Origin of the sequence: Streptomyces hyaluromycini (assembly GCF_002217755.1) — a bacterium.
Taxonomy (GTDB): Bacteria; Actinomycetota; Actinomycetes; order Streptomycetales; family Streptomycetaceae; genus Streptomyces; species Streptomyces hyaluromycini.
In genome coordinates, this window is record NZ_BCFL01000034.1 from 1 (window position 1) to 57,671 (window position 57,671).

Here is a 57,671-nt window from a genome sequence, read left to right on the forward strand (position 1 = left end):
CGGCCTGCCTGGAAGGTATCGGCAAGGTGATCTCGGAGTCGACGGTGGCGGAACTGGTACATGGCGCCCGACTTTCGGAGCACGCCGCGCTGGCGAGCGTCCTCCAGGAAAGTGATCAATCTCCAGGGCAGGCGTCCCGTCAACGGGAGCCAGATGCGGGCGAAGGCCACCCACTGGCCCCAGGCGGTCAGGCAGAGCCCGTAGCCGATCCCGGCGCCGAAGCCGCCTTCTACGGCGAACGCGACCCCGAGCTGGATACTGCGGAGGGGAGTTTCGGTGAAGCTGCTCGCCAAACCCGCGACCAGTCCAAGCGTCAGCGCCCAAATGGAGAGAGAGGAGATCACGTATGCGCGGTTCGCTCGCAGGAGGTCGGTGTAACTGACGGCGCTCATGACGTCGATGGGAGTTTCCAGCCAGGCCATAAGCCCGCCCGCGAGCCCCGCCCCGAGGCCGACTACGAGCGGGAACACGATCGCGGACAGCAGTCCGACCTTGAGCCCGTCGTCGAGTCCCAGTGACGGCGCGACAAGCCTGTCGACGAGCACGATGACAAGCGCGACCACGAACCCCACAAGGCTTCCGATCACGACCTTTTGGGCCAACCGTCCGCCATGCTGCCTGGAGCGGCCGAACAGACGGACCCCTACTGGAAACGGTCTCAGCAGGTAGTTATAGGCGATACGCCGGTAGAGCAATCCGAAGGCCAGTCCGGTCACGAGCCCGTGGAGCAGTCCCACGACCAAGCCGTGCTGGATCGCGAACCCGAGTCCGTGCGATGTGGCGATCAGGTCCACGAGAGTGCTCCCGATCGCGCTGGCAAGCGCAAAGAACAGCCCCGACAAGAACGAGATGACGGCGGTGCGCGCCCGGAGGCTCATCGACGCGCCCAGCTCCCACCAGGCCAGATCATCGCGCGTGCCGATCCGGTGCAGGTGATCGGCGAGGTATCCGAGCCAGCGTTGGGCCTGCGCCCGGTCCTTCTCGGGCCTGTCCCGGTAGACGACGGGAAGGAAAGCACCTAGCAGGTCGTCCTCGATCGCCTCGCGGGTGTCGAAGCGTGTGGCCGTCAGTAGCCTCTTCGGTCCGCGCGCCGCCTCGTCGACCCCGCTCGTCCCCTGCTCACCGTGGACGATCGCGGCCAGGTCGACCATCAGCGGCGTGGACAGTGCCAGGCCCAGCGGGCCCTCGGGGTTGCCCTGTATCTCGGCCTGCACCAGGTTCCAGGCGGGTGCGTCGTGCCGGCTGCTCCGCAACCGCAGATACTCCACCGCTTCGTCCGGGGTGAGAGGGGCGAGCTCGATCACGGCGGCATGCTGCAGACCTCCGGTATCCGCCATCGCCCTGCGGTACACGTCGGTACGGCTCGTCAGGACCCATGGCAGGGCGGTGCGGGAGAGTTCCATCCATGCGGCGCCCTGAAGGTCCTGGGCGATTTCGTCGAACCCGTCCAGGACAGGCAGGATCCGGCCGATCCCGACCAGCTTTTCTGTGAGTGTCGTCCCGTCGGCGGTGACCCGGTCCAGACCGGACATGACACGGCTCAGCTGGCTGCTCAGCCAGTGCTCCAACGTCTCGACCTTGGGGTTCCACGAGCCCAGACTGAAGATCTCCGGAACGGGTGCGCCGGGCCTGCGATTCTTCAGTAGATCTAGTACAAAGCGCATGGCCAGGACGGTCTTCCCCGAGCCAACTGCGCCCAGCACTACAAGCCGCCCAGAAGGGATCGTTTTGTAGATCTCGGTGATATCTTCCAGACGGCCGTCCAAGGTCCGGGGAGACAAGTCGGACGAGATCAGATTCGGATCGCCTGTCGTAACACCGTCCAACGCCGTCGTCCAACGCACGTGCAGCATCGGGATCGGTGCACCGAGCCCACGTCGCCTTTCCCCTCCCCCCCAACGTTTCTGGATCGCTTCGGCAAGTTCGTCGGCAGTCCTACCGAGTCCATCGACAGACCTGGCGAGTTCATCGACCGCCGTGCCGAGTTCATCGACCGCCATGCCGAGTTCATCGGCAGCCCCACCGAGTGCATCGACGACCTGGCCGAGTCCATCGAAATTCCGGCCGAGTCCATCCTGCGGATATGAGCCGATGTTGATGTTGACCTCGTTGACCTCGTTGACTACGCCGGCAACAACGAGCGTTCCATCTTCTGTGTGCGCCTCCAGAGGGTACTTCTCGTGCGCAGAGGCCAGTTTCGGCGGGTTTTGTCGATGGTCGGGTCGGAGGGACGGAGTGGCGTGAGGGGGAATGTCTCGGAAGTTAGCGCGCTTGCGTTCCTGGTGCGGCTTGGCTGGCGGTTCGGGGCTTCGGGGCGCCGGGCCTGAAATGTTGGATGTGTTCGGCCCAGTTGCGCTGCCCTCAGTGGCCGAGATCTCTGCCGGAGTTGCCGGGCCGTCAGCAGAGGAGGGCGGAGGCAGAGTTCGCTCGGGCAGACGGACCCCCAGGAATGATGCAAGCACCAGGCGTGGCCATGAGTAGCCGACCCTTCCCCTCGGGGGCGGCGCATCCTGATGGCGTCGCGGTGCATTCGTGAATGAGGCCCACACACCCTTGACCAGATCGCGCGCAGTCATGATGCGTCCTCACCCAACGGTGCCTGAGAGGGGGAAGTCCGGGACGCTTCATCTGGAGCAGTGGGGTGCACGGGCTGCGAATGCATGCGCAACTGCGGGGCAGGAACTGCCGTACCCTCGCCGTTTGCAGGCGAAGTGGACGGTGAGGACGACACTGAAGTCGAGGTTGGCGCGGTGAATGAGACAACGGCGTTGGCGGCCGTCGGCGCTGGGCCAGCCGGTGGTGCACCAGGATCCGGTCCCTGGACGGCTTCTTGGACACTCCGGGAAGCACCCCACTGCTGGAACAGCGCGGGTGCAGCTGCACCGACCGCGATTGCCGCAGAAACCCCCGTGACCTGATTGTGGAAGACCCATCCGGCGAAGGCGCCGAGGAGAGCGCGAAGAACCAGAACGATGCCGTCGGGGCCAGGCTGTACGTACTGCTGCAGCTGGGGTTGTTCGGTTCCTCGGCGTAGATTCTCGCGGCAGGCGGCCTGCCAGTCCGTCACGTTGGCGAAGAGGGAGACGACAGCGACCACGCAACCACCCGCCGCGCCGCACCCTACAGCGGCCACCATGTCCACATTCCCCCCCGTGGCTGTCCCTGGCCTGTCAGCCTGTCAGGTGCTCACTTTGCCAGGTGGAAAAGAAGCGTGGGGATGATGAGGAGCACTTCTCTGTGCGTCCTCCTCTTGACGCATCACCGCACGCTGCGACTCAGCTGACGTCGTCATGCCGGTGTGCCGGCGTGATCGATCAAGCTAAGCCGCCCCTCTCAGATGATCTCCAGCCGGATGGTCCAGCCGCGGCCGCGGCAATCCATGACATTCATGCCGGAAGGGCAATGCCCGCTGGCTTCAGGCCGCCGGCGGCCGGGAAGTTCGGCTTTGTGGGTCCGCGCGCCCAGCCGTCAACCACACTGTCCGCAGGCCAGCCATGCGGCCCCCCGAACCTGCATCAGCCCCAACAGTTCCGCGTCGTCCCTCAGGATCGGGCTCAGGGAGCGAGCGCGCTTGGCGACCCCAAGCGAGTGCGCCCACCGGCGCGGAAGCGGATCGGCGAGCAGCGATTCCGAGAGCTTGTACGCCCACTCAGTCAGTCCCATGACGGCCAAGACTACGGCCGGGCGGTGCAGGCCGGGAGAGCACGCACGGTCCGTCCCTTGCCATGCACAGTCGCAAGAAGGCCGTTTCCCTCCATTTGGGCTAAGACGCGGCGCACGGCGGTCCGCGACGCGCTGAACCGCTCACACAGCTTCGCTTCCGACGGGTACGGGTCCCCGACCGAGAGCGAGTCTTCTTCGATCACGTCCGTCATGCGCTCCGCGAGCGACCGTCGGTCACCTCCCCGGACCACGCGCCAGCCGATCCCGGGGGCAGACTCGACAACCCCGTCAGCTTCGAGAGCCTTGAGCGCACAGCGGATCGTGTTCCGGGAGACGCGGTGCTTGTCCATCAGGTCGGCCTCTGACGGCAAGGCGTCGCTACCTTGCTCCGCCTGAATCGCGTCTCGCAACGTCTCCGCAATGACTAGGCAGGTTCGTGCGGACTGGCCTCCGACACTTCGGCTCCTCTCGCGTTTCTCCATCACTACTCACCAAGGGGCCCACGGCCATTGCCACCCGAAGAGCGCGACTGTCGGCATGCCTGACCCGGCGAGAGGCCGTTAGGACGGCTCGTAGGCCACCGCCCTCTAGGACGCGCCGGATGAATCTCCCGACGGTTCCTCTCTGTCCGACATATCCAACAATATCCATGCTTTCTCCAGCGGGTCATGAATACCGGCGTCCACACGGAATCCATCCACCCAGCCAAATCCCGCTTTCATCTCCGCATACACAGGGGTCAACAGATCGGGGTGAAACCTAGATAGACCAAAGTCTGCGGCAACCTCCAGCGATATCCTCGTCACGGGACGAGTGAATCCCTTCAGCATTCTCCCAGGTTCATAGCCACCAATCTCATAGATCTCTTCGCGGCTCACATAGCCACCATTCTCAACTGCGCGTTTAATGGTTGCTTCCTGCACCTGCGCTTGGGTACGCAGTTTCCGAAGAACCTCAACAAGAGAGCTTAGGTACCAGCCGTCTACAGAATCATCAGAGGACTCCGATGTCGACTGAGCGTCAACCAGTTCAACGTTCTGCACCGAGTCTTCACTAACCGTAACCTTAAGGAATTCTCGCGCCAGAACCAAGAGCCTATCCGGCTTCAGCATATACAGACGCACGCCCGCTTCACGCAGAAGCTCTTCCGCCAACTCGTTGCGCGGCCCAATGGTCATGCGATTCCGGATGCGCCACCAATCTTCCTTGACGTCTCCAGTGACCAGAAGGACATTCCTTGCCCTATCCTTCGCCTCCTGCATCAATTGGAACCACACCAGATAATCCCCGACTTCGAAATCATCCCCACGTGCTTCTTTCTTCTTATCTTTATATCCCGGCGGGATCTGATCATCGAGCCGCTGCTTGCCGTCAATGACACACTTCGCGTACGTGCCGACATTAAGCGGAGATCCCACCTTGCCTTTCAGTAGAGAGGCCAGTGCGGAAAGAACCTTATCCTTAGATGTGTCACGCTCCATTTCCAATCCACTACTATCAACGACACGCTCCATGGAGCCAATTACTTCATCAAATGCATTCTCAAGGACGGATTCAAGGATCGTCGCACTTGCACGGTCCAGCGACACTCGATTAACCCAGCCGCGAAAATCCGAGGTAGCTTTCTCCAAATTCGACCTCAGTGCAGCAATAGACTGCTGCAGCTGCCTTTCCGGATCTTCCAGCGCATTCTCGCGATTACGCCAGAATTCAACCATCACCTGATTTGGGACCCACAGACGTACGCCGAACTTATCCAGGGTATCCAGCAGCGACGTCCGGGCATCTTGGTTATACCGGTACAGATTCAGAAGTACATTCGTGTCCACAACGACCATGCCGTTGCTCAACACGTTCTGCCAGTCTTCATGAGTTGGCGTCACATATCCAGAGAAGCCATCAAAGATGCTCCTGCCCTCTGAGCCGTTGGTCTCGGAAGTGTCATGTGCCTCTGCGTCCGTCACTGGATCAGAGTACGAGATATGAGGTTGCCATGGCCCCAGATCATCGAGTTTCTATGCTCGGTTCCCTAACGGAACGCCCAAGGCCCACAGCCCGTTCTACGCAACGGCCGGCCTCCCCTTCCCCGGCAGCCCCCGCGTCAAGCTGGCTCCGCCCGTCTCAGTTCCCGTTTCGTTCATTCCCGCACGCGGCCGTCCGGACTCGTTCACTGAGCCGCAGTGATCCCAACATCCGTACGGGCTTGAACGCCCTCGAACGCGTCCGGATCAGCCCCTGACCAGCACAGATAAACCTGCAAAACGGGTCATGTACCGGTCCTTGCAACCCAGGCGGAGCGGCACTCGCAAGCCGGGCCCCTGCACGCATACAGGTGCCCGTCGCCGCTACTACTGTCGGGCCTCAGTGTTCTCGCGTATCGCGGCGACGCCATCGAGCAGAGCGTAGGCGATCGCCGCCACACCCTCCCCAATGGCGTCGGTTCGGTACTCGTCGCCCGTGCGGCCCGCCGCCGCTTCTGCTTTGCTCTCCGCTTAGCTCCCGTACACGCTCTGGTTCGGCATCGGTATCCCTTCCTTTCCCCCGGCCCTTCCTGCGGATCTTTTCTGCCTCCCCCGCCCGAGACGCAGCGAAGCCTCAGATCACGCCAGACTCTCCGCGGAGATGAAAGGTGCTACCGAATATGCACAGGCGCCAGGAGGCCTGAGGACGACCGTCGATCACCGGGCCATTCCCGGGCTGGCCAGAGCAACCCTTGGAGGCGTTGCTGCTGGCCGACTTGACGTCTCATCTGTTCTTTTGCATCCCCTTGAGGATCTTTCGCTCCGCTCGGTCAATACCCTCTTGCGCCTCAAATAGCACATCGATGCACGCCGACATTATTTCCTGGATGGCTCGCATGTGGAGAATGGCATCCATGTCCACGCCATCGGAAATCTTGACAGCCGCCAAGGCGAATGTGGTCTGCAGAAGGGAGCTAAGAGCCATGCTCGCCGGATCAATAAGTCCAATGTTCGTCTTACCGACGTCACGAACAGTGATTCCTCGATATTCGATGAAGTTATGGCTCAGCCCACGGGCCCCGCAGTGCACCTCACTACTCGCCCATTGATAGTAAGGTCGCACATGGCTCAGAGATGCCTTCTCCTCCAACTCTCTGAAGTTGTCATTGGGTGAAAATTTCTTAGCCCAACCGTATTCCCTCTTGAAGTCCGCTCCATACTTGGTGATTACTTCGTCATATCGACGCTCAATCTCGTCCAGAAATTCCTGTTCGAGCGGCTCTTCCCCCAAGACAATGTGATCCTTCTGGAACTGAAGAGCATCACGTCTGCGGCCGACGATCTCGTGGTCAAGGAAGCGCTCAGCCAAGTCACAGTGAACCGCGTCTGTGGCCGATTCCGCGATCAGACCCGCGATAACAGCCGTCTCATGCAGTGTTCGACAACGCGCCAAGGCCCCCCTGGGGTGACCGTGCGAGAGAAGGGTCAGAACTTCGCCAGCCACCCGACAGGCAGTTACATGAAGGCCCGTAAGCGCTTCTAGGATGTTTTGCTCAGTCGGTGTCAGGTGTTCACCGTCACGACGGGCTGCACCTTCCCCCAATTCGATACACATAAATAGGGTGATCTGATAGAGATCTAGAGCTTTCCCCCACTGCTTGGCGAGCCTTCGATCAAAACCTCTCTCTGCCCGCCTGTTCGCGCGGAGTGTTCTTTTATCCTTCTTGATACGCCCAGCCAGCATAGGGGCCATCTCATCGATAAACTCAGGCACCGCCTTTGCGATCAGTTCATCGACCCGTTCGGGGTCGAATCCTTTCCGAATCTGCTCCAATACCGCGTCTGCAAGCTGATCCGTCAAGGGCTGCTTACCAACTGAACGTGAGCGCTTGAATTTTCGGAACATGCGGGCCCCTCCAGTGTTAGCTGGACCGCACCTTATATGATCATTTCTCGGCTGAGTATTGATTTTCCGGGGCGCACTCAAACGGACGCTCCCGCACAGCCATGCGGGAGGCTGAAAAGCGTGTTGGAGGCAACGGGGCGGGGCCTCTGCGATGCCGGCGCATGACGAGACTCAATCGCCCAGGGAGGGCACAACGGCGTCACGCGGGCTCAACGTCAACCAACGCCGTTTTGCCTGGTCAGCGACGTAACTTGACAGTCCCCGCAAATCACGCACGAAGGGGCGGCACCCCCGCACAGGGTGCCGCCCCTCTTCTTGCGTGCCGGGGCCGCCGTCCATCGGTCTTGAGGGTCGGGGACGGACGGCGGACCCGGGGTTCGAAGGCAGCGCCTCAAGCGCCTCAAGCGCCTCAGCGGTGGTCGCTGCCCGCCGACTGGGTCGCCGCGCGGCCCGCCTCCAGGCGGGCCACCGGGATGCGGAACGGGCTGCAGGAGACGTAGTCCAGGCCTACCTCGTGGAAGAAGTGGACCGACTCCGGGTCGCCGCCGTGTTCGCCGCAGACGCCCAGTTTCAGGTCCGGGCGGGTGGCACGGCCGGCCTTCGCCGCTGCCGCCACCAGGGAGCCGACGCCGTCCCGGTCGATCGTCTCGAAGGGGGAGACGCCGAAGATGCCCTTCTCCAGGTATGCGGTGAAGAAGCTCGCCTCGACGTCGTCGCGGCTGAAGCCCCAGACCGTCTGGGTCAGGTCGTTCGTGCCGAAGGAGAAGAACTCCGCCGCCTCGGCGATCTGGCCGGCCGTCAGGGCCGCCCGCGGGAGTTCGATCATCGTGCCGATCGACAGTTTGAGGCTGGTGCCGGTCGCCGCCTCCACCTCCGCGATGACCTGGTCGGCCTCCTCGCGGACGATCTCCAGCTCCTGGACCGTGCCGACCAGCGGGATCATGATCTCCGCACGCGGGTCGCCCTTCGCGTTCTTGCGTTCCGCGGCGGCCTCGGCGATCGCGCGGACCTGCATCGTGAACAGGCCGGGGATGACCAGGCCCAGGCGTACGCCGCGCAGACCCAGCATCGGGTTCTGCTCGTGCAGGCGGTGAACGGCCTGGAGGAGGCGGAGTTCGTTCTCGTGGGGCTCCTGGCGGGACTCGGCGAGGGCCACCCGGACCGAGAGTTCCGTGATGTCCGGGAGGAACTCGTGCAGCGGGGGGTCCAGGAGACGGACCGTCACCGGGAGGCCGTCCATCGCCGAGAGGAGTTCGACGAAGTCCTGCTTCTGGAGGGGGAGGAGGGCCCGCAAGGACTCCTCTCGGTCCTCCTCCGTGTCCGCCAGGATCAGGTGTTCCACCAGTTCGCGGCGGTCACCGAGGAACATGTGCTCGGTGCGGCACAGGCCGATGCCCTGGGCGCCGAAGCGACGGGCGCGCAGCGCGTCCTCGGCGTTGTCGGCGTTGGCGCGCACCCGCAGCCGGCGCTTGCGGTCCGCGAACGCCATGATGCGGTGGACCGCCTCGACCAGCTCGCCGGCGTCCTGGGCGCCCGCGTGCATGCGGCCCTCGAAGTACTCGACGACCGGGGAGGGTACGACGGGTACCTCGCCCAGGTAGACCTTGCCCGACGAGCCGTCGATGGAGATGACGTCGCCCTCCTCGACCACATGGCCGCCGGGGACCGTCATCCGGCGGCGCTTGGTGTCGACCTCCAGCTCCTCCGCGCCGCACACGCACGTCTTGCCCATGCCGCGGGCGACGACGGCCGCGTGGGAGGTCTTGCCGCCCCGGGAGGTGAGGATGCCCTCGGCGGCGATCATGCCGTCCAGGTCGTCCGGGTTCGTCTCGCGGCGGACCAGGATGACCTTCTCGCCCGAGCGGGACCACTTGACGGCGGTGTACGAGTCGAAGACCGCCTTGCCGACCGCCGCGCCCGGCGAGGCCGCGATGCCACGGCCGACCTGCTGGGCCTTCGCCTGCTCGTCGAAGCGGGGGAACATCAGCTGGGCGAGCTGGGCGCCCGTGACGCGCTGGAGGGCCTCGGTCTCGTCGATCAGGCCCTGGTCGACCAGCTGGGTCGCGATCCGGAAGGCCGCGCCCGCCGTGCGCTTGCCGACGCGGGTCTGGAGCATCCACAGCTGACCGCGCTCGATCGTGAACTCGATGTCGCAGAGGTCCTTGTAGTGGTTCTCCAGCGTCTCCATGATCTGCATCAGCTGGTCGTACGACTTCTTGTCGATGTTCTCCAGCTCGGCGAGCGGGACCGTGTTGCGGATGCCCGCGACCACGTCCTCGCCCTGGGCGTTCTGGAGGTAGTCGCCGTAGACGCCCTGGTGGCCGGAGGCGGGGTCGCGGGTGAAGGCGACGCCGGTGCCGGAGTCGGGGCCGAGGTTGCCGAAGACCATCGAGCAGACGTTGACGGCCGTGCCGAGGTCGCCGGGGATGCGCTCCTGGCGGCGGTAGAGCTTGGCGCGGTCGGTGTTCCAGGAGTCGAAGACCGCGCGGATCGCGAGGTCCATCTGCTCGCGCGGGTCCTGCGGGAAGTCCCGGCCGGCCTCGGTCTTGACGATCTTCTTGAACCTGGTGACCAGCTTCTTGAGGTCGGCGGCCTCCAGGTCGGTGTCGACGGTGACCTTCTTGGCCTCCTTCGCCGCGTCCAGGGCCTCCTCGAAGAGCTCGCCGTCCACGCCGAGGACCGTCTTGCCGAACATCTGGATGAGGCGCCGGTAGGAGTCCCAGGCGAAGCGGTCGTCGCCGGCCTGCTTGGCGAGGCCCTGTACCGACTTGTCGGAGAGGCCGATGTTCAGGACCGTGTCCATCATGCCGGGCATGGAGAACTTGGCGCCGGAGCGGACCGAGACCAGGAGCGGGTTGTCGGCCTGGCCGAGCTTCTTGCCCATCCGCTCTTCGAGGGCTTCGAGGTGCGCACTCACCTCGTCACGCAGTGCCACCGGCTCCTCGCCGCTGGCGAGGTAGACCTTGCAGGCTTCCGTCGTGATGGTGAAGCCGGGGGGAACGGGGAGCCCCAGGTTGGTCATCTCGGCGAGGTTCGCGCCCTTGCCACCCAGGAGGTCCTTGAGGTCCTTGTTTCCCTCGGTGAAGTCGTAAACGAACTTCACACCATGGGGATCTTTGTTTTCCGACACGGGTCTCGACTCCCTCGAGGACTCGGTGGCTGCCCTGACGGCCAGGAACATACCCAGATCGAAGGCGCCTGGGTACGTCTACTTGCGTGTCATGCGCCCGTAACCAGTCGTCCGCCACCGGATCGAAAGTCAAAGCTTGGCAAGCGAAGACCGGTCGGTGTTTTCACTTCTTGAACGCAAGACCGCTCAGCACCACACCTTTCCGCTCAGGTGAGCGGACATCCTGCACGTCTGATTTCGATCGATGAACGATCAAGGGGTGGCACCCAGTGCCACCCCTTGGAGAAGTGCAGTCGCCCATGATCCGCTCATCTGAGCGCAACCCTTATCAAGGGTGGCGAGAATCACGCTGCCACAGACCGCCCGAGTTCACCATGCGGACGCGGGCGCGGACACCAGAACCCGCCGGAAACGCGCCGGTCACACACCCGGCGCCGGAAACGCGCCGGTCACACACCCGGCGCCGGAAACGCGCCGGTCACACACCCAGCGCCAGCAACCGCTCCTCCGCCCGCTCCGGCGCGTACAGGTGCTCCACGACCAGCGCACCGGCCCCGATCAGCCCGGCCCGCTCCCCCAGCCGTGACGTCACGACGTCCAGATGAGCGGTGGAGCGGGGCAGCGCCCGCTGGTAGAGCAGTTCGCGGACGCCGGTGAGGAACGGGGTGCCGGCCAGGTCGCCCGCGATCATCAGGACGCCCGGGTTGAGCAGGGTCACGACCGTCGCCAGCACGTCGCCGACCAGCCGGCCGGCCTCCCGCGCCAGGGCGGCCGCCTCCGGGTGGCCCGAGGCGAGCAGGTCGCGCACGTCCGACCCCGACGCCGCCGGCACCCCGGCCTCCGCCAGCCGCCGAGCCACGGCACCGCCGCTCGCGACGGCGGCGAGGCAGCCGTACGAACCGCACCGGCACTGCGCCTCCGCGCCCACCCGTATGTGGCCGATGTCCCCGGCGCCGCCGTCGACGCCCCGGTAGATGGCGCCGTCCACCACGACCCCGGCGCCGATACCCGTCGAGACCTTCACGAGGACGAACGCCGAGCAGTCCGGGTACCCCGTGCGCTGCTCGCCGTACGCCAGCAGGTTCGCGTCGTTGTCCACCAGGACCGGGACGGCCGGCGCGCCCGTGTGCTCGGTGAACGCCCTGGCCAGCCGGCCCCGTATGTCGTAGCCGTCCCAGCCCGGCATGATCGGCGGCTGGACCACCCGGCCGGTGTCGGTGTCGACCGGGCCCGGCACCGCGAGGCCGATCCCGCACACCTCCGTCGCGCGGTGGCCCGCCTTCTCCAGCAACTCGGCGAACCAGCGGCCGAGTTCGGCCAGCACGGCGTCCGGGCCGTCCTGGATGACCAGCGTGCCCGAGTGCTCGGCGAGGAGTTCGCCGGTGAGCGAGAGCACGGCGGCGCGGGCGTGGCGGGTCTCCAGGTCGGCGGCGAGGACGACCGCGTGGGAGTCGTCGAATTCGAGGGTGATGGAGGGGCGTCCGCCCAGCGGGGAGTCGACCGGGCCGCCGGCGCCCTCGCGCAGCCAGCCCGCGCGGAACAGTCGGTCCAGGCGGTGGCCGACGGTCGCGCGGGAGAGGCCGGTGGCCTGCTGGAGCGCTCCGCGCGTCACGGCCCGCCCGTTGCGCACCAGTTCGAGCAGATCGCCGGCGCTCGCCTGCCCGCCGCCCTTGCCGGTCCTCCCCGGACGTCCGGTCATGCGCACCCCCTTGTGTTTCTCAAGCTTGCATTACATATTGAGTTTTGCGTGTTAAATAGACGTAACCCTACGGTAGCCACTGCCAAACCCGGCCGGCCGGACGTCTTCGGGGAGCCCCGAGTGGATCGCACTGCCCAGCTCACCACCCATGCGCTCGATCGCGGTATTGCATACGATCCGCCGTCCGCCCGCGCCGTCGGCACCGGCCCCGCCGCCGCCACCGTCGCGGCCGGAGGAAGGTCCCTGCACGTCAGAGCCGCACGGGTGCTCGAAGACAACTGGACCGGCAGCTCCACCGTGCCCTCCCGGGGCCTGTATCCGCACCAGTGGTCCTGGGACTCGGCGTTCATCGCGATCGGCCTCAGGCACCTCTCGCCACTGCGCGCGCAGACGGAGCTGGAGACGCTGCTGGCCGCCCAGTGGGGCGACGGGCGGATTCCGCACATCGTGTTCAACCCCTCCGTGCCCCTCGACGCGTACTTCCCGAGCCCCGACTTCTGGCGCTCCTCGACCGCGGGGCGCGCTGCGGGCGCCCCGCGCACCGTACAGACCTCCGGGATCGTGCAGCCACCGGTGCACGCGCTGGCGGCCTGGCTGGTGCACCTCGCCGACCCGGGCCTGTCGCGTGCACGGGGCTTCCTGACCGGTGTCTACCCGCGGCTCGCCGCCTGGCACCGCTATCTGCTGCACCGGCGCGACCTGGGCGGCGGCGGTCTGGCGTCCGTCGTCCACCCCTGGGAGCAGGGCATGGACAACAGCCCCTGCTGGGACGCCCCCCTGGCCCGGGTCATCCCGGCCCCGGCGCGTTCCTTCCGCCGGGCCGACCTGGACCACGGCGCCGCCGAGGACCGGCCGACGGACCTGGACTACGGGCGGTACGTGCGGCTGGCGGCCGACTACCGGGACGCCGGATACACCGACCGGACCAGGGACTTCGCCGTCGAGGACCCCGCCTTCAACGCGCTGCTCATCGCCTCCGAGCACGCCCTCGCCCGGATCGCGGAAGAGCTGGGCGCGACCGGCACCGCCCGGCACACCCGGGCGGAGCGGCTCACGGCGGCGCTGGTGGACCGGCTGTGGGACCCGGAGAAGGAGATCTTCCTCTGCCGGGACCTGCGGGGCGGCGCGGACGGCGAGGACGGCCAGGGCGGCGCGGGCGGCGCGCTGATCCCCGAGCGCGGGGTCTCCGGGCTGGTCCCGCTGCTCCTGCCCGAGCTGCCGCGGGAGATCGCCGCCGCGCTCGTCCGCACGCTGGACGGCCCGCACTTCGGCACCGGCACCCGCCTGGTGCCCAGTTACGACCTGCTCGGCGAGGCCTTCGACCCGCACCGCTACTGGCGCGGGCCCGCCTGGTTCAACACCGGCTGGCTGCTGGAGCGGGGGCTGCGCGAGCACGGCGAGCGGGAGCGGGCGGACGCGCTCGCCGAGGCGGTCGTACGGACGGCCGATGCGAGCGATTTCGCCGAGTACGTCGACCCGTTCACCGGGGCGGCGTGCGGCGCGACCGGGTTCGGCTGGACGGCGGCGCTCGCGCTGGACCTGCACCACCAGCGGAACGCCGCATCGCACGGCGCACTGCACGAAGAGCCACACAACGAACGTCAAAATCTGGACAAGAGCTGACAAAACTGGGTGTCCTCGGTGGACACCTCACGTTCGATCCGATGGACAAAGGAGGGGACCGGGAATGACGGACCGGCATCATCTGCTCGTGCACGGCGCGACGTTCGCGGCCGTGGACGACCGTGGCGACATCAGCGGCGTGAGGGGCGGCGGTTCCCCGGACGGGTTATTCGTGCGGGACGCCCGGCACCTCAGCCGCTGGCAGCTGACGGTCGACGGCGCGCTGCCCGAGGCGCTCACCCCGGTCGGCGACGGGGACGGCACGCGCTGTGTGCTGGTCCCGCGCGGCGGCCGCCAGGAACCGCCCGCGCACACGCTCTTCCGTGAACAGGCCGTCGGCGACGGCTCGTTCGTCGAGTCCCTGCGGGTCACCAGCAACCGCCCGGTGCCGACCACGATCCGGCTCGCGATCACCGCCGACGCCGACTTCACCGACCAGTTCGAGCTCCGCGCCGACCACCGCACCTACACCAAGGCCGGCGCCGTCCGCTCCCGCCATGTCCTCGACGACGGGCTGGAGTTCGGCTACCGCCGGGGCGAGTGGCGGTCCTGCACGACGATCACCGCCGAGCCGGCCCCCGACGGCGTGGAGGAGACCGGGACCGGCGCCCGGCGGATGGTGTGGACGCTGGAGCTGGAACCGCACGGCACCGCCGAGTTGCTGGTCCGGGTGATGGCACGCCCGCACGGCGACCGGCGGGCCCTGCGGGTGCCCCGCGACCCGGCCGCCCTGAACGAACAACTCCTGTCCCTGGAGGGCGAGTTCGTGGAGGGCGTGGCTTTCCCGACGGGCTGGCCGGAGCTGGCGGCGGCCTGCGCCCGCGGTCTCTCCGACCTCGCCACCCTCCAGGTGCCGGCCACCGGCCCGGACGGCGAGGAGCTCAAGGTCCCGGCGGCCGGGGCCCCTTGGTTCCTCACCCTGCTCGGCCGCGACGCCCTCCTCACCTCCCTCTTCGCCCTGCCCTACCGCCCGCACCTGGCCGCCGCCACCCTCCCCGCGCTCGCCGCCACCCAGGCCACCGAGACCGGCGCGCACTCCGTGGCCCAGCCGGGGAAGATCGTCCACGAGGTACGGCACGGCGAGCTGGCCCACTTCGGGCAGGTGCCGTACGGGCGCTACTACGGATCGGTCGACGCGACACCGCTGTTCCTGATCCTGCTGGGCGCGTATGTCGACCAGACCGGGGACGCGGCGATGGCCCGGCGGCTGGAGCGCAACGCGCGCGCGGCCGTCGGCTGGATGCTCGACCACGGCGGGCTGACCTCGCGCGGCTACCTCGTCTACCGCGCGGACAAGGGCGGCCTCGCCAACCAGAACTGGAAGGACTCCCCCGGCGCGATCTGCTCCGCCGACGGCAGCCGGCCGCTGGGGACCGTGACGGCCGCGGGGGCGCAGGGGTACGCGTACGACGCGCTGCGCCGGACGGCGTGGCTGGCGCGGACGGTGTGGGCCGACGAGACGTACGCGGCGCTGCTCGAACAGGCCGCCGGTGATCTGCGGGACCGGTTCCAGCAGGACTTCTGGATGCGGGAGGCCGCTTTCCCCGCGCTGGCCCTTGACGGGGAGGGGCGGCAGGTCGACGCGCTCGCCTCGGACGCCGGGCACCTGCTGTGGTCCGGGCTGCTGGACAAGGAGTACGGGGAGGTGGTCGGGCGGCGGTTGCTGGAGCCGGACTTCTTCTCGGGGTGGGGGGTACGGACGCTGGCCGCGGGGCAGGCGGCGTACCACCCGCTGTCGTACCACCGCGGATCGGTGTGGCCGCACGACAACGCGCTGATCGCGCTGGGGCTGGCCCGGTACGGGCTGCACGACGAGGCGCGGGCCGTGGCGCACGGGCTGGTGGACGCGGCGACGGCCGGGGGCCACCGGTTGCCGGAGGTGCTGGCCGGGTACGGCAGGGACTCGCATCCGGAGCCGGTGCCGTATCCGCATGCGTGCGTGCGGGAGTCTCGGTCGGCGGCGGCTCCGCTGGCGCTGCTCACTGCCGTGGGCGGGGCGTAGGGGGCACTGGGGGCCGTGCGTCGGGTGCGGGTGAGTGGGGGCTGGTCGCGCCCACGCGGCGGAGCCGCAAATTGACACAGCCCCGCGCCCCTTCGGGGCGCTTCCCGCGGCCTGATGCTGTGTTTGCCCGGTGTTTGCCGAATGGCCTGAGCGCGGGCCTGAAGGGAGCCGTACGGAATTGTGGTGGGTTCGGCCTCCGAGCGCCGGCCCGCCCTCCGTTTCACGGGTCTCGCACGGAAGGACCTCCGGGTTGCCTCAGCACACGAGCATTCGCCAGCCATCGGACACGCCCCCCGGGCCGTCCGAACGCGAAACCGCGCCGGAGGCGTCCGAGGTCCTGACGTCCGAGCGGGAGGAAGAGGCTTCCGAGGCGACCGGCACTCCTGAGCCCGCTGCCGACGAAGCCGCACCCGAGGCCGCCACCGAGACCGAAGCCGAGCCCATAGCCGCCGCCGAGGCCGCCAACGAGGCCGAGTCCATAGCCGCCGCCGACCCCGAAACCGAAGCCACCACCGAAGCCGCCGCCGAGGCCATCGCCGAGACCGAAGCCGACGCCGAAGCCCGTCCCGGACCCGCAGCCGCAGCCGCAGCCGCAGCCGACGCCGAAGCCGGTCCCGGACCCGCAGCCGACGCCGACGCCGACGCCGAGACCGAAGCCGACGCCGAAGCCGGTCCCGGACCCGCAGCCGACGCCGAGACCGACGACGCCGAACCCGGATCCACGCCCGAAGCCACCGCCGAAGGCGACCCCCGGCCCGGCCCCGCTTCCGAGAGCGCCACCGAGGTCGCTCCCGCCCCGGAAGGCGCCCCCCGCCCCCGTCGTCGCGGCTGGGCCGCCTGGAGTGGGCGGGTTCGGGAGCGGCGGGAGGCGTGGCGGGACGCGCATCCCACCGCTGCCTCCGTGCTGTCGATCGGCGTCACCGTGCTCTGCGCGGCGCTCGTGATCGCGGCGCTGGTGATGCCGAACACCGTCGTCGAGCTGGGGCCCGCGAAGTTCGTGCGGCTGCCCTCCGAGGGGATCATCGCGGCCGCCGTCGCGCTGGCGCTGCCCCGGCGGCCCCGGATCGTGCTGGCCTCGGTGTTCGGCGTCGTACTCGGCGCGCTGACCCTGGTCAACGCCCTCGACATGGGGTTCAAGCAGTACCTGGGCCGGAGCTTCAACGCCATCCTGGACTGGAGCCTGCTCGGCGACGCGGAGTCGTACCTGGAGGACACGCTGGGCCGGACGGCCACCCTCGCCGTCAGCGTCGGTGCCGTCGTCCTCGTGCTGCTGCTGTTCGTGCTGCTCGCGCTGGCGACGGTCCGGCTGAGCAATCTGCTCGCCCGGCATCCGGGGCGGGCCACCCGCGGCACGCTGATCGCAGGCGTCGTCTGGATCACCTGCTCCTCCTTCGGTGTCCAGCTCGCCGGCGGCGTGCCGCTCGCCGCCGACAGCACCGCGACCACGCTGGAGATCAAGGCCCGGCAGGTGAAGGACACCCTGCACGACGAGGCGGAGTTCCAGAAGGTCGCCAAGGTGGACGCCTTCGGGAACACCCCGCCCGACCAGCTGCTGACCAGCCTGCGCGGCAAGGACGTGGTCTTCACGTTCATCGAGAGCTACGGCCGCAGCGCCATCGAGGACCCGATCGAGGCACCCGGCGTCGACAACACGCTCGCCGTCCGGACCGAGGCGCTCGCGAAGGCCGGCTTCCACGCGAAGAGCGGCTGGCTGACGTCGGCGACCTACGGCGGCAGCAGCTGGCTCGGGCACTCCACGACCATGTCGGGTCTGTGGGTCAGCAACCAGCAGCGCTACCGGACCGTCATGGCCAGCGACCACCTCAGCATCACCAAGGCGTTCCAGAAGACCGGTGACTTCGACACGGTCGGCGTGATGCCGGGTATCCAGAAGGGCTGGCCGGAGCAGAGCTACTACGGCCTCGACAAGGTCTACAACGCCTTCCAGCTCGGCTACAAGGGACCGAAGTTCAGCTGGTCGACGATGCCCGACCAGTACGCGCTCCAGCAGTTCCAGGACCGGGTGCACAGCAAGAAGCCGGCCGACGGCAAGTCCCGGATGTCGTTCGTGATCCTGACCTCCAGCCACCAGCCGTGGGCGCCGATCCCGAAGATGGTGCCGTGGGACCAGCTGGGCGACGGCTCGATCTTCAACGCCATCCAGAAGGCCGGCAACAAGGCCTCCGACGTCATCGCCGACACCACCAAGTCCCGCCAGGAGTACGGCAAGTCGGTCCAGTACTCGGTGACCGCGCTCACCGAGTGGCTGGAGCGCTACGGCAACGACAACACGGTGCTCGTCTTCCTCGGCGACCACCAGCCGATCGCCCGGGTCAGCGGCAACCACGCCAGCCGTGACGTGCCGATCTCGATCGTCGCCAAGGACCCGAAGGTCCTTGACGCGATCGACTCCTGGAACTGGACCGACGGTCTGCGCCCGGCGCACAACGCCCCGGTGTGGAAGATGAGCGCGTTCCGCGACAAGTTCCTGACGGCGTACGGCTCTACCCCGCACCCGAAGACGAACTAGCGGCACCGGCCCGCAGCGGGTGTCGGCTCAGCCCCCGGACGTGTCCAGTTCCGCGTCCTCGCCGATGCCCGCGCAGTCGTACGGGTCCTTCAGCCAGCCGTCCGGCAGCACCACCCGGTTGTTGCCGGACGTACGGCCGCGGGGCCCGTCGGCGCCGGCCGGCCAGGCCTGGTCGAGGTCCAGTTCGTCCAGGCCGGCGCGGAGCTCGGCGAGCGAGGACGTGACGGCGAGGCGCTTGCGCATCTCGCTGCCGACCGCGAAGCCCTTGAGGTACCAGGCGACGTGCTTGCGGAAGTCGACCACGCCCTTGGACTCGTCGCCGAGCCACTCGCCGAGCAGGCCGGCGTGCCGGACCATGATGTCGGCGACGTCGCGCAGCGAGGGCTTCAGGACGTCTTCCGTACGGCCCTCGAAGGCGGCGACCAGGTCGGCGAAGAGCCAGGGCCGGCCGAGGCAGCCGCGGCCCACGACCACTCCGTCGCAGCCCGTCTCCCGGACCATCCTGAGCGCGTCCTGCGCCGACCAGATGTCGCCGTTGCCGAGGACGGGGATCTCCGGGACGTGCTCCTTCAGGCGGGCGATGGCCTCCCAGTCGGCGGTGCCGCCGTAGTGCTGGGCGGCGGTGCGGCCGTGCAGGGCGATCGAGGTCACGCCCTCCTCGACGGCGATGCGGCCGGCGTCGAGGTAGGTGATGTGGTCGTCGTCGATGCCCTTGCGCATCTTCATGGTGACCGGGAGGTCACCGGCGCCGCTGACCGCCTCGCGCAGGATGGCGCGCAGCAGGTTCCGCTTGTACGGGAGGGCGGACCCGCCGCCCTTCCTGGTGACCTTCGGGACCGGGCAGCCGAAGTTCAGGTCGATGTGGTCGGCCAGGCCCTCCTCCGCGATCATGCGGACGGCCTTGCCGACGGTGGCCGGGTCGACGCCGTACAGCTGGATGGACCGGGGCTGCTCGCTCTCGTCGAAGCGGATCAGCTGCATGGTCTTCTCGTTGCGCTCGACCAGCGCCCGGGTCGTGATCATCTCGCTGACGAACAGCCCCTTGCCCCCACTGGCCCCAGCCTTTGCTTCGCCTCCGGCGAAGGCTTCGCCTTCGGCGAAGTGCCGGCACAGGGTCCGGAAGGGCGCGTTGGTGATCCCCGCCATGGGGGCGAGGACGACCGGCGGGCGGACGGTGTGCGGGCCGATCTGGAGGGGCGACGTGGGCTCGGGCATTCCCCCATTGTCCCGTACGCGGCGCGGTGCTCGTCCGGCGCTCGTCATACCTGTGGACAACCGCCCCTCCCGCACCGCCCGTTATGATCATGTAGCACTCATTAGTTAGACGCACTATCGAAGTGGGCGTACGATGGGGGCCATGCCCGAGCTGAGCCCCCGCCGACGCATGCTCGTCCTTGCCATCTGCTGCATGAGCCTGCTGATCGTGAGCCTCGACACGACCGCCCTCAATGTCGGACTGCCGTCCATGCAGCGCGAGCTGCACGCCTCGACGGCGGGTCTGCAGTGGACGATCGACGCGTACACACTGGTCCTGGCCTCGCTGCTGATGCTCGCGGGGTCGACGGGCGACCGGGTCGGCCGCAAGAAGGTCTTCATGACGGGCCTGGTCGTCTTCTCGGTCGGCTCGCTGCTCTGCTCCCTGGCGCCGAACCTCGACTCGCTGATCGCGTTCCGCATGGTCCAGGCGGTGGGCGGCTCGATGCTCAACCCCGTCGCCATGTCGATCATCACCAACACCTTCACCGACCCGCGTGAGCGGGCCCGGGCGATCGGGGTGTGGGGTGCGGTGGTCGGCATATCCATGGCCGCCGGCCCGCTGGTCGGCGGCCTGCTGGTGGAGTCGGTGGGCTGGCGGGCGATCTTCTGGGTCAACATCCCGGTGGGCCTCGCGGCCGTGCTGCTGACGCTGCGCTTCGTGCCGGAGTCCCGGGCGCCGAAGGCCCGCCGCCCCGACCCGGTCGGCCAGGTCCTGGTCATCGCCCTGTTCGGCTCCCTCACATACGCGATCATCGAGGCGCCGACGGCGGGCACCGGCACGGTCCTCCCCTTCGCCGCGGTCGCCCTGGCCGCTCTGCTGGGCCTCCTCTGGTACGAGCCGCGGCGCGACGAACCCCTGATCGACCTGCGCTTCTTCCGCTCGGCGCCGTTCAGCGGCGCGACCGTGACCGCGATCAGCGCGTTCGCCTCGCTCGGCGGCTTCCTGTTCCTGTCCACGCTCTACCTGCAGAACGTGCGCGGCCTCGACGCCCTGCACGCGGGCCTGTGGATGCTGCCGATGGCGGTCCCGATGTTCCTGTGCGCCCCGCTGGCGGGCCGCCTGGTCGGCAGCCGGGGACCGCGCCTGCCGCTGGTGATCGCCGGTATCGCGATGACCGCCAGCGCGGTCCTGTTCGCCGCGTTCGAGGCGGAGACCTCGGACACCACTCTCTTCCTCGGCTACGTCCTGTTCGGCATCGGCTTCGGCTTCGTGAACGCCCCGATCACCAACACGGCGGTGTCGGGCATGCCCAGGACCCAGGCGGGCGTGGCCGCCGCGGTCGCCTCCACCAGCCGCCAGCTGGGCCAGACCCTGGGCGTCGCGGTGATCGGCGCGGTGCTGGCCTCCGGGATCGGCTCGTCGTCGTACGCCGGCAGGTTCGTGTCCGCGGCCCGCCCCGGCTGGTGGATCCTCGCGGGCTGCGGCCTCGCGGTCCTGCTCCTCGGCGCTGTGACGAACGGCCGCTGGGCCCGCGCGACCGCCGAGCGGGCCGCGCAGCGCCTGGAGTCACCGGAGATCCGCGCGGCCGCGGGGGCCGCGGAGCGGGTCTAGAGGCGTTGCCCTGAAGCGGTGTCAGGGCCGTGCTGGAAGATGGGGAGGTGCCACTCCCCTACGTCTACCGCGTGACCAAGTACGTCCCCGCCGACCGCGACGAACACGGGCACTACACCGGCGCCGAGGACACCGTCAGCGATCACGGCGAGATCGAGGCGGCCTGTCTCCGGGCAGTCGAGGCGTTCGCCGTGGAGACCGGCGGGGCCCAGGAGCTCGTCAACCGCGCCCGCCGGACCCTCGGCCTCACAGGGCCTTGCCCGGGTTGAGGATTCCGTGGGGGTCGAAGGCCTGCTTCAGGCGGCGTTGCAGTGCGTGGGCGGCCGGGCCGAGTTCGTCGGCGACCCACTGGCGCTTGAGGACGCCGACGCCGTGTTCGCCGGTGAGGGTGCCGCCCAGGCGCAGGGCCAGGGCGAAGATCTCGCCGGCCGTCTCCCAGGCCGCGTCCGGCAGCCGGTCCAGGGCCGGGTCGACCACGATGATCGGGTGCAGGTTGCCGTCGGCCGCGTGGGCGATGGTGAAGACCGGTGTCCCGTGGCGGGCCGAGATCGCGCGGATCTCCGCGGCCGCCTCGGCGAGCCGGGAGCGGGGTACCGCGATGTCCTCGATGAGGGGGCGGCCGAGGCGTTCCAGCGCGGGGAGGGCCTCGCGGCGGGCCGCAAGCAATGCCTCCGCCTCGGCCGGGTCGCCCGTTGTCCGCACGCTCGTGGCCGACGGGGCCAGGACGTCGGCCACCGCCTGCGCCTCGGCGGCCGCCCCGGCGCCGTCGCACTGCACGATCAGCAGGGCGGCGCCGCGCTCGCGCAGGGCCGGGTCGACGGCCGCCAGGACCGGTCCGTCGAGCAGTTCCGCGAGGGCCGGGACCACCCCGGCGCGCGCGACGGCGTACGACGCCTGCGCCGCCGCCTCGAAGGTGGCGAAGTATGCGGCCAGTGTCGCCGTCGCGGCAGGCAGCGGCCGTAGTCGCAGGGTCGCCCCGGTGATCACCGCGAGGGTGCCCTCCGAGCCGGTCAGCAGCCCGGTGAGGTCGTAGCCGGTGACGCCCTTGACGGTACGGCGGCCGGTGGCGACCACCGTGCCGTCCGCGAGGACCGCCTCCAGGCCCAGCACGCTGTCCCGGGTCACGCCGTATTTGGCGCAGCGCAGGCCGCCCGCGTTGGTGGCGATGTTGCCGCCGATCGTGGACAGGACGGCGCTGGCCGGGTCGGGTGCGTAGCGCAGTCCGTGGGCGGCCGCCGCTCGGTCCAGCTCCGCGGTGATCACGCCCGGTTCGACGACCGCGAGCTGGTCCTCCGGGGACAGTTCGAGGATGCGGTTCATCCCGGACAGGTCCAGGACCAGGGAGCCCTCGCCGGCCGTCGCCCCGCCGGACAGGCCGGTGCCCGCGCCCCGGGGAACCACCGGCACCCGCAGCGCGTGCGCGTGCCGCAGGGTCACCGTCACGTCCTCGGTGCGCCGGGCGTGTACGACGGCGAGCGGCAGCCCTTCGGGGTGGGTGCCGGAGCGGTCGGTGGCGTGCGCGGCCAGCGTGCGGGGGTCGGTGGCCAGCCGGTCCGGCGGCAGGTCGCGGGCGAGCAGGCCGAGCAGCCGGGCGGGGGCGGTGGTGGTGTCGGTGACGGTCACGGGTTCAGGGCCTTCGTTCCGATCGTGAGCAGGGTGATGTCCTCCTGAGTGGCGTGCACCGGCGCGCACTGGATGTCGCGGAAGTGCCGCTCCAGGGGGTTGCCGCGGGCCAGGCCGGGGTTGAAGCGTTCTGTACGGGCTAATCAAGTCGGCCGCAGCGGCCTTCTGCGCGGAGCTGCCAAGCACGCTTTCGCGGGCCGACCAGAGGAAGTTGCAGGAGAGGATGCGCGCGCCGGATCCAACCCTGGGGGCGCCGCTGGTGTGCGGTGGTGTTCTTGACTTGACTCGCTCTCCCTATGAAGGAGGGAGATTCTGGCCTGCTCGCTCGGTGCTGCACGGCTACGCGGCACGTGCACAGAGCGGGCTTCCGTGGCTTCCTGCTTCGTCGCGCTGTGCCAGAACGGGTTCTGGTCTTACCTGCGCTCCACAGGCTGTCACCGCCAGTCCGGCGGCCTGTTTCACGTTCTTCGCGGCGTTGTGGTCACGGTCGTGGACGGCATCGCAAGCCGGGCAGGTCCACTCCCGCACGTGCAGGGGCTTGGGGCCGCCCGGATGACCACAGGCGGAGCACACCTGGCTGGTGGGCTCGAACCGGCCGACCTTCACGAAGGTCCGCCCATACCGCTTCGCCTTGTACTCCAGCATGCCCACGAACTGGGACCAGCCCGCATCGTGGACACTCTTCGCCAGCCGGGTACGCGCCAGCGCCTTGACCGCCAAGTCCTCCACGGCGACCGCTTGGTTCTCACGGATCAGCCTCGTGGACAACTGGTGGTGGAATTCCCGGCGCGCATCGGCGACCTGCGTGTGAGCACGGGCCACCTTCAGACGGGCCTTGCCGCGGTTCTTCGATCCCTTCTGCTTGCGGGACAGCTCCCGCTGCGCCTTTTTGAACTTCTTCTCCGCCCGGCGCAGGAACCGAGGACTGTCGATCTTCGTGCCGTCGGACAGCACGGCGAAGTGGGTCAGTCCGAGATCGACGCCCACGGTCTGGTCGCTGGAGGGCATCCGGGCGGCGTCGGCGGCTGGGTCGGTGTCGATGACGAAGGAGGCGAAGTACCGCCCGGCGGCGTCCTTGATCACGGTGACCGAGGACGGGACGCCGGGCAGGGTTCGGGACCACTTCACCCGTACCTCGCCGATCTTCGGCAGGTTCAGCCGCCCGCTGGGCGTGATGGACCAACGGGCGTTCGCGGTGAACCGAATCGCTTGCCTGTGGTCCTTACTCGACTTGAAACGCGGCGCGCTCAACTTCGGGCCCTGACGCTCCCCTTTGAGTGAGGCGAAAAAGTTGCGGTACGCCGTCTCGGCATCCCGCAGAGACTGCTGCAGCACCACCGCGGAAACCTCGCCCAGCCAGGATCGCTCGGCGGTCCGTTTGGCCTGGGTGATCAGAGTGCGGGACAGCTCACCCGCCGTCGGGAATGGCCTGCCCGCTGCGCGGGCGTCCTCACGGGCCCGCACCGCGTCGTTGAACACGACCCGGGCGCACCCGAACGCCCTTGCCAGCGCGGCGCGCCGGCCCGGTGCCGGGTACAGGCGGAAGCTGTACCGAAGCTGCATACGGATCACGCTACGTACTTGGGTTGTGGCTGAGATGCAGAACATCAGAACTGGTCGGCACTGTGTTTTCGTGATGCAAGTCCACTTGGTATTTGTGACCAAGTTCCGACACAAGGTGTTCACGGATGCCCATCTGACGCGCATGGAGGAGATCAAGCGAGCGGTGTGCGCGGACTCAAAGGCGAGGACAACCACGGCCATCTCCTGGTGAACTTCCAGCTCAAGGTCGCTGTGACCAAACTCGTCAACTCCCTCAAGGGTTTCTCCTCCCACCGCCCGCGCGTGGGGGTACCTCCCGGGCCGGAGGCTGGGGGAGAGTTCTCCGGTCTCGCCTGGCACTGCTGGCGGGCCAACTCAAGCTCTGGTCCGGGTCCTACTTCGCCAGCGCTTTGGGAGCACACCCCGTCGTCCGGCAGTGCATCGAGCAACAGAGCCGACCCGGCCAACTCCAGCCGGTGGCGCCGACCCGGAGGGTGACGTCGTGCTCGGAGTCGGCCTGGGCGCTGCCGCCGCAGGCCGCGGCGAAGGGCAGCAGGAGGGCGGTGAGCAGGGCGCGGGGCAACAACACGGGGTCTCCATGGGGTACTCGCAGAGTCGACGGGGGTGTCAGGCGGCGGGGGCGGTGGCGGCGCGGTGGGCCAGTTCCTGGCGGACCAGGGGCAGGATGTGCCGGGCGTAGTCGATGGCGTCGTTGAGCGGGTCGTAGCCGCGGATCGACAGCAGGTCGCAGCCGATGTCGACGTAGTCGAGGAGGGCCTGGGCGACGGTCTCGGGGGTGCCGACGAGGGCGGTGGAGGCGCCGGCCGCGTTGGTGGCGACGGCGGGGGCGGTCCACAGGCAGCGGTCGTGGACCTCGCCGCGCTCGGCGATGTCGAGCAGCCGCTGGGAGCCGACGTTCGCCGGGCGCCCTGCGGTGCGGTAGTGGCGGAGCAGTTCGGTGGTGCGGGCCTGGTCCTTGAGGACGCCGAGGGTGCGGTGCGCCTTCTCCCAGGCGAGTTCCTCGGTGGGCGCGATGATCGGGCGGAAGGAGACCCAGATCCGGGGGTGCGGGCGGCCGGCCGCGTCGGCGACCGCGTTGACGGCGGCGATCTGCTCGGCCGTCTCCTTCAGCGGTTCGCCCCACAGGCCGAAGATGTCGCCCTGCTGGCCGCCGACCCGGTAGGCGTCCTGGGAGGAGCCGCCGACGGAGACCGGGACCAGGCCGTGCACCGGCTTCACGTCCGAGTAGTAGCCCTCGAAGGTGAAGTACTTGCCGTGGTGCGAGACGGGGCCGTCGGCCTGCCAGACCTTCCGGAGGATCTGGATGTACTCGTCGGAACGCTCGTACCGCTCGGCCTTGTCGAGGTAGTCGCCCTCGCGGTGCTGCTCCTCGTCGTTGCCGCCGGAGATGATGTGGAGGGTGAGGCGGCCGTTGCTGATCTGGTCGAGGGTGGCGAGGGCGCGGGCCGCGTGGGTCGGGAAGATCACGCCGGGGCGGTGGGCGAGGATCGGGCGGACGCGTTCGGTGTGGGTGGCGACGAACTGGGCTACCTGGAAGGCGTCCGGGGAGGCCGAGTGGTAGGCGACCAGGGTGTGGTCGAAGCCGCCGTCGTCCAGGGCGCGGGCGTACCTGCGCAGGTGGTCGACGTCCAGGCCGGTACGGCTGGAGGCGGCGGGTCCGGAGGCTCCGGCGTCGGTGTGGACGGCGCTGATGAACTCGACAGGCATGAAGACTCCCGTGACTGCTCGGGGCTGCTTGAGAGGGCTCGTGGCTGCTCGTGGCTACTTGAGGAGAGAGGTGTCGGCGGACTTCGCCACGTCGACGTTCGGGTCGAGGACGCCGATGCCGTTCATGAGGTCGGCGACGCCCTGGACGGTCGTGTTCACGTCGGAGGTGATCGGCAGCACCTGGCTGTACGCGGCGGAGGCCAGGGTCCTGGCGACGGTCGCGTCGGCGCCGTTGCGCTGCTCGATGGCCTTGGCGTACGCGTCCTGGTGGGTGCTGGTCCACTTCAGGGCCGTACCGAGGCGCTTGAGGAAGTCGGACAGCGCGGCCTTCTTGGAGGTGTCCGCGAGGGCCTTGTCGGAGGCGTTGACGAAGCCGATGCCGCTGACCCGGCCGTCCGCGCCGTCGACGAGCAGCCGGCCGCCCTGCTCAAGCCCGACGGCCTGGTAGACGCCGAAGGTCGCCCAGATATTGATCTTCCCGGAGGCGAAGGCGGCCTGCGCGTCGGTCGGCAGCAGGTACTGCACCTTGACGTCCTTGTAGCTGAGCCCGTTCTGCTTCAGCACGTTGGCCAGCAGGTACTCCGAGACGCTGCCCTTGGCCGAGGAGACGACGACCTTCTGGCCCTTGAGGTCCTTGACGCTGTCGATGCCGGAGTCCTTGCGGACGACGATGCCGACGTGGGTGCCGTCGTTCTTGAGCGCGGCGATGTTCTTCAGCTTCACCCCGCCGCTGAGCGCCTGCAGGGCGGGCAGGTCGGCGGAGTAGCCGGTGTCGGCGGCGCCCGCCTGAACGGCCTGGTAGAGCGGGGCGGCGCCCTCGAACTCGGCCCACTTCACCTTGTACTTGGCGCCCTTGAGGGCGTCGGAGGCGGCGACGATCGTCTGCAGGGTCTTGGCCTGGTCGCCGATGGTGAGGGTGACCTGCCCCTTGGAGGAGGCGTCGGCCGAGGAGTCCGCGCCGCAGGCGGACAGCGCCAGCAGGGCGAGGGCGCTCAGCGCGGCGGTGGCGGCAGTGGTGGCGGTGGCGGTGGCGGTGGCGGTGGCGGTGGCGGTGGCGGTGGCGGTGGCGGTGGCGGTGGCGGCGAGTCTGCGGGGTCCGCGTACGGCGCGTGTCACGAGGGGGTTCCTTCCAGGGTGCGGGTGACGCCGAGCCAGCCGAGCAGCCGGGCGCGCAGGGAGACGAAGTCGGGGGTGGTCAGGTCGCGGGGGCGGGGCAGGTCGACGGTGAGCTCGTGGGCGATCCGGCCGCCGTCCATCACCAGCACCCGGTCGGCGAGCAGCAGCGCCTCCTCCACGTCGTGGGTGACCAGGAGGACCGCGCAGCCGTGCGACTGCCAGAGTTCGGCGACGAGCTGCTGGACCTTGCCGCGGGTGAGGGCGTCGAGGGCGCCGAACGGCTCGTCGAGGAGCAGCAGTTCGGGCTCCCGGACCAGGGCGCGGGCCAGCGAGACCCGCTGGGCCTGGCCGCCGGAGAGGGTCTTCGGCCACACCCCGGCACGGTCGGCGATGCCCACCTCGTCCAGGGCCTTCGCGGCGAGCGCGCGGTCGGGGCGGCCGGGCAGGCCGAGGACGACGTTGCGCCACACCTTCAGCCAGGGCAGCAGCCGGGGCGACTGGAACGCGGCGCTGCGGCGCACCGGCACGGTCACCTCGCCGCCGATCTCGCCGTCGAGGCCGGCGAGGATCCTCAGCAGCGTCGACTTGCCGCAGCCGCTGTGCCCGAGCAGGGCCACGAACTCGCCCTCACGCAGGTCGAGGTCGAGGTCGTGCAGGACGGTGTTGCCGTCGAAGGCCCGGGAAAGCCCGCGTATCTCCACACTGTTGGCCATGGTGCTCACGCCTCGCCCTCGAAGTTGGCCCGCCAGGTCAGCAGGCGGCGGGACAGGATCCGTACGGCGAAGTCGCAGGCCAGACCGAGCAGGGCGTAGACGACGAGGCACAGCACGATGACGTCGGTGCGGAAGTACTGCTGGGCGTTGCTCATCAGATAGCCGAGGCCCGCGTCCGCGTTGATCTGCTCGGCGAAGACCAGGGCCAGCCAGGCCGTCGACAGGGCGTACCGGAGTCCCACGAGGGCACCGGGCAGCGCGCTCGGCAGGATCACGTACATCACGAGGCCGAGCCGGCCGAGGCCCATCATGCGGGCGGCCTCGACGAGTTGGGCGTCGGTGGAGCGGATGCCGCCGTAGATGTTGAAGTACAGGGGGTAGGTGACGCCGAGTGCGACCAGGGCGATCTTCGGGGTCTCCTCGATGCCGAACCAGACGATGAACAGCGGGATCAGACCGACCCAGGGGATCGCCCGGAACATGCCCATCGAGGAGTCGATGACGTCCTCGCCGAGCCGGAACAGCCCGGCGAGGAGGGAGAGGACGAGGGCGACCGTGGCGCCGATGAGGAAGCCGATGGCGGCCCGGCGGCCCGACGCGGCGATGGCGCGGGGCAGTTCGCCGTCCTTGGTGAGGTCGACGGCCTGTCTGAGCACGTCCACCGGGGAGGCCAGCACGGACTCCGGCAGGACACCGGTGGCGGAGGCCAGGAACCAGAGCAGGACCAGGCCGACCGGTCCGGCGGCGCGGCGCACGGAACGGGGCACGGCCGGCCGACGGCCCTGCCGGACGGTGCCGCGGATCGTGACCCGCCCGGCCGTCGGCGCGGCCTGCGGCGCGGGAACGGCGGCCTTCAGCGATTCGGTGGTCATGAGGAACCCCCCACGGAGGAATCCTTCGCGGAGGAACCCCTCGCGGAGGAACCCCCCACGGAGGAACCCCTCGCCACGGAGAGCGGTCCGGACGGCAGGGGTCCCGTCGCGGCCGGGCGGCCGGGATCCGCGGACCACGCCGACCAGGAGCCGGGGAACAGGACCGCCTCGAACCCGGCGATCTCCAGGGCCGCGATCTGGTGGGCGGCGGTGACCCCGGAGCCGCAGTAGACGCCGATCCGTGCGGCCGCGCCCGCGCCCGCCTTCTCGAACCGTTCGCGCAGTACGTCGGCGGGAAGGAAGGTGCCGTCGGCGGCGAGGTTCTCGCCGGTCGGCGCGGAGACCGCGCCCGGGATGTGCCCGGCCCTCGGGTCCACCGGCTCGGCGTCGCCCCGGTACCGCTCCCCGGCCCGCGCGTCCAGCAGCAGCCCGTCGGCGGCGAGTTCGGCGGCGCCGTCGGCATCCGTCACGGGCAGCGCACCCGCCCGGAGTACGACGTCTCCGGGCGCCGGAGCGGCCGGGATCCCGGTCTCCAGCGGCAGCCCGGCCGCCCGCCAGGCGCCCAGCGCCCCGTCGAGGAGCGTGACGTCGGTGAGGCCCGCGTACCGCAGCAGCCACCAGGCCCGTGCGGCCGCCGTGTTGCCCAGGTCGTCGTGGACCACGACGGCCTGCCCCTCGCGCACGCCCCAGCGCCGTACCGCCGACCGGAAGGTGTCGGGGTCGGGCAGGGGATGGCGGCCGTCCCGCGGCGAGGGCGGTGCGGCCAGTTCGGTGTCGAGGTCGACGTAGACCGCGCCCGGGATGTGCCCGGCGGCGTAGTGGCCGCGGCCGTGCGGGTCGCCCAGTGCCCAGCGGACGTCGAGGACGGCGGGCGGCCGGTCGGAGCCGAGCAGGTCGCGCAGCTCGGCGGCGGTGGTCAGGACCCGGCGGCTCATGCGAGGCCCTCCGCGATCGGGGGCAGCTCGGGCGAGAGACGCAGGCGCTCCAGGAACAGCACGACGGTGGCGGCGGCCGTACGGTGCAGGGCGTCGTTGAGGACGTCGTGGCGGCCGCCGGTGAACTCCACCAGGTGGGCCGGGGAACCCGCGTAGGCCGCGCGGGCCGCCGCCAGGGGGCTGACCGTGTCGTCCCTGCCGTGCAGGGCCAGTACCGGCACCCGTACCCGGTCCAGGCGGAGTTCCGGCAGGTCGGGTGTGGTGTCGAGGGCTCCGCGCCGGAACGCGGGGTCGCCGGTCAGCCGGGCCTGGTGGGTGGGGCAGCCGGTGCGCGCCTCGATCTCCGCCTCCCAGCTGCCCGCCGTCCAGGGGCCGGTGGGCAGCCCGGCCAGGATCAGCGCGTCGGCGCCGGAGGCGGGCTCGGCGGCCAGCTCCACGGCGTACCGGGCGCCGGTGTCCGAGCCGACCAGGACCTTCGGTCCGGGCAGTGACTCGTCGGCGAGGAGTTTGGCGGCCTCGTCGAGGACCGCCGGGTCGGCGGCGGGGTCGCCGAGGGCGCGGACGCGGTAGGCGTCGAAGGCCAGCCGGCGGCCGAACCGCTCGTACACACCGCCGTGTTCACCGCGGCCGGCCAGCACGATCAGCGTGCCGCGCGCGGCGAGGCCTTCGGGTTCGTCCCAGGAGAAGGGCATGAGGGGGCAACTCCCGTTCCGGAGCAGGGGGAAAGAGAAAAAAGGGGAGGAGAGGCGGCCGTCACCGGCACGTGTCAGCCACGGGGCGATTTCGGTGCGGGCAGCGGAAGGACGCGCGCAGGCGCGGAGGAATCAGCGACAGCGGGCGCTGCACGCCACGCCGAAGTCGATGACTCGGCGCTGCGTCAGAAGGGCAGCCGTGGCGGTCGCGAACATGGGTCCATCATGAGCGGCGGTGACCGAACGCGTCCAACGATGATTCCGCATCGAAACCGATCAGGGATCGCGATCGGTCGGGGAAACGGCTACCGTCACCGCTATGTCCCGACCCGTCCTCGACATCGTGGCCCTGCGCAGCCTGACCGCGGTCGCCGACTGCGGCGGCTTCCACCGGGCCGCCCGCACGCTCGCCCTCAGCCAGTCGGCGGTGAGCCAGCACGTGCGCAAACTGGAGAAGGCGCTGGGACACCCCGTGGTCGAACGCGAGGGCCGCGGCACCCGGTTCACCCCCGAGGGCCGCCTGCTGCTCGAACAGGCCCGGCGCATCCTCGCCGTCCACGACGAGGCCCTGCGGGTGCTGCTGGACGCGGACGGCGACACCGTCACCATCGGCTCCACCGAGCACGCGGCGGACCAGTTCCTGCCCCGGCTCACCGCCGCCGTCCAGGAGGTACGGCCCGGCTGCCGGGTCCGGTACCGCATCGACCGCTCCGCACGGCTGGTGGAGGCGGTCGAGCGGGGCAGCGTGGATGTGGCGGTGTACGTCACCGAGGCCGCCGCCACCGAGGGCACGCCCGTCGGCGGTCTTCCGCTCTCCTGGCACGCGACCCCCGGCTGGCGACGGCCGGACGCCCCCTCCCCCGTGCCGCTGGTCGCCATCGAGGAGCCCTGCGCGATCCGCCGCCGGGCCATCGCCACGCTCGCCGCGCAGGGTGTGCCGGCCACGGTCGTCGGCGACGCCGGCTATCTCGCGGGCGTCCTCGACATCGCCCGCACCGGGCAGGGCGTCGCCCTGATCGCCGCGGTCGGCGCGGCCCCGGACGGCCTGACCCGGTACGACGGCCTGCCCGCCGTCACCCCCATCCCGATGAGCGCCCTCGCCCGCCCCGGCGCCGACCCCACGACGGTACGGGCCGCGTTCGCCGCCGTCCGGGAGCTGCTCGGCGGGGCGGCGGCGGACGGGATCTGACGGCCGCCCTGTCACAGCGACGGCGGGCCGCAGTGGTCGGCCGAAGCGGTCAGCAGGAGGCGATCGAGCGGCGGTGCCGTGCCAGGACGGCCTGCCGCAGGGCGCCCAGGACCAGCGACTGGAGCAGCGCCGAGACGACGACCGTGCCGATGAAGAACCAGTTCGGGGTGTCCGTGCGCCAGGCCGTCCGGCCGAGCGCCGCGAGCAGCGGGTACACCGGGAACGTGACCAGGGGCGGCCAGAGCCAGGCGTAGTCGGAACCGTGGTCGTCCGCGTCGCCGGCGTCGACGACGGCCTTGGCGATGACGACGGCGACCAGGACCAGGTAGGCCACCGAGAGGCGGTTGGTGAGCATCAGCCGGACAACGGTGCGGGCCGGGCCGGTTTCCATCGTCGTCTCCCCCGTGGCCGGTCGTCGAGTTCCCTCTCCCCTACTGCATCGTCGGGGCAGGACCGCGCCCCGGTCCTGAGTACGCGTACTCAGTTGTGCGAACTGATTCCCTTACCCAGGTCAGGAGTTCGACTATGCCGCCCGTGCCACGTCGTACAGCTTCTCCAGCCGCTCCCGCGTGTCGTCGTCCGCCGGGACGTAGGTGACCATCCGCGCCCCGGACCCCGGGTTCAGGAACAGGTCCGTGTGTTCCAGGGTGAGGAGGCCGACGTGCGGGTTGAGGAACCGCTTGGTCCTGGCGCGCAGGTCCACCACCTCGTAGCGCTCCCAGTTCTCGCGGAACTCCGCGGACTCCGCCGCCAGCCGCTTGACCAGCATCTTCCAGGCCGGCTCGGCGAGATGGCCGGCCATGGACCCGCGGAGTTTCGCGGCCATCAGGCGGCGGGTCTCCTCCAGGTCGACGATCGAGCGGCGCCAGTCGGGGTTGGTGTAGACGAGGATCATGCAGTTGCGGTCCTCGGGCGGCACCGCGTCGAGGTCGCCCATCAGGCGGGCGTAGGTGCGGTTGTAGGCGAGGATGTCGTAGCGGCTGTTCTGGACGGAGGCCGGGAGGGGTTCCAGGGCGCGGAGCATCTCGTGCAGGGCCGGGGTGACGCCCGTGCAGCTCGCGGCCGGGGTCGGGTCGACGGCTTCGGCCAGCTGGAAGAGGTGGGCGCGCTCGGTGCCGTCGAGCCGCAGGGTGCGGGCGAGGGCGTCCAGGACCTGGACGGAGACCTGGATGTCCCGGGCCTGTTCGAGCCAGGTGTACCAGGTGACGCCGACCGCGGAGAGCTGGGCGACCTCCTCGCGGCGCAGGCCGGGCGTGCGGCGGCGGGTGCCGCGCGGCAGGCCCACCTCCTCCGGGGTGATCCGCTCCCGGCGGCTGCGCAGGAACGCGGCCAGCTCGTGCCGGCGGATGTCGGCACCCCGGCCCGGGGCGGGGGCCGCCTGCTGCCGAAGGGGCGTCGTCTCCTGCGCCGTGGTCGTCATGCATCCAGCCTGCCGTATCGCCGATCCTGTTGCCAGGTACTTCTACTACCAGGAGAAGGAGACTCTGGTACCAGTCTCGGGGAGACCGCAGGCTCGGTGCATGACCGAAACCGTCACCACCGCGAACGTACGGTCCCCGGCCGCGCCACCGGCGCTCGGCGGCCCCGGACTGTTCACCGTCCTGCTGGCCGCCGCCCTTCCCCTCATCGACTTCTTCATCGTCAACGTCGCCCTGCCCACCATCGGCGCCGACCTGCACGCGGGCGAGGCGGTCCTGGAACTCGTCGTCGCCGGGTACGGCGTCGCCTACGCCGTGCTGCTGGTGCTCGGCGGGCGGCTCGGCGACCTGTTCGGGCGCCGCCGGCTCTTCCTCGGCGGCATGGCCGCGTTCGGGCTGACCTCGCTGGCCTGCGGACTCGCGCCCAGCGCCTGGACGCTGGTGGCGGCCCGGGTCGCCCAGGGCGCCGCGTCCGCCGCGATGCTCCCGCAGGTCCTCGCCACCATCCAGGCCGCCACCGCCGGCGGCCGCCGCGCCCGGGCCATGAGCCTGTACGGCGCCACCGCCGGCCTCTCCATGGTGGCCGGGCAGATACTCGGCGGGGTGCTGGTCGCCGCCGATCTCTGGGGCACCGGCTGGCGCTCGGTGTTCCTCGTCAACGTGCCGGTCGTGGTCGTCGGGCTGGTGCTCGGCGCCCGGTTCGTGCCGGAGACGAAGTCGCAGAAGCCCCAGCCCGTCGACGGCCCCGGAACCGTGCTCCTCGCCGCCTCTCTCCTCGCCCTGCTCGCCCCGCTCACCGAGGGCCGGGCGGCGGGCTGGCCGCTGTGGACCTGGCTGTCGCTGGCCGCGTTCCCGGGCGTGGCCGTCGCCTTCTACGCCGTGGAGCGCCGCGCCGACCGCGCGGGCCGTACGCCGCTGGTGCCGCCGAGCCTGTTCGAACTCGCCTCGCTGCGCCGGGGTCTGGTGCTGATGCTGCCGTTCTCGATCGGGTTCAGCGGGTTCATGTTCGTGATCGCCGTGGCCCTGCAGAGCGGGGAGCATCTGGGCCCGGTCGCGGCCGGCATGGCGCTCGCCCCGATGGCGGTCGCCTTCCTGTTCGTCTCGCTCGCCGGGCCGCGGCTGATCGCCCGGTACGGCAGCCGGGTGGTGACCGCCGGGTCCGTGATCCAGGCGGTCGGCATCGTCCTCATCGTGCTCGCCGCCCGGCGGGACTGGCCGCACCTGGACTTCGCCGGGCTGCTGCCCGGGGTCGCGATCGCCGGTGCCGGTCAGGCCCTGCAACTCCCCAACGTGCTGCGTCTGGTGATGTCGGAGGTGCCGCCCGCGCGGGCCGGGGTGGGCAGCGGCGTGATGGTCACCACCCAGCAGTCCGCGCTCGCCCTCGGCGTGGCCACCCTGGGCACCCTGTTCCTCTCCCTGGTCCCGCACCAGGGCATGCGGGACGCCCTGGTCACCACCCTGCTGGTCCAGCTGGGCCTGACGGTGGTGACCGGCCTGCTCAGCCTGCGCCTGCCCCGCACGGTGAACTGACCGCCCCGCATTCCGCGCCCCCGAAGGGGCGCGGGGAACTGCGCGACCAGCCACGACGGCGCCGCAGACGCCTGACGACCCGATGCGGCACTCCCAGCGGCGCACTCAGCCGCCACTGCCGCCCAGTTCGAACCAGACGATCTTGCCGGTGCCCAGCCGGGTCGTGCCCCAGCGCCGGGCCAGCCGGTGCACCAGGTACAGCCCGCGGCCGTGTTCGTCGGTGGCCTTGGCCTGCCGCAGCCTCGGCAGCTGCGGCACGTCGTCGCCGACCTCGCAGCGCAGCACGTCCGTGCGCAGCAGCCGCAGGCTGATCGGGCGGGAGGCGTGCCGTACGGCGTTGGTGACGATCTCGCTGACCAGCAGCTCGGCGGTGTCGGTGAGGTCCTCCAGGTCCCAGCCGGCCAGGGCCTGCCGGGTGAGCCGGCGGGCCCGGCCGGGGGCGCCGACCTCCGGCTCCAGGGTCCAGTACGCCACGTCGCTCGGCGCGATGCCGTCGAAGCGGGCGGCGAGCAGCGCGATGTCGTCGTCCCGGTCGCCCGGCCCGAGCATGTCGAGCACCTCGTCGCACAGGGCCTCAAGCGGCGGGGGCCGGTCGGGACCGGTCAGCTGGGCGGTGGCGGCGATCCGTTCGCGCAGCTGCTCGATGCCGGTCCACACGTCGCGCAGCCGGGACTCGACCAGGCCGTCGGTGTAGAGAAGCAGGGTGGCCCCGGTGGGCGCGTCCAGCTCGACCGCCTCGAAGTCGATGCCGCCGACGCCGATCGGGGCGCCCGGCGGCACCGTGAGGACCTCCGTCTTGCCGCCCGGGTACAGCAGGATCGGCGGCGGATGGCCGGCGTTGGCGACGGTCATGCGGTGCGAGACCGGGTCGTAGACGACGTACAGGCAGGTGGCCATGCGGTCGGTGCCGAGCCGCTGGGCCTGTTCGTCGAGGTGGTGCAGCACCTCCTGCGGGGGCAGGTCGAGGCCGGCCAGGGTCAGCGCGGTGGTGCGCAGCTGGCCCATGACGGCGGCCGAGGTCATGGAGTGGCCCATGACGTCGCCGACGACCAGCGCCACCCGGCTGCCGGGCAGCGGGATGGCGTCGTACCAGTCGCCGCCGACGCGGGCGGTCTCGGCGGCGGGCAGGTAGCGCACCGCCAGCCGGACGCCGGTGGGCCGGGGCAGGGAGTGCGGCAGCATCGCGCGCTGCAGCCGGTCGGCGATGAACGCCTCCCTGCTGTACAGCACGGCCTTGTCGACGCCGAGCGCGGTGTGGGTGGCGAGCTGGGCGGCGACCAGGAGGTCGGCGGGCTCGAACGCCGGGCGCTCGGGCCGGCGCAGGAAGACGACCGCGCCGGTGACCCGGCGGCGGCCGCGCAGCGGGGCGAGGATCGCGTGCGAGCCGACCCAGTCGTTCAGCGCGCTGTCCGCGCCGACGAGTTCGCCCAGTGCGGCGCGGGTCGGCGGGGTGTCGGCGAACACCGGCCGGACCCCGCGGAGCACCTCGGCGAGGGCGCCGCCGGGCACCACCTCGCTCCAGTCGGAGGCGTCCAGGTCGTCCTGCTCGTCGTCCACCGTCTCCGCGGGCCAGACCAGGCCCTCGGCGCCGGGGCCCTTGAGCCGGTCGGTGCGGCGCAGCCGCAGCACGGCCGGGCCGTTGGGGCGTTCGTCGCCGACCGGGAGCGGGTCGCGCAGGTAGACGAGGGCCGCGTCGGAGTACGTCGGTACGGCGGCCCGGCACAGGCCGAGCACGATCTCGTCGGTGTCGAAGCCGCGGGCGATCCGCCGGGTGGCCGCGCCGACGTAGCGCAGCCGGTCCTCGTCCGGGGCCTTGGGCACGGCGGGCGGCCCGGACCCGAGGGTGTCCTCGCGCACGCCGAGCGCGGTCTGCGCCGACAGTGCGTCGGCCAGGGCGATGTCGTCCTCCACGAAGTCCTCTCGGTCCGGGCGCCGCAGGAACACCACCACGCCCACGACCGCGTCGGGGGCGCGCAGCGGGGCGAGCAGGACCCGGTTCCCCTGCGGGAGCCGGGGTGCCGTCCCCAGGAGTTCGCGGAGGGCCTCGTCCACGTCGTCCGGGCCCCGGCCGCGTGCCCTGCCGCAGCGCAGGAGCGCGGCGAGCGCGCCGTCGGGCGCCACCGGTCTCGACGGCGGGGGCGTTCCGCCCATGACGCCGCCGAGTTCGAGGGGCACCCCGTCCAGCCGAAGGCGCTCCGGCTCGGACCGGCCCGGCAAGTGGTCGCCGAGGTAGACGAACATCCCGTCCGCCAGGTCCGGGACCGTCACGCGGTACAGCTCACGGACGGCCTGGTCCGCGCCCTCGGCGCGGGCGATCCGGCGGCCGGCAACGGCCAGGAAACGTTGAGGATCCGGCAGCATCGCCTCTCCGTGCCGGTGGCCGCTTCACACAAGGTCGCTTTCATCTTGAGCCAGGGTCAATGCCCTGTCCAGGGTTTCCGCCAGTACACCAAGTCCGGCTCATGATCCGGCGGTTGGTACGGGGGCGCGCCCAAGGGGCCTTGTCCGCCGTGTGAACTCCGGGGGCGTCCTCGCTAAAACCCGGTGAAGAAATCCCCGTTGATGTTGGTCTTGCTGCACACTCCTTGCCGTCGGCCCGCCGTCGACACGTGCCGAACAGCAGACCGGGTACGGACTCCGGAGGCGTCATGTCGCAGATCGACGAGAGCAAGGTCAGCCGCTGGGACCAGCACGGCCGGGAACACGTGGTCCGGGTGCAGCGCACGGGTGTGCAGCGCACGATCGAATGCGACACCTGCGGCTGGCGCAAGGGCGCGCAGTTCCTGCCCTGGCTGAAGGCGCAGGAGCATCTGGCCGAGGCCCACCAGGCCACCGTGGATCCGGCGGGCGCCCAGCCCTCGCGATGACTTTCCGGCGGCGCGGGAGTCGTACCGCCCGAGACCGCGCCCACCGGAAGGACGACCGATGACCGTGCCCCCGCTGCATGCCGCCCTGCGCCGCGCGAGAACGCCGGCCTCTTCCTGGAGGGCCAGGGCTGGGGATACGGCGGCCAGGTCGACGTCACCCCGGCCGGCCCCTGGTCGGTGCCGGGCCGCTACGGCTGGGTCGGCGGCACCGGCACCACCGCGCACATCGTCCCCGCCACCGGTACGGTCACGGTCCTCATGACCCAGACGGCCATGACGAGCCCGACGCCGACCCCGCTGATGCGGGACTTCTGGCGGGTCACGGCCTAGCGCGGACACTACGCCGTTCGGGTGAGTATCCGAAGAGGAACCGCAAGGTCAGGGCACCCGTCGCCACCTGCGGACTTTACCGGGCCGAGGGGCGGCGCCCACCCGCTTCGGAGGCCGCTCGGGTCGCCGCCGGGCGCGCCCCGGCCAACCCTTGTCGAGTCCCCCCGTCACTCGACAGGAGTACGTCCATGCACACCACCCAGCGCCAGATCTCCCGAGCCCTCGCCGCCGGTGCGCTCTCCGTGGCCCTGCTGTCGGCCGGTTCCGCCGGGGCCTTCGCCACCGGGGCCAAGCCGGCCCCGTCGCCCACCATGAGCGCCAAGCCGAACCCCAAGCCGACCCCGTCGCCCAGCATGAGCGCCAAGCCGAACCCCAAGCCGAGCCCCTCCACCATGTCCTCGATCTCGGTCAAGGCGGACAAGACCTCGGTCGGCGTCGGTGACCCGGTGACCTTCACCGGCCGCACCAGCGGACTCAAGGTGGGCTGGCCGCTGGTGCTCCAGCACCAGGTGGGCGGCAAGTGGATCCCGCTCAAGGCGACCGCGAAGGTCAAGAACGGCAGCTCCTACTCGCTGACCGCGAAGCTCAACAACCCCGGCGCCGAGCATCTGCGGGTCTCGGCGGTCGGCAAGAAGGTCTACTCCCCGACCGTGACGGTCAACGTGAGCTGAGGCCTCGCAGCAGCAGCTCCACCAGCGCCCCGAAGTCCGCCTCGGCCTCCGGCCGCACCCACTCCCGCGCATAGCCCGGGTCGTGGAAGCGGCCGGTGGCCTGGAAGACGGTCCGGGCCGCGGCGGCGGGGTCGGGCACGGTGAAGACACCCGTCCCGGCCCCGTCCCGGATGATCCCGGTCAGCTGGCCGGTCAGGTCGGCGATGTGCTCGGTGACCGCCGGGCCGTTCTCGTCGACCAGCACCATGTAGGTGGCGAACAGCTCCGGGTCGGCGCCGGCCTTGCGCCGCTTCGCGTCGAACAGGGCCTGCAGCCAGTCACGCAGCCGGACCTCCGGGTCCCGGTCGCCGGCCGCGATGCCGGACAGCTGCGCCGAGGTGCGGTCCAGCCACCTCTTCGTCACCGCTTCCCGCAGCGCGGCCTTGGTCCGGAAGTGCCGGTAGACACTGCCGTGGCTGACACCGAGCGCGCGCGCCACGTCCACCACGGTGGCCTTGGCCGGGCCGTGCCGGCGCAGCACCTCCTCGGTCGCCTCAAGGATGCGCTCGGCGGTCAGGGCCGGGGTCGGGGTCGGGGACGTCGCTGCCATGGCCTAGACGGTACCTGGCGCCGCGGTCAGTGCTCGGTGCCGAGATGGCTCATCTGCGCGGCCGGGTAGCGGGTGCCCGCCGCCGCGTCCGCCGGTACGGCCTCCTCGATCGCCGCCAGGTCGGCCGCGTCCAGGGTGACGTCCAGCGCGCCCAGGGACTCGGCGAGCCGCTCGCGGGTGCGGGCGCCGACGAGCGGCACGATGTCGTCGCCGCGGGACAGCACCCACGCGATGGCGATCTGCGCGACCGTCACGCCCTTCTCGTCGGCGATCTTGCGCAGCGCCTCGACGAGGTCGAGGTTGTGCTGGAGGTTGTCGCCCTGGAAGCGCGGCGAGAAGGCCCGGAAGTCGCCCGCGCCGAGCTGCCGGTCGCGGGTGAAGTGACCCGAGATCAGCCCCCGGGAGAGCACGCCGTACGCGGTGATGCCGATGCCCAGCTCACGGGTGGTCGGCAGGATCTCCCGCTCGATGTCGCGGGTGATGATCGCGTACTCGATCTGCAGGTCGGAGATGGGCGCGGTGGCGGCGGCCCGCCGGATGTTCGCCACGCTCGCCTCGCTCAGCCCGATGTGCCGGACGTGTCCCTTCTCGACCAGTTCGGCGATGGCGCCGACCGTCTCCTCGATCGGCACGTCCGGGTCGACGCGGGCGATCCGGTAGACGTCGATGTGGTCGACGCCGAGGCGCTGGAGGGAGTAGGCGGCGAAGTTCTTCACGGCGGCCGGGCGGCCGTCGTAGGCGTTCCAGCCGCCGTCCGGGTCGCGCAGGGCGCCGAACTTGACGCTGGTCAGCGCCTTTTCCCGGAGGGCGGCGGGAGCCGTGCGCAGGGCCTCGCCGACCAGCATCTCGTTGTGGCCCATGGCGTAGAAGTCGCCGGTGTCGAGCAGGGTCACGCCGGCTTCGAGGGCGGCGTGGATCGTGGCGATCGACTCGGCGCGGTCGGCCTCGCCGTACAGCGCGGACATGCCCATGCAGCCGAGGCCGAGGGCGGAGACCTGGGGGCCGGTGGATCCGAGGGAGCGGGTGTGCGTCGTCATGGCTCCACCCTTGCATGACAGCTGACAGATTTCAATATCTGTCATTCCATAGCTGTCCTGAATGGTCCAGACCTATTGACGGGAGGTCTGGACCACGCGCATTGTCATGACTACGACACCCGTGCGCCCCACCCCGACCCCACCGGGAGGCCCCGCATGATCCGCCGCACGCTCAGTCTGCTCGCCGCCGCCCTTGCGACCGCGTGTCTCACCCAGCTCCCCGCCGCCGCGCCCGCTTCCGCCGCCGACACCTGTGCCGTCAAGTCCCGCCCCGCAGGCAAGGTGCTGCAGGGGTACTGGGAGAACTGGGACGGCTCCGCCAACGGGGTCCACCCGCCCTTCGGCTGGACCCCGATCACCGACTCCCGGATCGCCGCCCACGGCTACAACGTGATCAACGCGGCCTTCCCCGTGATCCGTTCCGACGGAACGGCGCTCTGGGAGGACGGCATGGACACGGGCGTGAAGGTGGCGACGCCCGCGGAGATGTGCGCGGCGAAGGCCTCCGGCCAGACGATCCTGCTGTCGATCGGCGGCGCGGCCGCGGGCATCGACCTCAGCTCCTCCACCGTGGCCGACAGGTTCGTCTCGACGATCGTCCCGATCCTGAAGAAGTACAACTTCGACGGCATCGACATCGACATCGAGACCGGCCTGGTGGGCAGCGGGTCGATCACCCAACTCTCCACGTCCCAGGCCAACCTGGTCCGCATCATCGACGGGATCCTCGCCCAGATGCCGTCCGGCTTCGGCCTCACGATGGCCCCGGAGACGGCGTACGTCACCGGGGGCAGCATCACCTACGGCTCGATCTGGGGCGCCTACCTGCCGATCATCAAGAAGTACGCCGACAACGGCCGCCTCTGGTGGCTCAACATGCAGTACTACAACGGCAGCATGTACGGCTGTTCCGGCGACTCCTACTCGGCCGGCACGGTGGCCGGCTTCACCGCGCAGACCGACTGCCTCAACAAGGGGCTGGTCGTACAGGGCACCACCGTCAAGGTGCCCTACGACAAGCAGGTCCCGGGCCTGCCCGCGCAGTCCGGTGCGGGCGGCGGCTACATGTCACCGTCCCTGGTCTCCCAGGCCTGGAACCACTACGGCACGTCCCTCAAGGGACTGATGACCTGGTCGATCAACTGGGACGGCTCGAAGAACTGGACCTTCGGCGACAACGTGAAGGCCCTCCAGCGCCGCTGACCCCACCGAACCGGCCGACCGCCACCCCACCCCCGAACCGGCCGGCGGGGTCCCCGCGGCCCGGCGGGGGCCGATCACGCACTTCCCCGCACCCCTCAGGCCGGCCGCCCTCCCCGGCACTCACAACACACCGCCACCCACCCGATCCGGCCGGCCCGCCCGATCCCGCCGGCCCGCCCGATCCCGCCGCAACGGCGATCAGCCACGACGGTGGATTCCGGCGGTGCCGGACCGGCCGGCGGGTCCCCGCGGGCCCGGTGAGGGCCGATCGCGCAGTTCCCCGCGCCCCTCAGGCCGGCCGCCCTCCCCGGCACTCACAACACACCGCCACCCACCCGATCCGGCCGGCCCACCCGATCCCGCCGGCCCGCCCGATCCCGCCGCAACGGCGATCAGCCACGACGGTGGATTCCGGCGGTGCCGGACCGGCCGGTGGGTCCCCGCGGGCCCGGTGAGGGCTGGTCGCGCGGTTCCCCGCGCCCCGCGGGTCGGCCGCCCCCCGGCACTCGCAACACACCGCCGCCCCAACCCAAAACGCCCACCTTCCAGCCGAGCGAGTCGGGTGGGAGGGTGGGCGAAGAAGGCGTAGGGGCCGCGGGCCTAGCAGCCCAGCAGGCGACCCGCGAGGTAACCCTCGATCTGGTCGAGAGACACCCGCTCCTGCTTCATCGAGTCGCGCTCGCGCACCGTGACGGCGTTGTCCTCGAGCGTGTCGAAGTCGACGGTCACGCAGTACGGCGTACCGATCTCGTCCTGGCGGCGGTAGCGGCGCCCGATCGCACCGGCGTCGTCGAACTCGATGTTCCAGTGCCCGCGCAGCGCCTGGGCGAGGCCCTTGGCCTTCGGGGACAGCTCGGGGTTGCGGGACAGCGGAAGCACCGCGACCTTGACCGGGGCCAGCCGGTGGTCCAGGCGGAGCACCGTGCGCTTCTCCATCTTGCCCTTGGCGTTGGGCGCCTCGTCCTCGACGTAGGCGTCGAGGAGGAACGCCAGCATCGCGCGGCCGACACCGGCCGCGGGCTCGATGACGTACGGCGTCCAGCGCTCCTGGGCCTCCTGGTCGTAGTAGGCCAGGTCCTGGCCGGAGGCCTTGGAGTGGGCGTTCAGGTCGTAGTCGGTGCGGTTGGCGACACCTTCCAGCTCGCCCCACTCGTTGCCGCCGAACTGGAAGCGGTACTCGATGTCAGCGGTGCGCTTGGAGTAGTGGGAGAGCTTCTCCTTCGGGTGCTCGAACCACCGCATGTTCTCCTCGCGCAGGCCCAGGCCGGTGTACCAGTTCCAGCGCTGCTCCATCCAGTACTCCTGCCACTTCTCGTCCTCGCCCGGCTTGACGAAGAACTCCATCTCCATCTGCTCGAACTCGCGGGTGCGGAAGATGAAGTTGCCGGGCGTGATCTCGTTGCGGAAGGACTTGCCCATCTGCGCGATACCGAACGGCGGCTTGCGGCGCGAAGCGACCTGCACCTGGGCGAAGTTGGTGAAGATGCCCTGCGCGGTCTCGGGGCGCAGGTAGGCGACCGAGCCGCTGTCCTGGGTCGGGCCGAGGTGGGTGGAGAGCAGGCCGGAGAACTGCTTGGGCTCGGTGAACTGGCCCTTGTTGCCGCAGTTCGGGCAGTTCACGTCCGCCAGGCCGTTCTCCGGGAGGCGACCGTGCTTGGCCTCGTAGTGCTCCTCCAGGTGGTCCGCGCGGAAGCGCTTGTGGCAGGAGGTGCACTCGGTCAGCGGGTCCGTGAAGGTGGCGACGTGACCGGAGGCCACCCAGACCTCGGGGGCCAGGATGACGGACGAGTCGATACCGACCACGTCCTCGCGCGACGTCACCATGTAGCGCCACCACTGGCGCTTCAGGTTCTCCTTGAGCTCGACACCCAGCGGTCCGTAGTCCCAAGCGGCCTTCTGGCCGCCGTAGATCTCACTGCACGGGAATACGAAGCCACGGCGCTTGCTCAGGCTGACGATGGTGTCGATCTTGTCGGCGGCCACGGTGCTCTCTTCATTACGACGACGGGCGACGAAGCGAGACGCTTCAGAGCGAATGCTTCAGGGTACCGGCGGGTCCTCCCCCTCAACCAAATCGGTTCCCTTCCAGAGGTTTGTTGACAACGGTTTCCATGTTTGTTGAAAATGACTCTCATGAACGTACGACGAGGCCTCATACCCGCGGCCGCCGCGACCACCGTCACCGCACTCGGCATAGCCACCCTCACTGCCTGCGGCGGCGACGCCACGGCGGCCCAGACCGGAAAGTTCGACGTCGTCGCGTCGTTCTACCCGATGGCCTACCTCGCCGATCAGATCGGCGGCAGCCACGTCCACGTCACCAGTCTCACCTCGCCCGGCCAGGAGCCGCACGACCTGGAGATCAGCCCCAAGCAGATCATCGGGATCGAGAAGTCCGACGCGGTCCTCTACCTCAAGAACCTCCAGCCCTCCGTCGACGACGCGGTCGCCCAGTCGTCCGTCGGGACGAAGATCGACGCCGCCGCCCTGACCACGCTGGAGAAGCACGGCAACGAGGTCGGCGGGCATGCGGCCTCGCACGACACCTCCGAGAACAAGGAGCTGTCCGGCCTCGACCCCCACATCTGGCTCGACCCGGTGCGCTACGCCCAGGTCGCCGAGGGCGTCGGCAAGGCCTTCGAGAAGGCCGACCCGGACCACGCGGCCGACTACAAGAAGAACACCTCGGCGCTGGTGAAGAAGCTGGACGCGCTCGACACCCAGTTCAAGGACGGCCTCGCGCACACGAAGTCCAAGGTCTTCATCACCACCCACGCGGCCTTCGGCTACCTCGCCGAGCGCTACGGCCTGACCGAGGAGGCCATCAACGGCCTCGACCCCGAGTCGGAGCCGAGCGCGGCCCGGGTGCGGGACCTTGAGACCATGGCCAAGGCCGACGGCGTCACCACCGTGTTCTACGAGACGCTCGTCAGCGACAAGACCGCCAAGACCATCGCCGCCGACGCCGGCCTGAAGACGGACGTCCTCGACCCGATCGAGGGCATCACGGCCAAGTCCCGCGGCAAGGACTACTTCGCGGTCCAGGAAGCCAACCTCAAGGCGCTCCAGCAGGCACTGGGCGCCAAGTGACACGCCACGTGACAGGAGACGACGAGATGAGCGGCGAGCCCGTCATAGCCCTGCGCGGCGTCACCGCCGAGCTGGGCTCGCGCCCCGTCCTGCGCGGCATCGACCTCACCGTGCACCGCGGTGAGGTGGTCGCGCTGCTCGGCGCGAACGGCTCCGGCAAGTCGACCGCGATCCGCACGATCATCGGCCAGGTGCCGGCGAGCGGCGGTGAGATCGCCCTGTTCGGCACCCCCCGCCGTACCTTCCGGGACTGGTCCCGGATCGGCTACGTCCCGCAGCGCACCACCGCGGCCGGTGGCGTGCCCGCCACCGTCACCGAGGTCGTCTCCGCCGGCCGCCTCTCCCGCACCCGCTTCGGCCTCTTCCGCAAGGCCGACCACGCGGCCGTACGGCACGCGCTCGGCCTGGTGGGCATGGCGGACCGGGCCAAGGACAGCGTGGAGGCGCTCTCCGGCGGCCAGCACCAGCGGGTGCTGATCGCCCGCGCGCTGGTCGCCGAGCCCGAGCTGCTGATCATGGACGAGCCGATGGCGGGCGTCGACCTGGCCAGCCAGGAGATCCTCGCGCAGACGCTGCGCGAGCAGGTCGAGCGGGGCATCACGGTCCTCCTCGTCCTGCACGAACTGGGCCCGCTGGAGCCGCTGATCGACCGCGCGGTGGTCCTCCGCGACGGCTGCGTCCTGCACGACGGCCCGCCCCCGCGGGCCCTCGGCCAGCATGCCCTGCCCGGCCACGACCACGTCCACCCCCACGACGAGCACACGCCACTGCGCACAGGACTGCTGAGCTGATGGACTTCCTGAACTACGCCTTCATGCAGCGGGCCCTGCTCGCCGCCGTCCTGGTCGGCATCACCGCCCCCGCCGTCGGCATCTACCTGGTCCAGCGCCGCCAGGCCCTGATGGGCGACGGCATCGGCCACGTGGCGATGACCGGCGTCGGCCTCGGCTTCCTGCTCTCGACGTCCCCCGTCTGGATGGCGACGGCGGTGTCGGTGCTGGGCGCGATCGTGATGGAACTGATCCGCTGGTACGGCCGTACCCGCGGCGACATCGCCCTCGCGATGCTCTTCTACGGCGGTATGGCCGGCGGGGTGATGCTGATCAACCTCGCGCCGGGCGGCTCCAACGCCAACCTGATGTCGTACCTCTTCGGCTCGCTGTCGACGGTGTCGGAGTCGGACGTGACCGCGATCTGCCTGCTGGCGGCCTTCGTCCTGCTCGTCACCCTCGGTCTGCGCCGGCAGCTGTTCGCGGTGAGCCAGGACGAGGAGTTCGCGCGGGTGACCGGCCTGCCGGTACGGGCCCTCAACCTGCTGACGGCGATCACGGCGGCGGTGACCGTGACGGTCGCGATGCGGGTGGTGGGCCTGCTGCTGGTCTCCGCGCTCATGGTCGTCCCGGTGGCCGCGGCCCAGCAGCTGAGCCGCAGCTTCGCGGCCACGTTCGCGATCGCCGTCGCCATCGGTGTGACGGTGACGATCGGGGGCACGATCACGTCGTACTACCAGTACGTCCCGCCGGGCGCGACGATCGTGCTGCTGACCATCGCCGCGTTCATCGCGCTGAGCGTGCTGGCCACCCCGCTGGCCCGCCGACGCGCCCGCGCGGCCGCCGCGCGACGGCCCGCCGGAGATCCGGCGGAGTGCGCGATTCCGGCCACCAGGGGGGCAGCGGACGAGGTCGGCGTCTGACCGCCCTCAGCCCGAGCTGGCACAATGGCCCGGCAGAAGCAGTGATGTGAGGAGGCAACCGGTGACGACCGCTGGACCGCCCGTGAAGGGCCGCTCGACCCGCCAGCGGGCAGCCGTGGCGGCGGCCCTGGACGAGGTCGAGGAGTTCCGCAGCGCGCAGGAACTGCACGACATGCTCAAGCACAAGGGCGACTCGGTCGGCCTGACCACGGTCTACCGCACGCTCCAGAACCTCGCCGACGCCGGTGAGGTCGACGTCCTGCGCACCTCCGAGGGCGAGTCGGTGTACCGACGCTGCTCCACCGGCGAACACCACCACCACCTGGTCTGCCGCGTGTGCGGCAAGGCGGTGGAGGTGGAGGGGCCGGCGGTGGAGAAGTGGGCGGAGGCCATCGCGGCCGAGCACGGGTACGTGAACGTGGCGCACACCGTGGAGATCTTCGGTACCTGCGCGGACTGCGCCGCGGGCTGAGCCGACTTTCGGCCGCGGGCCCGGTGGGGGCTGATCGCGCCCACGCGGCGGAGCCGCAAATCAAACACAGCCCCGCGCCCCTTACGGCGCGCTGCAGTCGCGTCAGCCACATAGCTGCGGGCAGGCGTGCCGCAGGGCGGCACGGGTGGGCGCTGGGGGTCCCCCCGGCCGAAGGCTGGGGGAGGCACCCTGCCAGCGCCGGTGAGCGTCCCCACCCCTGACCCAACCCCCGGTCAGCTTCTGCCGAAGCAGCGCTCCAGTTCGTTCAGGTCGTAGAACTTGCTCCCCTTCTTGATCGGGTGGCAGCCCGCCTTGAAGGCGATCTCCTTCTCGTTGTAGAGCATCCGCACCAGGTAGTCGTCGCCCTTCTTGAAGACGTCCCACTGGATGTTGGAGGCGAGGGAGGCGACCTCGGCGCCGCGCCACGGGTTGTTCGCGTACGTGTACGCCTCGCCCGGCGTCGCCGCCTTCCCGCTGCCCGGCAGCTGCATCAGCGCGGCCAGCGGAATGATCTCCTCGGCGTGGGTGAAGCGGAGCTCCGCGCCCAGCGTGCTGGTGCCGTCCCGCTTGGCCTCGGCCTGCTCGAAGAAGTCGTCGAGGAGGACGCCCGCCATCTTGTACGTGATGTCGCTGTCCGAGAAGCTCGGGCCCTTCTCGTAGAAGTCCTCGGCGTCGCTGAGGTAGCCGAACCAGGCCGCGTCGCGCGGGGCGATGTAGCGGTCGAAGTCCCAGCCCCTGCCGTCCGGGCTCTCCTCGCTCATGGCGGGCGCGATGGCGTAGAGGTTGTAGACGGCGGTGGCGGCGGTGATGTCGTCGGCGGTCGAGGAGAACTCGCCGTCGACGATGCGCTGCACGAACGCCGGCTTGAAGATCCTGCCGAGCACCCGGGCAGCGGCCCGGTGCGAGGCCGGCTGGTCGGTGACCGCCTTCAGGGTCGAGGCGAGGCGCTCGTCGCTCGCCAGCCACTTCTGGTAGTCGGCGCCGCCGGCCGACTTGTGGAAGTAGAGGAGGTTCTTGTCGACGCGCGCGGTGCCGAAGGAGGACTTCAGCGCCGGGTCGGCGTCGGTGAGGGCGGTGGAGAAGACCGTACCGCTGTCGACCGCGCGGCCCTGGCCGGAGCTGACGACGTCGATCTTCTCGCCGTTCGCGGCGATGGCGGAGAAGAGGGACGGCAGGCGCTTCTCCAGGCGGACCGCCGTCGCGCGGAGTTCGTCCTTGCCGCGGCCGCTGAGGTTGCCGTACCCGATCGCGCTCATGGCCGCTTCGAGTGCCTGTACGTCAGGGCCGAACTTCTTGCCCAGCGCGGTGAGTTGGCCGTCGGCCTCGGCCTGGTTCCAGAGCGCGAGGACGATGTCGCCGTCCTCGCCGTCCGTCGCGGAACGGGAACCGTGCCGGGAGACGTTCTCGGTGAAGACGGCGGTGTAACCGGCGGGCGGCTGCTGGTAGGTGCGCGGGTTCTGCCCGGGGGAGTACACGGCCTTGGTGCCGTAGCTGTCACGGTGGGCGAGCCCGGTGTCCGTGGCATGCGCGGGCAGCGCGGTGAGGAGCAGTGCGCCGAAGGTCAGGACGGGGATGACGCGCTTCATGAGGACCGTTCCAGAGGCGGGAGACCGGGGGTGTGGCCAGGGATGGATCTTCCGCATCCTCGACGGCCCTCGTGAACGGCGCGTGACCGTCAGATGCCGGAGGGGTTCTCCTCCGTGCGGCCCTCCATGGCCAGCAGCTCCTCGTTGGGGATGGCGCCGCCGAACCGCCGGTCGCGGGAGGCGTATTCGAGGCACGCCCGCCACAGGTCGCGGCGGTCGAAGTCGGGCCACAGGACGTCCTGGAAGACCAGCTCGGCGTAAGCGCTCTGCCAGAGCAGGTAGTTGGAGGTGCGCTGCTCGCCGCTGGGCCGCAGGAACATGTCCACGTCCGGCATGTCCCCGTAGTACAGGTGCTTCTGGATGGTCTTCTCGCTGATCTTCGACGGGTCGAGCCGGCCCGCCCTGACCTCCTCGGCGATCGCCTGCACCGCGTCGGCGATCTCGGCCCGGCCGCCGTAGTTCATGCAGAAGTACAGGGTGAGCAGGTCGTTGCCCTTGGTCTGCTCCTGGGCGACCAGGAGTTCCTTGGCGACCGACTTCCACATCCTGGGCATCCGGCCCGCCCAGCGCACCCGGATGCCGAGTTCGTCGAGCTGGTCGCGGGTCTTGCGGATGAAGTCGCGGTTGAAGTTCATCAGGAAGCGGACCTCTTCGGGCGAGCGCTTCCAGTTCTCGGTGGAGAAGGCGTAGAGCGAGATGTTGCGGACGCCGATCTCGATGGAGCCCTGGAGGACGTCGAGGACGCGCTCGGCGCCGACCTTGTGGCCCTCGGTGCGCGGCAGCCCGCGGTCCTTCGCCCAGCGGCCGTTGCCGTCCATGACGATGGCGACGTGGTTCGGGACCAGCTCGCCCGGGAGCTTCGGCGGGCGGGCACCGGACGGGTGCGGCTCCGGCGTCCTGTACTCGCGGCGCTGGCGCCCCAGGATCCCGCGTACGACCATGTGCTTCTCGTCTCCCTCTGGCTTTTCTCTACTGGCTTTTCTCTACTTAGCTTTTCTCTACGTACCTGAGCGAGCGCAGTCCGCGCTCCAGATGCCAGTGCAGATAGGCGGACACCAGCCCGCTGCCCTCCCGGACGTACCGTGCCTCGGCCGTGTCCGCGGTCTCCCAGTCTCCCGTAAGCAGCGCGCCGAGCAGAACCAGGGTCTGCGGCGAGGGTACGACGCTGCCGGGCACCCGGCAGTCGACGCAGACGGTGCCGCCGGAGCCGACCGAGAAGAAGCGGTTCGGGCCGGGCATGCCGCACTTGGCGCAGGCGTCGAAGCTGGGCGCGTAGCCGTTGACGGCGAGGGAGCGCAGCAGGAAGGCGTCGAGCACGAGATGCGGGGCGTGCTCGCCCCGGGCAAGGGTCCTGAGCGCCCCCACCAGCAGCAGGTACTGCTGCACCGCGGGCTCGCCCTCGTGGTCCGTGAACCGCTCGGCGGTCTCCAGCATGGCCGTGCCGGCGGTGTACCGCGCGTAGTCGGTGACGATCCCGCCGCCGTACGGCGCGATGGTCTCGCTCTGCGTGCACAGCGGCAGCCCGCGCCCGACCAGCTCGCTCCCGCGGGCGAAGAACTGCACGTCGACGTGGGAGAACGGCTCCAGCCGGGCCCCGAACTTCGACTTGGTCCGCCGCACCCCACGGGCCACGGCCCGCACCCGGCCGTGTCCGCGGGTGAGCATCGTGATGATGCGGTCCGCTTCACCCAGCTTCTGGGTGCGCAGCACGATGCCGTCGTCGCGGAACAGGCTCATGGCCCCATTCTGCCCTGCCGGCGGCAGGGGCCGTCGGGCAAGGGAGGCAAGGGCACCTTCAGGGGGCCTCGCCGCGGCTGCGGGCGTTGGCGTGGGCGGTGGCCGCGCCGAGCCGTTCGGCCTGGGTGGCGACGCGTACGGCGTCCGGGTGCGCGTCCCACTCCCGTCCTCCGCCGTACGGCCGCAACTGCACGTAGGGGCCCTCGTGGCCCATGACGATGCCCAGCCGTCCGGTACGGGTGTCGACGGCACAGGAGCCGATGGGGAGGTTCATCGCGTTCACCTCACCTGGCTCCCCCGCCCCTGGGAATTTCACGCTTCGCATCACCGATGTGGCGCTGCGTGCCTAGACTCGGCCGGAGTCTGTCCCGGGGCCCCGGTATCCGGGGAGGCCCCTGCCCGGCTACATCAGGCCCGCCCCCGCGAGGTACTTCGCCACGCACTCCGTCTCCTCCTGCGACAGCGGCACCTGGGGCTCGGCGGTGGCCGGGCAGTCGATCACCCCGCGCAGGTGCAGCGCCGCCTTGAACGCGCCCAGCGCCGCCGAGCCGCCGCCCATCCGGGCCGGGTTCCCGACGCCGGTCATCCGGAAGAGCCCGCACAGCCGCTCCTGTTCCGCCCGCGCCCGCTCCCAGTCGCCCGCGCGGCAGAGGCGGTGGAGGCGGACGTAGCCGTCCGGGTCGACGTTGGCGAGGCCCGGTACCGCCCCGTCGGCGCCCAGCGCGAGGGCCGAGTCGACGGTCAGCTCGGAACCCGTCAGCGCGCTGAAGCCGGACAGGCCCCTGCTGCCCGTGACGACCTCGCGGAAGCCCGCCAGGTCGCCGCTGGAGTCCTTCAGCCCGGCCAGCACCCCGTCGCCGGCCAGCTCCAGGACAAGGCCGGCGGGGAGCTTGGTGTGGACGGCGACCGGGATGTCGTAGGCGATCACCGGGACCGGCGACCGGCCGGCGACCAGGCGGAAGTGGCGGGCGATCTCGGCGGGGTGGGTGCGGGTGTAGAAGGGGGCGGTGACGACGACCGCGTCCGCACCGGCCGCGGCGACGGACGCGACGTGGTCCAGGACCCGGGGGGTCGTCATGTCGATGACGCCCGCCAGGACCGGGAGCCGGCCGGCCACGTGGGAGACCACCGTCTCCGTGACCAGCCTGCGCTGCCGGTCCGTCAGGAAGGCCGCCTCCGATGTCGAGCCGAGCACGAACAGGCCGTCCACCCCGGCCGCCGTCAGATGGTCGACGAGCCTGCGCAGGGAGGGGACGTCCACCTCGCGGTCCGGTGTCAGGGGCGTGCAGACGGGCGGTACGACACCGGACACCGTCTTTTGCCCGTTCCCCTCCGGGGCGCCGGAAGCCGGAGCGCGCCCCTTCGGCTCACGGGTGTGGGGGGTGGGAAGCGTCATCTGGTCTCCCTGGGCGGGCTGTGGCTCGGCTGGTCCTCCTCCAACGGATGGTGACAGCGGTAGCGGTGACCGGGGCGTGACGCGGCCGTGAAGTCAGGCATGCGGACGGCACACTCGTCGTCCGCCCGCCAGCAGCGGGTGCGGAACGGGCACCCGGACGGCGGCCGGGTCGCCGAGGGGACCGGACCGGTGAGCGGGATGGGGTCGATCGGGTTCAGCAGGCCCGGGGTGGCCGAGAACAGGGCCCGGGTGTACGGGTGCAGGGCGTGGCCGGTGACGTCGGCGGCCGGGGTGTCCTCGACGATCCGGCCCAGGTACATGGTGATCACCCGGTCGCTCATCCGCCGTACCGTCTGGATGTCGTGGGAGACGAAGACCAGGGCCAGGCCCAGGCGTTCGCGCAGGTCGAGGAGGAGGTTGAGGATCTGGGCGCGGACCGAGACGTCCAGCGCGCTGGTCGGTTCGTCCGCCACCACCAGGCCGGGGTCCAGGGCGAGAGCCCGGGCGATCGCGACGCGCTGCCGCTGGCCGCCGGAGAGCTGCCCGGGGAGGGCCTCGGCGAGGGCCCGCGGCAGCCCGACCAGGCTCATCAACTCCCTTACCCGGTCCTCCCGTTCGGCCTTCGTGCCGCGCTCGTGGACGTCCAGCGGGTCGCGGAGGATACGGCGTACCGGCAGCCGGCGGTTGAGGGCCGTCGACGGGTCCTGGAAGACCATGCCGGTGCTCGCGCCGACGGCCGACCGGCGTTCGCCCGGTGTCATCGACCACAGGTCCCGGCCGTGGAAGGTGACCGTGCCGGCGGTCGGCCGCTCGATGCCCACCAGCACCTTCGCCAGCGTCGACTTCCCGCACCCCGACTCGCCGACCACCCCGACCGTCTCGCCGGGTGCCACGGTGAGGTCGGCGCCGGTCAGCGCGTACACCCGGTCCCGGCCGAACAGGCCTCCGCCGCGGGCCCGGTGGACCACGTGGACGCCGGACAGCCGCACCGCGCTCATGTCACCGCCTCCGTGCTCGCCGTCAGGTCGACGGCGGGGTGGTGGCAGGCCGCGGTGTGGACGGGGCCGCCGACGAGGGCCGGTGGTGTCGTACGGCAGATCTCGCTCGCCGCCGGGCAGCGGTCGCTGAAGCGGCAGCCCGCCGGGAAGTCGGCGGGGGACGGCACCACGCCCCTGATCTGGGTGAGCCGCTCGGCCCCGGACTCCAGGGACAGCACGCTGCCGAGCAGGCCGCGCGTGTAGTGGTGGGTGGGGGCGGCGACCAGCTCCGCGGTGACGCCGGTCTCGACGATCTGGCCGCCGTACATCACCACCACCCGGTCGGTGACGTCCGCGACCAGGGCGAGGTCGTGGGAGACGAGGATCAGCGCGAAGCCGAGTTCCTCGCGGAGGCGGAGGAGGAGTTCCATCACCTGGGCCTGGACGGTGACGTCGAGGGCGGTGGTCGGTTCGTCGGCGATGATCAGGCGGGGGTCGCGGGAGAGTGCCATCGCGATGAGGACGCGCTGGCGCTGGCCGCCGGAGAGTTCGTGGGGGTAGGCGGGGAGCGTGCGGGTGGGGTCGAGGCCGACGAGGGTGAGGAGCTCGGCGGGGGGCCGGTGGCCGCCGCGCCGTGTGAGTTGCCTGAGCTGGGCGTTGACCGTCATGGAGGGGTTCAGGGAGGACAGGGCGTCCTGGTAGACCATCGCGAGTTCGTGGCCGAGGAGGCGGCGGTGGGGGGTGGTCAGGTCGACGGGCGGGTGCGGGTGGGTGGGGGTTGCTCGCGCCCGCGCGGCGGTAGCCGCATATTCGGTACAGCCCCGCGCCCCTGAGGGGGCGCTCCAGTCCCGTCGGTCGAAAAGGATCTCGCCTGTCACCCTCGCCGCCTTCGGCTGCAAACCCATGATCGTCAGGGCCGTCAGGGACTTGCCGCAGCCCGACTCCCCCACCAGGCCCAGGACTTCGCCCGCGTGCACGTCGAAGCTGATGCCGTTCACGATGTTCACGCCCCGGTGGCGGTCCGGGAAGGCGATCGTGAGGTTCTCCACGGACAGGACCGGCGGGCCCTCCCGGGAGGGCAGGGGCCGGGCACGCCGTCGCAGCCGGTCGGCCGCCTCGGTCAAGGACGGCAGCTCCAGGGCCTCCCCCGGCTCAAGTACCTCCGCAGGCTCCGTCGGCTCCACCTCCCTGCCCGCCGGTGACGCCCACGCGTCCGAGACGCCCTCGGAGAGGATGTTCAGGGAGAGGACCGTGAGGAGGATCAGCAGGCCGGGGAAGAGGGTGGCCCACCAGCCGCCCGTCAGGACCATGTTCTTGCCGTCCGCGATGACGCTGCCCCAGGACGGGTCGGGGGGCCGTACGCCGGCGCCGATGAAGGACAGGGACGCCTCGAAGACGATGGCCTCGGCGACCTGGACCGTGCAGAAGACCAGGACGGGGGCGAGGCAGTTGACCGCCACGTGGCGGACGACGATGTGCGGGGTTCGGGCGCCGATCACGCGCTCCGCGGTGACGTAGTCCTCGCCGTACTGGTCGAGGACGTTGGCCCGGACCACCCTGGCCACCGGAGGGGTGAACAGGAAGGCGATCGCGCAGATCAGGACCGTGATGCCGCCGCCGAAGACGGCCACGAGGACGGCGGCCAGGGCGATGCCGGGGAACGCCATCACCACGTCCAGGCAGCGCATCAGGGTCTCGTCGACGGCCTTGCGGGAGGTGGCCGCGAGGGCGCCGAGCAGGGCGCCGGCGACCAGGGCGAGGCCGGTCGCGCCGAGGCCGATCGCGAGGGACCAGCGGGCGCCGTACATCAGCCGGCTGAGGATGTCCCGGCCGAGGCTGTCCTGGCCCATCCAGTGGCCGGCGGAGGGGTGGCCGGTGCCGTCGGCGGGGGCCTGCTGCGCGAGGGGGTCGTCGGGGGCGAGAAGGGGGGCGAGGGCGGCCACCAGGACGACCACGGTCAGGAAGGCGAGGGCCGCCTTCGACGGCGGCGACAGCCTGCGCAGGCGTACGCCGGGGCGGGCCAGGGCCGCGGAGAGTGCGGCGCGGGTGGTCGGCGTCATGCGGCCTCCCTCAGGCGCGGGTTGACCAGCAGACAGAGGATGTCGATGACGAGGTTGACGACGACGAAGCCGGTCGCGGTGGTGAGGACGACGCCCTGGACCACGGCGGGGTCGCCGTTCTGCACGGCGTCGATCATCAGCTTGCCCATGCCGGGCAGGGCGAAGACGGTCTCGATGACGACGGCGCCGCCGAGGAGATAGCCGACGCGCAGGCCGAGCACGGTCAGGGGGTTCACGAGCGCGTTGCGGAGCACGTTGCGGCCGACCACGACACGGGGCGGCAGGCCGCTGCCGATCGCGGTGCGGACGTAGTCCTTGTCGAGTTCCTCGACCACCGAGGTGCGGACGATCCGGGTGAGCTGGGCGGCCACCGGGAGGGAGAGCGCGAGGGCGGGCAGGGCCATGGTCCGCAGCCAGCCGGTGACGGAGTCCTCGGGGTTGATGTAGCCGCCGGACGGGAACCAGCCCCGGTCGACGGCCAGGTACTGGATCATCAGCAGCGCCAGCCAGAAGGCGGGGGCGGCGACCCCGACCAGGGAGAGGACACGGATGACCTGGTCGGCGGCCCGGTCCCGGTGGATGGCCCCGGTGACGCCTGCGGCCAGCGCCAGGACGACGGCGATGCCGAGGCCGAGGAAGGTCAGCTGGAGGGTGAGCGGCAGGGCGGTGAGGACCTGGTCGAGGACCGGGGTGCGGGTGAGGGCGCTGGTGCCGAGGTCGCCGTGGAGCAGGCCGCCGACGAAGCGGACGTAGCGCAGGGGCAGCGGGTCGAGGAGGCCGCCTCGCTCCCGGAAGTCGTGGAGTTGCTGCGGGGTGGGGTTGGCGCCCTGGAAGAACGCGGATGCCGGGTCGACGTCGGAGAAGCGCATCACCAGGAACACGAACAGGGCGATGCCGAGCAGCAGCGGCACCAGCAGGGCGGTGCGGCGCAGCAGGATGCGCAGGACGGCGGTCATGCCGTCAGGCCCACTGGGCGGTGAGGACGTTGATGCCGGGGTAGGGCTGGGCCCTTATGCCGGTGAGCCTGCGCGGGTCCCAGGCGGTGATCAGCTCGTTGTGGACGACCGGGTAGAGGACGGCCTGTTCGGCGACGACGTCGATGTAGTCCTGGATCATCGTCGTCTTCCTGTCCGGGTCCGGTTCGCGGGTGGCCGCGTCCATGTCCTTGAAGAGCTGCTTCGCGACAGCGTTGTCCGACCAGCGCGCGTAGCCCGTCCAGAGGTTCTCGGGGCCGTAGTTGTAGTGCATGATCAGGTCGGCGTCGAGGCCGAACTGGTTGGGGTTCGAGACGGCGGCGACGACCTGGTAGTCCTGTTTCTGGTCCATCTTGGTGAACACGGCCGTGGTCTCCTGGGGGGACAGGGTCGTGGTGACGCCGATCGCGTCCCAGGACGACTTGATGGTGGGCAGGCAGTCGACGAGCCAGCTCACGTTGACGGCGAGGATGTTCACGCGCAGGCCGCTGACTCCGGCGGCCTTCAGCAGGGCCTGTGCCTTCGCCGGGTCGTGGTCGTAGACCGTCTTCGCGGGCCGGTAGGCGGGGTTGGTCTCGTTCAGGAACGAACTCGCGGGTTTTCCGTGGCCCTTGAGGGCGACCTCGACGATCTTCGCCTTGTCGATGGCGTAGTGCAGGGCCTGGCGGACCCGGACGTCGTCGAAGGGTCTGTGCCGGGTGTTGAACATCAGGAACGCGTTGTTCATCCCGGCGCCGCCGCCGACCGAAAGGCCGCCCTGTTCGAGGCGGGGGATGTTGGCGTACGGGATGTTGTCGGAGATCTGGGCGCCGGCGTCGCCCCCGGAGATCCTGGCCACGCGCGAGGCCGCGTCGACGATCGTCAGCCAGTTCATCTTCCGGAAGGCGGGCCTGCGGGGGCCGTTGTAGCGGTCGTAGGCGGCGAAGGTGGTGTTCGACTTCGGGTGGTGCCCGGTCTGCCGGTACGGTCCCGAGCCGATCGCCAGTCCCCTGACCGCGTCGTCCCAGGCGCCGGGCCGGGAGAACACGTGCGCCGGCATGATCTTGGCGAGGGTGAGGCGGGCGACGCCGTCCGGGAAGGGGAACCTCAGCACCAGCTCGACGGTCCGGGCGTCGACCTTGCGGGCCTCCTTGAGCCAGCTCGCGAAGAAGCCCTGGGCGAGGGTCTGGGTGCCCGGATCGAGGATCCGGTCGAAGACGAAGACCACGTCGTCGGCGGTGACCGGCCTGCCGTCGTGGAAGGTGGCGCCCGGGCGCAGGGTGAACCGCCAGGTGGTGGCGTTCGCGTCGGCGGGCAGCCGGGTCGCCAGCGCCGGGTAGGGGGCGCGGGTGATCGGGTCGGTGTCGGCCAGGCCCTCGTAGAGGTGGTTGTTGGCGGCCATCGCGAACGCGGACGCCGTCTGGGTGGGGTCCCAGCTGCCGTCGTTGCCGTAGCCGATCACGGCCGTGAGGGTGCGGTCGGAGCCGTCGCCGCCGAGGTCGATCGTGGACCTGGGGCCGCACGCCGTCAGGGACGGCAGGGCGGCCGCCGCGCCCAGCGCACCGGTGTGTTTCAGGAACGTCCTGCGGGCGTGGGTCGCCTCGTCGCGCAACGGTACCTCCAGCGTGGGGTCTGGAAAGGAGACGTCGGACGTCCTGTGTTAGCGCGACCATAAGAGGGGGTTCGGGGGCGGTCAAGGCAAGGCGCGCGAATGGCGTAAACCGTCAGAGGTGGGACCAATGACACCGCGAAGGCGAGGCCATGGCGCCGTGCACGCGCGGGAGTTGGCGCCGGCCGCTCGGGCTGCGGCCGGCGCCGGGGTGCTACGCGGGAGCCGTCAGCTGGGCGGCCACCGAGGCGCCGTCCAGCCACACGTTCTCCCGGGAGATCCGGCCGTCGCGGAACTCGAAGACGTGCAGGATCCGGAAGGCGATCCGGCGGCCGCCGCCCGGAATCCCCAGGAAGGAGCCCGGGACGGTGCCCGTCATCACGTTCTCCATCGTGACGGCATCGTCGGAGTAGTAGGTGCGGGTCCGCTCCTCGCTCTCGGCGCGGAAGTCCTTGCACAGCTGCCGGTAGAAGTCGAGCGCCGCCGGGATGCCGTGCTTCGGACCGTTCGGGTCGCCGACGACGTCGTGCTCGATGTCGTCGGTGTAGACGGCGACCGAACCCTCCGGATCACCGCGTTCCTCGGCGCTCATGTGCGCCTGGATCAGCGCTTCCATGTCGGCGGGTGTCATGGAGCCCATGGTCGGGAGCCCCCTCTCTCGTCACGCCGCGCGCTCCTCGCAGAGCCCGCGACCCCCGTAATGAGACAGTGCTACCGTAA

The 57,671-nt window shown here is 70.4% G+C and carries 45 protein-coding genes and 4 pseudogenes; 16 read left to right on the plus strand and 33 right to left on the minus strand.

Translation table 11 applies throughout. The features are described 5' to 3' along the window. The 7 genes and pseudogenes from SSP29_RS44585 to SSP29_RS44615 form a co-directional block, all read right to left on the minus strand. Positions 1–2,576, minus strand: a 2,576-nt coding sequence (locus tag SSP29_RS44585; protein ID WP_145969033.1) for an NACHT domain-containing protein, incomplete at its 3' end; no start/stop codon positions are given. Positions 2,577–3,522: 946 nt separating this feature from the next. After that, positions 3,523–3,663 (minus strand): annotated as a pseudogene (locus SSP29_RS60605) (phosphohydrolase); the annotation flags it as partial. An 11-nt stretch (positions 3,664–3,674) separates the two neighbouring features. Next, positions 3,675–4,120, minus strand: a pseudogene (locus SSP29_RS44600) (winged helix-turn-helix domain-containing protein). 130 nt (positions 4,121–4,250) lie between these two features. Next, a complete protein-coding gene (locus SSP29_RS52700) occupies positions 4,251–5,627 on the minus strand; it encodes a PIN domain-containing protein (RefSeq protein WP_145969034.1) in 1,377 nt (458 codons plus the stop codon). A gap of 781 nt (positions 5,628–6,408) precedes the next feature. Further along, positions 6,409–7,530 carry a DUF5677 domain-containing protein gene (locus tag SSP29_RS52705; RefSeq protein ID WP_145969035.1) on the minus strand — a complete coding sequence of 374 codons (1,122 nt, stop codon included), beginning with the start codon at positions 7,528–7,530 and terminating at the stop codon, positions 6,409–6,411. A gap of 409 nt (positions 7,531–7,939) precedes the next feature. Next, entirely contained in the window at positions 7,940–10,660 is a 2,721-nt protein-coding gene (ppdK, locus tag SSP29_RS44610) for a pyruvate, phosphate dikinase (protein ID WP_089106711.1), read from the minus strand. Positions 10,661–11,138: 478 nt separating this feature from the next. Then, positions 11,139–12,359 (minus strand): ROK family transcriptional regulator, encoded by a 1,221-nt coding sequence (locus SSP29_RS44615; RefSeq protein ID WP_150136137.1) that lies wholly within the window; start codon positions 12,357–12,359, stop codon positions 11,139–11,141. A gap of 120 nt (positions 12,360–12,479) precedes the next feature. Between SSP29_RS44615 and SSP29_RS57655 the strand changes: the two genes are divergently transcribed. The 3 genes from SSP29_RS57655 to SSP29_RS44630 all read left to right on the plus strand — a co-directional run bounded on the left by SSP29_RS57655 (position 12,480) and on the right by SSP29_RS44630 (position 18,514). Continuing rightward, positions 12,480–13,982, plus strand: coding sequence for an MGH1-like glycoside hydrolase domain-containing protein (locus SSP29_RS57655; protein WP_245883534.1), 1,503 nt, complete (start codon positions 12,480–12,482; stop codon positions 13,980–13,982). Positions 13,983–14,046: 64 nt separating this feature from the next. After that, positions 14,047–15,984: an amylo-alpha-1,6-glucosidase gene (locus tag SSP29_RS44625; protein WP_089106713.1), complete on the plus strand. Its 1,938-nt coding sequence runs from the start codon at positions 14,047–14,049 to the stop codon at positions 15,982–15,984. A 958-nt stretch (positions 15,985–16,942) separates the two neighbouring features. Continuing rightward, positions 16,943–18,514, plus strand: coding sequence for a sulfatase-like hydrolase/transferase (locus SSP29_RS44630; RefSeq protein ID WP_368669291.1), 1,572 nt, complete (start codon positions 16,943–16,945; stop codon positions 18,512–18,514). Positions 18,515–18,541: 27 nt separating this feature from the next. On the opposite strand, the gene dusB is transcribed toward SSP29_RS44630, so the two are convergent. Then, positions 18,542–19,729 carry a tRNA dihydrouridine synthase DusB gene (gene dusB / locus SSP29_RS44635; protein ID WP_089106714.1) on the minus strand — a complete coding sequence of 396 codons (1,188 nt, stop codon included), beginning with the start codon at positions 19,727–19,729 and terminating at the stop codon, positions 18,542–18,544. Between the two features lie 142 nt (positions 19,730–19,871). Between dusB and SSP29_RS44640 the strand changes: the two genes are divergently transcribed. Then, entirely contained in the window at positions 19,872–21,323 is a 1,452-nt protein-coding gene (locus SSP29_RS44640; protein ID WP_089106715.1) for an MFS transporter, read from the plus strand. Between the two features lie 47 nt (positions 21,324–21,370). Next, a complete protein-coding gene (locus tag SSP29_RS44645; protein ID WP_089106716.1) occupies positions 21,371–21,592 on the plus strand; it encodes a hypothetical protein in 222 nt (73 codons plus the stop codon). Here SSP29_RS44645 and SSP29_RS44650 read toward each other — a convergent pair. Beyond that, positions 21,570–22,946 carry an FAD-binding oxidoreductase gene (locus SSP29_RS44650; RefSeq protein ID WP_150136142.1) on the minus strand — a complete coding sequence of 459 codons (1,377 nt, stop codon included), beginning with the start codon at positions 22,944–22,946 and terminating at the stop codon, positions 21,570–21,572. The two genes, SSP29_RS44645 and SSP29_RS44650, sit on opposite strands and share 23 nt — an antisense overlap. A 339-nt stretch (positions 22,947–23,285) precedes the next feature. After that, a complete protein-coding gene (locus SSP29_RS44655; RefSeq protein ID WP_089106717.1) occupies positions 23,286–24,509 on the minus strand; it encodes an RNA-guided endonuclease InsQ/TnpB family protein in 1,224 nt (407 codons plus the stop codon). A 25-nt stretch (positions 24,510–24,534) separates the two neighbouring features. Here SSP29_RS44655 and tnpA point away from each other — a divergent pair. Beyond that, positions 24,535–24,949, plus strand: a pseudogene (gene tnpA, locus SSP29_RS44660) (IS200/IS605 family transposase); the annotation flags it as partial. On the opposite strand, the gene SSP29_RS58925 reads toward tnpA, so the two are convergent. From SSP29_RS58925 to SSP29_RS44690, 7 genes are read right to left on the minus strand one after another with little or no spacing between them, the layout of a single operon-like run. Further along, a complete protein-coding gene (locus tag SSP29_RS58925) occupies positions 24,883–25,077 on the minus strand; it encodes a hypothetical protein (protein WP_167450156.1) in 195 nt (64 codons plus the stop codon). The pseudogene tnpA and the gene SSP29_RS58925 sit on opposite strands and share 67 nt — an antisense overlap. Before the next feature lie 38 nt (positions 25,078–25,115). After that, entirely contained in the window at positions 25,116–26,216 is a 1,101-nt protein-coding gene (locus tag SSP29_RS44665) for an LLM class flavin-dependent oxidoreductase (protein ID WP_089106718.1), read from the minus strand. A 54-nt stretch (positions 26,217–26,270) separates the two neighbouring features. After that, positions 26,271–27,332, minus strand: a complete 1,062-nt coding sequence (locus SSP29_RS44670) for an ABC transporter substrate-binding protein (RefSeq protein WP_438363846.1) — start codon at positions 27,330–27,332, stop codon at positions 26,271–26,273. Then, positions 27,329–28,045 (minus strand): ABC transporter ATP-binding protein, encoded by a 717-nt coding sequence (locus SSP29_RS44675; protein WP_089106838.1) that lies wholly within the window; start codon positions 28,043–28,045, stop codon positions 27,329–27,331. Before SSP29_RS44675 ends, SSP29_RS44670 begins: the two co-directional genes overlap by 4 nt. Before the next feature lie 5 nt (positions 28,046–28,050). After that, entirely contained in the window at positions 28,051–28,917 is an 867-nt protein-coding gene (locus SSP29_RS44680) for an ABC transporter permease (protein WP_089106719.1), read from the minus strand. Then, positions 28,914–29,852 (minus strand): sulfurtransferase, encoded by a 939-nt coding sequence (locus SSP29_RS44685; protein WP_089106720.1) that lies wholly within the window; start codon positions 29,850–29,852, stop codon positions 28,914–28,916. The genes SSP29_RS44680 and SSP29_RS44685 overlap by 4 nt, the downstream gene beginning before the upstream one ends. Continuing rightward, positions 29,849–30,544 (minus strand): alpha/beta hydrolase, encoded by a 696-nt coding sequence (locus tag SSP29_RS44690; RefSeq protein WP_089106721.1) that lies wholly within the window; start codon positions 30,542–30,544, stop codon positions 29,849–29,851. Before SSP29_RS44690 ends, SSP29_RS44685 begins: the two co-directional genes overlap by 4 nt. A 319-nt stretch (positions 30,545–30,863) precedes the next feature. On the opposite strand from SSP29_RS44690, the gene SSP29_RS44695 reads away from it, so the two are divergent. Continuing rightward, positions 30,864–31,733, plus strand: a complete 870-nt coding sequence (locus SSP29_RS44695) for a LysR family transcriptional regulator (protein ID WP_089106722.1) — start codon at positions 30,864–30,866, stop codon at positions 31,731–31,733. 49 nt (positions 31,734–31,782) lie between these two features. On the opposite strand, the gene SSP29_RS44700 is transcribed toward SSP29_RS44695, so the two are convergent. After that, positions 31,783–32,124 carry an SCO4225 family membrane protein gene (locus SSP29_RS44700; RefSeq protein WP_089106723.1) on the minus strand — a complete coding sequence of 114 codons (342 nt, stop codon included), beginning with the start codon at positions 32,122–32,124 and terminating at the stop codon, positions 31,783–31,785. Between the two features lie 132 nt (positions 32,125–32,256). Beyond that, a complete protein-coding gene (locus tag SSP29_RS44705; RefSeq protein ID WP_089106724.1) occupies positions 32,257–33,153 on the minus strand; it encodes a helix-turn-helix transcriptional regulator in 897 nt (298 codons plus the stop codon). Between the two features lie 100 nt (positions 33,154–33,253). Between SSP29_RS44705 and SSP29_RS44710 the strand changes: the two genes are divergently transcribed. Next, positions 33,254–34,681, plus strand: coding sequence for an MFS transporter (locus SSP29_RS44710; protein WP_089106725.1), 1,428 nt, complete (start codon positions 33,254–33,256; stop codon positions 34,679–34,681). 105 nt (positions 34,682–34,786) lie between these two features. On the opposite strand, the gene SSP29_RS44715 is transcribed toward SSP29_RS44710, so the two are convergent. Next, positions 34,787–37,042, minus strand: coding sequence for a SpoIIE family protein phosphatase (locus SSP29_RS44715; protein WP_150136147.1), 2,256 nt, complete (start codon positions 37,040–37,042; stop codon positions 34,787–34,789). 287 nt (positions 37,043–37,329) lie between these two features. Here SSP29_RS44715 and SSP29_RS44720 point away from each other — a divergent pair, with 287 nt between their 5' ends. The 3 genes and pseudogenes from SSP29_RS44720 to SSP29_RS60610 all read left to right on the plus strand — a co-directional run bounded on the left by SSP29_RS44720 (position 37,330) and on the right by SSP29_RS60610 (position 38,549). Then, positions 37,330–37,548, plus strand: coding sequence for a hypothetical protein (locus SSP29_RS44720; RefSeq protein ID WP_089106726.1), 219 nt, complete (start codon positions 37,330–37,332; stop codon positions 37,546–37,548). A gap of 93 nt (positions 37,549–37,641) precedes the next feature. Beyond that, positions 37,642–37,878: pseudogene (locus SSP29_RS44725) on the plus strand (serine hydrolase domain-containing protein); the annotation flags it as partial. A gap of 188 nt (positions 37,879–38,066) precedes the next feature. Next, positions 38,067–38,549 (plus strand): hypothetical protein, encoded by a 483-nt coding sequence (locus SSP29_RS60610; RefSeq protein ID WP_150136149.1) that lies wholly within the window; start codon positions 38,067–38,069, stop codon positions 38,547–38,549. Here SSP29_RS60610 and SSP29_RS44735 read toward each other — a convergent pair. Together SSP29_RS44735 and SSP29_RS44740 are read right to left on the minus strand one after the other, a co-directional pair. Beyond that, positions 38,536–39,138, minus strand: a complete 603-nt coding sequence (locus SSP29_RS44735; protein ID WP_089106727.1) for a TetR/AcrR family transcriptional regulator — start codon at positions 39,136–39,138, stop codon at positions 38,536–38,538. The genes SSP29_RS60610 and SSP29_RS44735 overlap by 14 nt on opposite strands. Before the next feature lie 26 nt (positions 39,139–39,164). After that, complete coding sequence (locus SSP29_RS44740) at positions 39,165–40,175, minus strand: aldo/keto reductase (RefSeq protein ID WP_089106728.1); 1,011 nt, start codon at positions 40,173–40,175, stop codon at positions 39,165–39,167. A 156-nt stretch (positions 40,176–40,331) separates the two neighbouring features. Here SSP29_RS44740 and SSP29_RS44745 point away from each other — a divergent pair, with 156 nt between their 5' ends. Continuing rightward, entirely contained in the window at positions 40,332–41,378 is a 1,047-nt protein-coding gene (locus tag SSP29_RS44745; protein ID WP_089106729.1) for a chitinase, read from the plus strand. Between the two features lie 600 nt (positions 41,379–41,978). Here SSP29_RS44745 and SSP29_RS44750 read toward each other — a convergent pair. Continuing rightward, positions 41,979–43,361, minus strand: a complete 1,383-nt coding sequence (locus tag SSP29_RS44750; protein WP_089106730.1) for a glycine--tRNA ligase — start codon at positions 43,359–43,361, stop codon at positions 41,979–41,981. Positions 43,362–43,511: 150 nt separating this feature from the next. On the opposite strand from SSP29_RS44750, the gene SSP29_RS44755 reads away from it, so the two are divergent. The 4 genes from SSP29_RS44755 to SSP29_RS44770 all read left to right on the plus strand — a co-directional run bounded on the left by SSP29_RS44755 (position 43,512) and on the right by SSP29_RS44770 (position 46,633). Next, complete coding sequence (locus SSP29_RS44755; protein ID WP_089106731.1) at positions 43,512–44,468, plus strand: metal ABC transporter substrate-binding protein; 957 nt, start codon at positions 43,512–43,514, stop codon at positions 44,466–44,468. A gap of 26 nt (positions 44,469–44,494) precedes the next feature. Continuing rightward, entirely contained in the window at positions 44,495–45,259 is a 765-nt protein-coding gene (locus SSP29_RS44760) for a metal ABC transporter ATP-binding protein (RefSeq protein WP_089106732.1), read from the plus strand. Beyond that, positions 45,259–46,161, plus strand: a complete 903-nt coding sequence (locus tag SSP29_RS44765; protein ID WP_089106733.1) for a metal ABC transporter permease — start codon at positions 45,259–45,261, stop codon at positions 46,159–46,161. Before SSP29_RS44760 ends, SSP29_RS44765 begins: the two co-directional genes overlap by 1 nt. A gap of 61 nt (positions 46,162–46,222) precedes the next feature. Next, entirely contained in the window at positions 46,223–46,633 is a 411-nt protein-coding gene (locus SSP29_RS44770) for a Fur family transcriptional regulator (protein WP_089106734.1), read from the plus strand. A gap of 233 nt (positions 46,634–46,866) precedes the next feature. Here the strand turns inward: SSP29_RS44770 and SSP29_RS44775 are convergent, their stop codons facing one another. The 10 genes from SSP29_RS44775 to SSP29_RS44820 all read right to left on the minus strand — a co-directional run bounded on the left by SSP29_RS44775 (position 46,867) and on the right by SSP29_RS44820 (position 57,582). Continuing rightward, positions 46,867–48,219 (minus strand): histidine-type phosphatase, encoded by a 1,353-nt coding sequence (locus SSP29_RS44775; RefSeq protein WP_089106735.1) that lies wholly within the window; start codon positions 48,217–48,219, stop codon positions 46,867–46,869. Positions 48,220–48,308: 89 nt separating this feature from the next. Further along, positions 48,309–49,160: an isoprenyl transferase gene (locus SSP29_RS44780; RefSeq protein WP_089106736.1), complete on the minus strand. Its 852-nt coding sequence runs from the start codon at positions 49,158–49,160 to the stop codon at positions 48,309–48,311. 46 nt (positions 49,161–49,206) lie between these two features. Next, positions 49,207–49,956 (minus strand): DNA repair protein RecO, encoded by a 750-nt coding sequence (gene recO / locus SSP29_RS44785; RefSeq protein WP_089106737.1) that lies wholly within the window; start codon positions 49,954–49,956, stop codon positions 49,207–49,209. A 58-nt stretch (positions 49,957–50,014) separates the two neighbouring features. Continuing rightward, a complete protein-coding gene (locus SSP29_RS44790; protein WP_089106840.1) occupies positions 50,015–50,230 on the minus strand; it encodes a hypothetical protein in 216 nt (71 codons plus the stop codon). A gap of 129 nt (positions 50,231–50,359) precedes the next feature. Continuing rightward, positions 50,360–51,352, minus strand: coding sequence for a dihydrodipicolinate synthase family protein (locus SSP29_RS44795; RefSeq protein ID WP_089106738.1), 993 nt, complete (start codon positions 51,350–51,352; stop codon positions 50,360–50,362). Continuing rightward, positions 51,349–52,350, minus strand: a complete 1,002-nt coding sequence (locus SSP29_RS44800) for an oligopeptide/dipeptide ABC transporter ATP-binding protein (protein WP_089106739.1) — start codon at positions 52,348–52,350, stop codon at positions 51,349–51,351. Before SSP29_RS44800 ends, SSP29_RS44795 begins: the two co-directional genes overlap by 4 nt. Then, on the minus strand, positions 52,347–54,389 hold the full coding sequence (locus SSP29_RS44805; RefSeq protein WP_089106740.1) for a dipeptide/oligopeptide/nickel ABC transporter permease/ATP-binding protein: 2,043 nt from the start codon (positions 54,387–54,389) through the stop codon (positions 52,347–52,349). Before SSP29_RS44805 ends, SSP29_RS44800 begins: the two co-directional genes overlap by 4 nt. Then, on the minus strand, positions 54,386–55,345 hold the full coding sequence (locus SSP29_RS44810) for an ABC transporter permease (protein ID WP_089106741.1): 960 nt from the start codon (positions 55,343–55,345) through the stop codon (positions 54,386–54,388). Before SSP29_RS44810 ends, SSP29_RS44805 begins: the two co-directional genes overlap by 4 nt. A 4-nt stretch (positions 55,346–55,349) precedes the next feature. Further along, entirely contained in the window at positions 55,350–56,954 is a 1,605-nt protein-coding gene (locus SSP29_RS44815) for an ABC transporter substrate-binding protein (RefSeq protein WP_150136155.1), read from the minus strand. 211 nt (positions 56,955–57,165) lie between these two features. Further along, a complete protein-coding gene (locus SSP29_RS44820) occupies positions 57,166–57,582 on the minus strand; it encodes a nuclear transport factor 2 family protein (protein ID WP_245883535.1) in 417 nt (138 codons plus the stop codon). Between the last annotated feature and the right edge of the window lie 89 nt (positions 57,583–57,671).

What these genes read in the sequence shown, in the direction of transcription:
- SSP29_RS52705 (WP_145969035.1), bottom strand. Translation starts at nt 7,530, where the DNA reads ATGTTCCGAAAATTCAAGCGCTCACGTTCAGTTGGTAAGCAGCCCTTG.
- SSP29_RS44615 (WP_150136137.1), bottom strand. Translation starts at nt 12,359, where the DNA reads ATGACCGGACGTCCGGGGAGGACCGGCAAGGGCGGCGGGCAGGCGAGC.
- SSP29_RS44625 (WP_089106713.1), top strand. Translation starts at nt 14,047, where the DNA reads ATGACGGACCGGCATCATCTGCTCGTGCACGGCGCGACGTTCGCGGCC.
- SSP29_RS44630 (WP_368669291.1), top strand. Translation starts at nt 16,943, where the DNA reads ATGCCGAACACCGTCGTCGAGCTGGGGCCCGCGAAGTTCGTGCGGCTG.
- dusB (WP_089106714.1), bottom strand. Translation starts at nt 19,729, where the DNA reads ATGCCCGAGCCCACGTCGCCCCTCCAGATCGGCCCGCACACCGTCCGC.
- SSP29_RS44640 (WP_089106715.1), top strand. Translation starts at nt 19,872, where the DNA reads ATGCCCGAGCTGAGCCCCCGCCGACGCATGCTCGTCCTTGCCATCTGC.
- SSP29_RS44655 (WP_089106717.1), bottom strand. Translation starts at nt 24,509, where the DNA reads ATGCAGCTTCGGTACAGCTTCCGCCTGTACCCGGCACCGGGCCGGCGC.
- SSP29_RS44665 (WP_089106718.1), bottom strand. Translation starts at nt 26,216, where the DNA reads ATGCCTGTCGAGTTCATCAGCGCCGTCCACACCGACGCCGGAGCCTCC.
- SSP29_RS44675 (WP_089106838.1), bottom strand. Translation starts at nt 28,045, where the DNA reads ATGGCCAACAGTGTGGAGATACGCGGGCTTTCCCGGGCCTTCGACGGC.
- SSP29_RS44680 (WP_089106719.1), bottom strand. Translation starts at nt 28,917, where the DNA reads ATGACCACCGAATCGCTGAAGGCCGCCGTTCCCGCGCCGCAGGCCGCG.
- SSP29_RS44685 (WP_089106720.1), bottom strand. Translation starts at nt 29,852, where the DNA reads ATGAGCCGCCGGGTCCTGACCACCGCCGCCGAGCTGCGCGACCTGCTC.
- SSP29_RS44690 (WP_089106721.1), bottom strand. Translation starts at nt 30,544, where the DNA reads ATGCCCTTCTCCTGGGACGAACCCGAAGGCCTCGCCGCGCGCGGCACG.
- SSP29_RS44695 (WP_089106722.1), top strand. Translation starts at nt 30,864, where the DNA reads ATGTCCCGACCCGTCCTCGACATCGTGGCCCTGCGCAGCCTGACCGCG.
- SSP29_RS44700 (WP_089106723.1), bottom strand. Translation starts at nt 32,124, where the DNA reads ATGGAAACCGGCCCGGCCCGCACCGTTGTCCGGCTGATGCTCACCAAC.
- SSP29_RS44705 (WP_089106724.1), bottom strand. Translation starts at nt 33,153, where the DNA reads ATGACGACCACGGCGCAGGAGACGACGCCCCTTCGGCAGCAGGCGGCC.
- SSP29_RS44710 (WP_089106725.1), top strand. Translation starts at nt 33,254, where the DNA reads ATGACCGAAACCGTCACCACCGCGAACGTACGGTCCCCGGCCGCGCCA.
- SSP29_RS44715 (WP_150136147.1), bottom strand. Translation starts at nt 37,042, where the DNA reads ATGCTGCCGGATCCTCAACGTTTCCTGGCCGTTGCCGGCCGCCGGATC.
- SSP29_RS44720 (WP_089106726.1), top strand. Translation starts at nt 37,330, where the DNA reads ATGTCGCAGATCGACGAGAGCAAGGTCAGCCGCTGGGACCAGCACGGC.
- SSP29_RS60610 (WP_150136149.1), top strand. Translation starts at nt 38,067, where the DNA reads ATGCACACCACCCAGCGCCAGATCTCCCGAGCCCTCGCCGCCGGTGCG.
- SSP29_RS44735 (WP_089106727.1), bottom strand. Translation starts at nt 39,138, where the DNA reads ATGGCAGCGACGTCCCCGACCCCGACCCCGGCCCTGACCGCCGAGCGC.
- SSP29_RS44740 (WP_089106728.1), bottom strand. Translation starts at nt 40,175, where the DNA reads ATGACGACGCACACCCGCTCCCTCGGATCCACCGGCCCCCAGGTCTCC.
- SSP29_RS44745 (WP_089106729.1), top strand. Translation starts at nt 40,332, where the DNA reads ATGATCCGCCGCACGCTCAGTCTGCTCGCCGCCGCCCTTGCGACCGCG.
- SSP29_RS44755 (WP_089106731.1), top strand. Translation starts at nt 43,512, where the DNA reads ATGAACGTACGACGAGGCCTCATACCCGCGGCCGCCGCGACCACCGTC.
- SSP29_RS44760 (WP_089106732.1), top strand. Translation starts at nt 44,495, where the DNA reads ATGAGCGGCGAGCCCGTCATAGCCCTGCGCGGCGTCACCGCCGAGCTG.
- SSP29_RS44765 (WP_089106733.1), top strand. Translation starts at nt 45,259, where the DNA reads ATGGACTTCCTGAACTACGCCTTCATGCAGCGGGCCCTGCTCGCCGCC.
- SSP29_RS44775 (WP_089106735.1), bottom strand. Translation starts at nt 48,219, where the DNA reads ATGAAGCGCGTCATCCCCGTCCTGACCTTCGGCGCACTGCTCCTCACC.
- SSP29_RS44780 (WP_089106736.1), bottom strand. Translation starts at nt 49,160, where the DNA reads ATGGTCGTACGCGGGATCCTGGGGCGCCAGCGCCGCGAGTACAGGACG.
- recO (WP_089106737.1), bottom strand. Translation starts at nt 49,956, where the DNA reads ATGAGCCTGTTCCGCGACGACGGCATCGTGCTGCGCACCCAGAAGCTG.
- SSP29_RS44790 (WP_089106840.1), bottom strand. Translation starts at nt 50,230, where the DNA reads ATGAACCTCCCCATCGGCTCCTGTGCCGTCGACACCCGTACCGGACGG.
- SSP29_RS44795 (WP_089106738.1), bottom strand. Translation starts at nt 51,352, where the DNA reads ATGACGCTTCCCACCCCCCACACCCGTGAGCCGAAGGGGCGCGCTCCG.
- SSP29_RS44800 (WP_089106739.1), bottom strand. Translation starts at nt 52,350, where the DNA reads ATGAGCGCGGTGCGGCTGTCCGGCGTCCACGTGGTCCACCGGGCCCGC.
- SSP29_RS44805 (WP_089106740.1), bottom strand. Translation starts at nt 54,389, where the DNA reads ATGACGCCGACCACCCGCGCCGCACTCTCCGCGGCCCTGGCCCGCCCC.
- SSP29_RS44810 (WP_089106741.1), bottom strand. Translation starts at nt 55,345, where the DNA reads ATGACCGCCGTCCTGCGCATCCTGCTGCGCCGCACCGCCCTGCTGGTG.
- SSP29_RS44820 (WP_245883535.1), bottom strand. Translation starts at nt 57,582, where the DNA reads ATGACACCCGCCGACATGGAAGCGCTGATCCAGGCGCACATGAGCGCC.